This is a genomic window from Bacillus sp. NTK074B (assembly GCF_017303375.1).
Classification (GTDB): Bacteria; Bacillota; Bacilli; order Bacillales; family Bacillaceae_B; genus Rossellomorea.
The window spans coordinates 1-56,058 of sequence record NZ_JAFKOH010000015.1 but is presented as its reverse complement, the minus strand read 5'-3'; the positions used below and the strand labels follow the sequence as shown (position 1 = coordinate 56,058).

73 protein-coding genes and 2 other annotated features (1 of these 75 only partly in view) are annotated in these 56,058 nt (G+C 42.6%); of the genes, 71 read left to right on the top strand and 2 right to left on the bottom strand.

The window, feature by feature from the left end:
* The 69 genes from clpC to JI667_RS19090 form a co-directional block, all read left to right on the top strand.
* Positions 1–532, top strand: partial view of an ATP-dependent Clp protease ATP-binding subunit gene (clpC, locus tag JI667_RS19425; RefSeq protein WP_206857941.1) — the end only. 1,916 nt of this gene lie to the left of the window's left edge; only the last 532 of its 2,448 coding nucleotides appear in the window; its start codon lies off the left edge, out of view; its stop codon occupies positions 530–532.
* Between the two features lie 354 nt (positions 533–886).
* Positions 887–2,263, top strand: a complete 1,377-nt coding sequence (radA, locus tag JI667_RS19420; protein WP_206857940.1) for a DNA repair protein RadA — start codon at positions 887–889, stop codon at positions 2,261–2,263.
* 3 nt (positions 2,264–2,266) lie between these two features.
* The gene (gene disA / locus JI667_RS19415; RefSeq protein WP_206857939.1) at positions 2,267–3,340 is read left to right on the top strand and encodes a DNA integrity scanning diadenylate cyclase DisA; all 1,074 of its coding nucleotides are present in this window, start codon (positions 2,267–2,269) and stop codon (positions 3,338–3,340) included.
* Between the two features lie 213 nt (positions 3,341–3,553).
* On the top strand, positions 3,554–4,645 hold the full coding sequence (locus JI667_RS19410; protein ID WP_206857938.1) for a PIN/TRAM domain-containing protein: 1,092 nt from the start codon (positions 3,554–3,556) through the stop codon (positions 4,643–4,645).
* A gap of 75 nt (positions 4,646–4,720) precedes the next feature.
* Positions 4,721–5,425 (top strand): 2-C-methyl-D-erythritol 4-phosphate cytidylyltransferase, encoded by a 705-nt coding sequence (ispD, locus tag JI667_RS19405; protein WP_206857937.1) that lies wholly within the window; start codon positions 4,721–4,723, stop codon positions 5,423–5,425.
* Positions 5,418–5,894 carry a 2-C-methyl-D-erythritol 2,4-cyclodiphosphate synthase gene (gene ispF / locus JI667_RS19400; protein WP_206857936.1) on the top strand — a complete coding sequence of 159 codons (477 nt, stop codon included), beginning with the start codon at positions 5,418–5,420 and terminating at the stop codon, positions 5,892–5,894. Before ispD ends, ispF begins: the two co-directional genes overlap by 8 nt.
* Before the next feature lie 87 nt (positions 5,895–5,981).
* Positions 5,982–7,439: a glutamate--tRNA ligase gene (gene gltX, locus JI667_RS19395; protein ID WP_206857935.1), complete on the top strand. Its 1,458-nt coding sequence runs from the start codon at positions 5,982–5,984 to the stop codon at positions 7,437–7,439.
* A 43-nt stretch (positions 7,440–7,482) separates the two neighbouring features.
* Positions 7,483–7,701 (top strand) — a binding site (T-box leader).
* Positions 7,702–7,770: 69 nt separating this feature from the next.
* Positions 7,771–8,421, top strand: coding sequence for a serine O-acetyltransferase (gene cysE, locus JI667_RS19390; protein ID WP_206857934.1), 651 nt, complete (start codon positions 7,771–7,773; stop codon positions 8,419–8,421).
* Positions 8,418–9,818, top strand: coding sequence for a cysteine--tRNA ligase (gene cysS / locus JI667_RS19385; protein ID WP_206857932.1), 1,401 nt, complete (start codon positions 8,418–8,420; stop codon positions 9,816–9,818). The genes cysE and cysS overlap by 4 nt, the downstream gene beginning before the upstream one ends.
* Positions 9,818–10,243 (top strand): Mini-ribonuclease 3, encoded by a 426-nt coding sequence (locus tag JI667_RS19380; protein WP_206857930.1) that lies wholly within the window; start codon positions 9,818–9,820, stop codon positions 10,241–10,243. The genes cysS and JI667_RS19380 overlap by 1 nt, the downstream gene beginning before the upstream one ends.
* The gene (gene rlmB / locus JI667_RS19375; RefSeq protein ID WP_206857928.1) at positions 10,240–10,983 is read left to right on the top strand and encodes a 23S rRNA (guanosine(2251)-2'-O)-methyltransferase RlmB; all 744 of its coding nucleotides are present in this window, start codon (positions 10,240–10,242) and stop codon (positions 10,981–10,983) included. Before JI667_RS19380 ends, rlmB begins: the two co-directional genes overlap by 4 nt.
* 5 nt (positions 10,984–10,988) lie before the next feature.
* Positions 10,989–11,498, top strand: a complete 510-nt coding sequence (locus tag JI667_RS19370; RefSeq protein ID WP_206857926.1) for an NYN domain-containing protein — start codon at positions 10,989–10,991, stop codon at positions 11,496–11,498.
* A gap of 62 nt (positions 11,499–11,560) precedes the next feature.
* Complete coding sequence (gene sigH / locus JI667_RS19365; RefSeq protein WP_206857921.1) at positions 11,561–12,220, top strand: RNA polymerase sporulation sigma factor SigH; 660 nt, start codon at positions 11,561–11,563, stop codon at positions 12,218–12,220.
* Positions 12,221–12,292: 72 nt separating this feature from the next.
* Positions 12,293–12,439, top strand: a complete 147-nt coding sequence (rpmG, locus tag JI667_RS19360; protein WP_079534455.1) for a 50S ribosomal protein L33 — start codon at positions 12,293–12,295, stop codon at positions 12,437–12,439.
* A gap of 44 nt (positions 12,440–12,483) precedes the next feature.
* Entirely contained in the window at positions 12,484–12,663 is a 180-nt protein-coding gene (secE, locus tag JI667_RS19355; protein WP_044340513.1) for a preprotein translocase subunit SecE, read from the top strand.
* Positions 12,664–12,833: 170 nt separating this feature from the next.
* Complete coding sequence (gene nusG / locus JI667_RS19350; protein ID WP_206857918.1) at positions 12,834–13,367, top strand: transcription termination/antitermination protein NusG; 534 nt, start codon at positions 12,834–12,836, stop codon at positions 13,365–13,367.
* A gap of 176 nt (positions 13,368–13,543) precedes the next feature.
* Positions 13,544–13,969, top strand: coding sequence for a 50S ribosomal protein L11 (rplK, locus tag JI667_RS19345; RefSeq protein ID WP_032085258.1), 426 nt, complete (start codon positions 13,544–13,546; stop codon positions 13,967–13,969).
* 122 nt (positions 13,970–14,091) lie between these two features.
* Complete coding sequence (gene rplA / locus JI667_RS19340; RefSeq protein WP_206857916.1) at positions 14,092–14,793, top strand: 50S ribosomal protein L1; 702 nt, start codon at positions 14,092–14,094, stop codon at positions 14,791–14,793.
* A 52-nt stretch (positions 14,794–14,845) separates the two neighbouring features.
* Positions 14,846–14,990: a sequence feature (ribosomal protein L10 leader region), on the top strand.
* Between the two features lie 42 nt (positions 14,991–15,032).
* The gene (gene rplJ, locus JI667_RS19335; RefSeq protein WP_201716436.1) at positions 15,033–15,533 is read left to right on the top strand and encodes a 50S ribosomal protein L10; all 501 of its coding nucleotides are present in this window, start codon (positions 15,033–15,035) and stop codon (positions 15,531–15,533) included.
* Between the two features lie 58 nt (positions 15,534–15,591).
* Entirely contained in the window at positions 15,592–15,951 is a 360-nt protein-coding gene (gene rplL / locus JI667_RS19330) for a 50S ribosomal protein L7/L12 (protein WP_034766003.1), read from the top strand.
* A 122-nt stretch (positions 15,952–16,073) separates the two neighbouring features.
* Complete coding sequence (locus tag JI667_RS19325; protein WP_206857951.1) at positions 16,074–16,682, top strand: class I SAM-dependent methyltransferase; 609 nt, start codon at positions 16,074–16,076, stop codon at positions 16,680–16,682.
* A gap of 232 nt (positions 16,683–16,914) precedes the next feature.
* A complete protein-coding gene (rpoB, locus tag JI667_RS19320) occupies positions 16,915–20,472 on the top strand; it encodes a DNA-directed RNA polymerase subunit beta (protein ID WP_206857915.1) in 3,558 nt (1,185 codons plus the stop codon).
* A 51-nt stretch (positions 20,473–20,523) separates the two neighbouring features.
* Positions 20,524–24,123 (top strand): DNA-directed RNA polymerase subunit beta', encoded by a 3,600-nt coding sequence (rpoC, locus tag JI667_RS19315; RefSeq protein ID WP_206857912.1) that lies wholly within the window; start codon positions 20,524–20,526, stop codon positions 24,121–24,123.
* A gap of 160 nt (positions 24,124–24,283) precedes the next feature.
* Positions 24,284–24,532: a 50S ribosomal protein L7ae-like protein gene (locus JI667_RS19310; protein ID WP_206857911.1), complete on the top strand. Its 249-nt coding sequence runs from the start codon at positions 24,284–24,286 to the stop codon at positions 24,530–24,532.
* A gap of 99 nt (positions 24,533–24,631) precedes the next feature.
* Positions 24,632–25,054: a 30S ribosomal protein S12 gene (gene rpsL, locus JI667_RS19305; protein WP_034765995.1), complete on the top strand. Its 423-nt coding sequence runs from the start codon at positions 24,632–24,634 to the stop codon at positions 25,052–25,054.
* Positions 25,055–25,098: 44 nt separating this feature from the next.
* Positions 25,099–25,569 carry a 30S ribosomal protein S7 gene (gene rpsG, locus JI667_RS19300; RefSeq protein ID WP_034765993.1) on the top strand — a complete coding sequence of 157 codons (471 nt, stop codon included), beginning with the start codon at positions 25,099–25,101 and terminating at the stop codon, positions 25,567–25,569.
* Positions 25,570–25,620: 51 nt separating this feature from the next.
* Positions 25,621–27,699 (top strand): elongation factor G, encoded by a 2,079-nt coding sequence (fusA, locus tag JI667_RS19295; protein WP_206857910.1) that lies wholly within the window; start codon positions 25,621–25,623, stop codon positions 27,697–27,699.
* A gap of 128 nt (positions 27,700–27,827) precedes the next feature.
* Positions 27,828–29,018, top strand: a complete 1,191-nt coding sequence (tuf, locus tag JI667_RS19290; RefSeq protein ID WP_034765989.1) for an elongation factor Tu — start codon at positions 27,828–27,830, stop codon at positions 29,016–29,018.
* A gap of 1,188 nt (positions 29,019–30,206) precedes the next feature.
* A complete protein-coding gene (rpsJ, locus tag JI667_RS19285) occupies positions 30,207–30,515 on the top strand; it encodes a 30S ribosomal protein S10 (protein ID WP_034676072.1) in 309 nt (102 codons plus the stop codon).
* A gap of 35 nt (positions 30,516–30,550) precedes the next feature.
* Positions 30,551–31,180 (top strand): 50S ribosomal protein L3, encoded by a 630-nt coding sequence (rplC, locus tag JI667_RS19280; protein WP_044340523.1) that lies wholly within the window; start codon positions 30,551–30,553, stop codon positions 31,178–31,180.
* 30 nt (positions 31,181–31,210) lie between these two features.
* Positions 31,211–31,834: a 50S ribosomal protein L4 gene (gene rplD, locus JI667_RS19275; RefSeq protein ID WP_206857909.1), complete on the top strand. Its 624-nt coding sequence runs from the start codon at positions 31,211–31,213 to the stop codon at positions 31,832–31,834.
* The gene (rplW, locus tag JI667_RS19270; protein WP_211201344.1) at positions 31,834–32,118 is read left to right on the top strand and encodes a 50S ribosomal protein L23; all 285 of its coding nucleotides are present in this window, start codon (positions 31,834–31,836) and stop codon (positions 32,116–32,118) included. The genes rplD and rplW overlap by 1 nt, the downstream gene beginning before the upstream one ends.
* Positions 32,119–32,149: 31 nt before the next feature.
* Positions 32,150–32,980, top strand: a complete 831-nt coding sequence (rplB, locus tag JI667_RS19265; RefSeq protein WP_201716420.1) for a 50S ribosomal protein L2 — start codon at positions 32,150–32,152, stop codon at positions 32,978–32,980.
* A gap of 60 nt (positions 32,981–33,040) precedes the next feature.
* Complete coding sequence (rpsS, locus tag JI667_RS19260) at positions 33,041–33,319, top strand: 30S ribosomal protein S19 (RefSeq protein WP_060674120.1); 279 nt, start codon at positions 33,041–33,043, stop codon at positions 33,317–33,319.
* Between the two features lie 19 nt (positions 33,320–33,338).
* Positions 33,339–33,680, top strand: a complete 342-nt coding sequence (rplV, locus tag JI667_RS19255) for a 50S ribosomal protein L22 (protein ID WP_034765976.1) — start codon at positions 33,339–33,341, stop codon at positions 33,678–33,680.
* Between the two features lie 3 nt (positions 33,681–33,683).
* Positions 33,684–34,340, top strand: a complete 657-nt coding sequence (gene rpsC / locus JI667_RS19250; RefSeq protein WP_060674118.1) for a 30S ribosomal protein S3 — start codon at positions 33,684–33,686, stop codon at positions 34,338–34,340.
* 2 nt (positions 34,341–34,342) lie between these two features.
* The gene (rplP, locus tag JI667_RS19245) at positions 34,343–34,777 is read left to right on the top strand and encodes a 50S ribosomal protein L16 (RefSeq protein ID WP_060674116.1); all 435 of its coding nucleotides are present in this window, start codon (positions 34,343–34,345) and stop codon (positions 34,775–34,777) included.
* Positions 34,767–34,970 carry a 50S ribosomal protein L29 gene (gene rpmC, locus JI667_RS19240; protein ID WP_060674114.1) on the top strand — a complete coding sequence of 68 codons (204 nt, stop codon included), beginning with the start codon at positions 34,767–34,769 and terminating at the stop codon, positions 34,968–34,970. Before rplP ends, rpmC begins: the two co-directional genes overlap by 11 nt.
* Positions 34,971–34,990: 20 nt before the next feature.
* Positions 34,991–35,254 carry a 30S ribosomal protein S17 gene (gene rpsQ, locus JI667_RS19235; protein WP_032085279.1) on the top strand — a complete coding sequence of 88 codons (264 nt, stop codon included), beginning with the start codon at positions 34,991–34,993 and terminating at the stop codon, positions 35,252–35,254.
* A gap of 44 nt (positions 35,255–35,298) precedes the next feature.
* Positions 35,299–35,667, top strand: a complete 369-nt coding sequence (rplN, locus tag JI667_RS19230) for a 50S ribosomal protein L14 (protein WP_060674112.1) — start codon at positions 35,299–35,301, stop codon at positions 35,665–35,667.
* 39 nt (positions 35,668–35,706) lie between these two features.
* The gene (gene rplX / locus JI667_RS19225; RefSeq protein ID WP_206857907.1) at positions 35,707–36,018 is read left to right on the top strand and encodes a 50S ribosomal protein L24; all 312 of its coding nucleotides are present in this window, start codon (positions 35,707–35,709) and stop codon (positions 36,016–36,018) included.
* A 26-nt stretch (positions 36,019–36,044) separates the two neighbouring features.
* Positions 36,045–36,584: a 50S ribosomal protein L5 gene (gene rplE, locus JI667_RS19220; RefSeq protein WP_206857905.1), complete on the top strand. Its 540-nt coding sequence runs from the start codon at positions 36,045–36,047 to the stop codon at positions 36,582–36,584.
* Between the two features lie 24 nt (positions 36,585–36,608).
* Positions 36,609–36,794, top strand: coding sequence for a type Z 30S ribosomal protein S14 (locus JI667_RS19215; protein WP_010191505.1), 186 nt, complete (start codon positions 36,609–36,611; stop codon positions 36,792–36,794).
* 30 nt (positions 36,795–36,824) lie between these two features.
* On the top strand, positions 36,825–37,223 hold the full coding sequence (rpsH, locus tag JI667_RS19210) for a 30S ribosomal protein S8 (RefSeq protein ID WP_034765964.1): 399 nt from the start codon (positions 36,825–36,827) through the stop codon (positions 37,221–37,223).
* A 30-nt stretch (positions 37,224–37,253) separates the two neighbouring features.
* Entirely contained in the window at positions 37,254–37,793 is a 540-nt protein-coding gene (gene rplF / locus JI667_RS19205; protein WP_098353387.1) for a 50S ribosomal protein L6, read from the top strand.
* 33 nt (positions 37,794–37,826) lie between these two features.
* Positions 37,827–38,189, top strand: a complete 363-nt coding sequence (gene rplR / locus JI667_RS19200) for a 50S ribosomal protein L18 (protein WP_201716422.1) — start codon at positions 37,827–37,829, stop codon at positions 38,187–38,189.
* A 23-nt stretch (positions 38,190–38,212) separates the two neighbouring features.
* Entirely contained in the window at positions 38,213–38,713 is a 501-nt protein-coding gene (gene rpsE, locus JI667_RS19195) for a 30S ribosomal protein S5 (RefSeq protein WP_060674103.1), read from the top strand.
* Between the two features lie 13 nt (positions 38,714–38,726).
* Positions 38,727–38,909 (top strand): 50S ribosomal protein L30, encoded by a 183-nt coding sequence (gene rpmD / locus JI667_RS19190; protein WP_034765956.1) that lies wholly within the window; start codon positions 38,727–38,729, stop codon positions 38,907–38,909.
* Positions 38,910–38,941: 32 nt separating this feature from the next.
* Positions 38,942–39,382, top strand: coding sequence for a 50S ribosomal protein L15 (gene rplO / locus JI667_RS19185; RefSeq protein WP_206857904.1), 441 nt, complete (start codon positions 38,942–38,944; stop codon positions 39,380–39,382).
* On the top strand, positions 39,382–40,674 hold the full coding sequence (gene secY / locus JI667_RS19180; protein ID WP_206857902.1) for a preprotein translocase subunit SecY: 1,293 nt from the start codon (positions 39,382–39,384) through the stop codon (positions 40,672–40,674). Before rplO ends, secY begins: the two co-directional genes overlap by 1 nt.
* Positions 40,675–40,735: 61 nt before the next feature.
* Entirely contained in the window at positions 40,736–41,386 is a 651-nt protein-coding gene (locus tag JI667_RS19175; RefSeq protein ID WP_206857901.1) for an adenylate kinase, read from the top strand.
* Complete coding sequence (gene map, locus JI667_RS19170) at positions 41,386–42,132, top strand: type I methionyl aminopeptidase (RefSeq protein WP_206857900.1); 747 nt, start codon at positions 41,386–41,388, stop codon at positions 42,130–42,132. The genes JI667_RS19175 and map overlap by 1 nt, the downstream gene beginning before the upstream one ends.
* Before the next feature lie 18 nt (positions 42,133–42,150).
* Complete coding sequence (locus JI667_RS19165; protein WP_414635252.1) at positions 42,151–42,471, top strand: RNA-binding protein; 321 nt, start codon at positions 42,151–42,153, stop codon at positions 42,469–42,471.
* Complete coding sequence (gene infA / locus JI667_RS19160; protein ID WP_034765945.1) at positions 42,464–42,682, top strand: translation initiation factor IF-1; 219 nt, start codon at positions 42,464–42,466, stop codon at positions 42,680–42,682. The genes JI667_RS19165 and infA overlap by 8 nt, the downstream gene beginning before the upstream one ends.
* 38 nt (positions 42,683–42,720) lie before the next feature.
* Entirely contained in the window at positions 42,721–42,834 is a 114-nt protein-coding gene (gene rpmJ / locus JI667_RS19155; RefSeq protein WP_003156543.1) for a 50S ribosomal protein L36, read from the top strand.
* 24 nt (positions 42,835–42,858) lie between these two features.
* A complete protein-coding gene (gene rpsM / locus JI667_RS19150; RefSeq protein ID WP_034765943.1) occupies positions 42,859–43,224 on the top strand; it encodes a 30S ribosomal protein S13 in 366 nt (121 codons plus the stop codon).
* A gap of 25 nt (positions 43,225–43,249) precedes the next feature.
* A complete protein-coding gene (gene rpsK, locus JI667_RS19145) occupies positions 43,250–43,639 on the top strand; it encodes a 30S ribosomal protein S11 (protein ID WP_032085294.1) in 390 nt (129 codons plus the stop codon).
* A gap of 170 nt (positions 43,640–43,809) precedes the next feature.
* On the top strand, positions 43,810–44,754 hold the full coding sequence (locus tag JI667_RS19140; protein ID WP_034765941.1) for a DNA-directed RNA polymerase subunit alpha: 945 nt from the start codon (positions 43,810–43,812) through the stop codon (positions 44,752–44,754).
* 46 nt (positions 44,755–44,800) lie between these two features.
* A complete protein-coding gene (gene rplQ, locus JI667_RS19135; RefSeq protein WP_034765940.1) occupies positions 44,801–45,163 on the top strand; it encodes a 50S ribosomal protein L17 in 363 nt (120 codons plus the stop codon).
* 279 nt (positions 45,164–45,442) lie between these two features.
* On the top strand, positions 45,443–46,279 hold the full coding sequence (locus tag JI667_RS19130) for an energy-coupling factor ABC transporter ATP-binding protein (protein WP_206857898.1): 837 nt from the start codon (positions 45,443–45,445) through the stop codon (positions 46,277–46,279).
* Positions 46,255–47,124 (top strand): energy-coupling factor ABC transporter ATP-binding protein, encoded by an 870-nt coding sequence (locus JI667_RS19125; protein WP_206857897.1) that lies wholly within the window; start codon positions 46,255–46,257, stop codon positions 47,122–47,124. Before JI667_RS19130 ends, JI667_RS19125 begins: the two co-directional genes overlap by 25 nt.
* Complete coding sequence (locus tag JI667_RS19120) at positions 47,121–47,918, top strand: energy-coupling factor transporter transmembrane component T family protein (protein WP_206857896.1); 798 nt, start codon at positions 47,121–47,123, stop codon at positions 47,916–47,918. Before JI667_RS19125 ends, JI667_RS19120 begins: the two co-directional genes overlap by 4 nt.
* Positions 47,919–47,932: 14 nt before the next feature.
* Positions 47,933–48,685, top strand: coding sequence for a tRNA pseudouridine(38-40) synthase TruA (truA, locus tag JI667_RS19115; RefSeq protein WP_206857894.1), 753 nt, complete (start codon positions 47,933–47,935; stop codon positions 48,683–48,685).
* 3 nt (positions 48,686–48,688) lie between these two features.
* Positions 48,689–48,820 carry a hypothetical protein gene (locus JI667_RS23020; protein WP_280515516.1) on the top strand — a complete coding sequence of 44 codons (132 nt, stop codon included), beginning with the start codon at positions 48,689–48,691 and terminating at the stop codon, positions 48,818–48,820.
* 218 nt (positions 48,821–49,038) lie between these two features.
* Positions 49,039–49,476 carry a 50S ribosomal protein L13 gene (rplM, locus tag JI667_RS19110; protein WP_034765935.1) on the top strand — a complete coding sequence of 146 codons (438 nt, stop codon included), beginning with the start codon at positions 49,039–49,041 and terminating at the stop codon, positions 49,474–49,476.
* 22 nt (positions 49,477–49,498) lie between these two features.
* Positions 49,499–49,891 carry a 30S ribosomal protein S9 gene (gene rpsI / locus JI667_RS19105; RefSeq protein ID WP_060674087.1) on the top strand — a complete coding sequence of 131 codons (393 nt, stop codon included), beginning with the start codon at positions 49,499–49,501 and terminating at the stop codon, positions 49,889–49,891.
* Between the two features lie 245 nt (positions 49,892–50,136).
* Positions 50,137–50,583 carry a DUF2521 family protein gene (locus JI667_RS19100; protein WP_206857893.1) on the top strand — a complete coding sequence of 149 codons (447 nt, stop codon included), beginning with the start codon at positions 50,137–50,139 and terminating at the stop codon, positions 50,581–50,583.
* Between the two features lie 93 nt (positions 50,584–50,676).
* Positions 50,677–51,405: an N-acetylmuramoyl-L-alanine amidase CwlD gene (gene cwlD, locus JI667_RS19095; protein ID WP_206857892.1), complete on the top strand. Its 729-nt coding sequence runs from the start codon at positions 50,677–50,679 to the stop codon at positions 51,403–51,405.
* 546 nt (positions 51,406–51,951) lie between these two features.
* A complete protein-coding gene (locus tag JI667_RS19090; protein WP_206857891.1) occupies positions 51,952–53,001 on the top strand; it encodes an Mrp/NBP35 family ATP-binding protein in 1,050 nt (349 codons plus the stop codon).
* A 79-nt stretch (positions 53,002–53,080) separates the two neighbouring features.
* Here JI667_RS19090 and gerD read toward each other — a convergent pair whose 3' ends face one another.
* Positions 53,081–53,731 (bottom strand): spore germination lipoprotein GerD, encoded by a 651-nt coding sequence (gerD, locus tag JI667_RS19085; RefSeq protein WP_206857890.1) that lies wholly within the window; start codon positions 53,729–53,731, stop codon positions 53,081–53,083.
* A 149-nt stretch (positions 53,732–53,880) separates the two neighbouring features.
* Between gerD and JI667_RS19080 the strand changes: the two genes are divergently transcribed.
* Positions 53,881–54,516 (top strand): KinB-signaling pathway activation protein, encoded by a 636-nt coding sequence (locus JI667_RS19080; RefSeq protein ID WP_206857889.1) that lies wholly within the window; start codon positions 53,881–53,883, stop codon positions 54,514–54,516.
* 42 nt (positions 54,517–54,558) lie between these two features.
* Here the strand turns inward: JI667_RS19080 and pdaB are convergent, their stop codons facing one another.
* A complete protein-coding gene (gene pdaB / locus JI667_RS19075; RefSeq protein ID WP_206857887.1) occupies positions 54,559–55,308 on the bottom strand; it encodes a polysaccharide deacetylase family sporulation protein PdaB in 750 nt (249 codons plus the stop codon).
* Between the two features lie 140 nt (positions 55,309–55,448).
* Here pdaB and JI667_RS19070 point away from each other — a divergent pair, with 140 nt between their 5' ends.
* Complete coding sequence (locus JI667_RS19070) at positions 55,449–55,676, top strand: hypothetical protein (RefSeq protein WP_206857884.1); 228 nt, start codon at positions 55,449–55,451, stop codon at positions 55,674–55,676.
* Positions 55,677–56,058: the final 382 nt, after the last annotated feature.

Genomic DNA, 56,058 nt, shown 5'->3' with positions numbered 1-56,058 from the left:
AACAGATTCTAAAGGAAGAACAGTAGATTTCAGGAATACTGTCCTGATCATGACATCGAATGTAGGGGCCCAGTCCCTTAAGAGTAATAAATACGTAGGGTTCAATATCCAGGATGGAAAACAGGATTATAAAGATATGAAAGGTAAGGTCATGGAAGAACTGAAACGTGCTTTCCGACCTGAGTTCCTGAACCGTATCGATGAAATCATCGTATTCCACTCTCTTGAAAAAGACCATTTGAGAGAGATTGTGACCCTGATGTCCAATCAATTGACAAGTCGATTGAAAGAGCAGGATATCCATTTAGAACTTTCCCATGCAGCTAAAGAAAAAATTGCGGATGAAGGGTTCGACCCTGAATATGGGGCACGGCCGCTGCGTCGCGCCATCCAGAAACATGTAGAGGATAAATTGTCAGAAGAACTGCTGAGAGGTAAGGTGCTGACAGGACAGAATATCATCATTGATGTAGAAGATAGTGAGTTTGTTGTAAAAGTGAAAGAAGAAGAAGCAGCCAATACTTCGACATAATAGTAAATCTGATAAAGAGGTACACGTATATGATTTTCGTGTACCTCTTTTATCATAATGGATGCTTTAAGGGCTTTCCCAATAGAGCTTGTCGGGCCTACCAAGCCGGTTCCGCTTTTCTGATTGTCCAGCTCCGGTGGCTAGTCCCTCGAGGTCATAAGTCAATCTCGCCAAAAAGGCAAAGACCGCCTTTTCAACGAGCCCGCCTTATGCTTGTCGGGCCTACCAAGCCACCTGCGCTTTTCTATGAGGGTCTTAAATTGAAACTGATACATAAAACCGATACAATCATTCCAAATGGTATTATCGTGAATAGTTAAGAGTACAAATAGAGTAAAAGAGGGGAAGAATAGATTGGCAAAGAAAAAGACAAAGTTTGTGTGTTCATCCTGTGGATATGAGTCTGCCAAGTGGATGGGCAAATGTCCGGGATGTAACGAGTGGAATACGATGGTGGAAGAAGTTGAAATGACCGGCAAGAAGCCCCGCACGTCGTTTATGCATTCAGAGAACAGCGTACCGTCTAAAGCAGAGAAACTTATCTCCATTGAAACGAAGCAGGAGCCGAGGGTATTGACTGAATCAAAGGAACTGAATCGGGTGCTTGGTGGTGGAGTCGTACCGGGATCGCTCATCTTGATCGGGGGAGACCCAGGGATAGGGAAATCGACTTTGTTGCTTCAGGTTTCAGCTCAGCTGGCTGATCAGAAGCAGAAGGTTTTATATATTTCCGGAGAGGAATCCATTAAGCAAACGAAGCTTCGTGCAGATCGATTACGCGTGAAATCGGACGATTTATATATATTTGCGGAAACGAATCTTGAATTGATTCATCAGACGATTGAACAAATCTCACCGGATTTTGTGATCATTGACTCGATTCAAACGGTTTTTCATCCTGATGTTACGTCTGCCCCCGGCAGTGTGTCCCAGGTAAGGGAATGTACGGCGGAACTGATGCGGATCGGGAAAACAAAGGGAATCGCGATTTTCATTGTAGGGCATGTTACGAAGGAAGGATCGATTGCGGGGCCGCGGTTGTTGGAACATATGGTGGATACCGTTTTGTATTTTGAAGGGGAGCGTCATCATTCGTATCGTATTTTAAGAGCGGTGAAGAATCGCTTCGGTTCTACGAATGAAATGGGGATTTTCGAAATGAAGGAGCTTGGTTTGGAAGAAGTGGCCAACCCATCTGAGATCTTCTTGGAGGAGCGCTCACAAGGTGCTGCCGGTTCCACGGTGGTTGCGTCAATGGAGGGTACAAGACCGGTTCTTGTGGAGATTCAAGCACTTGTGACACCCACCAGCTTCAACAATCCCCGAAGGATGGCGACCGGGATCGATCACAGCCGGGTTTCACTGATTATGGCCGTGTTGGAGAAGCGTGCCGGGATGCTTTTACAGCAGCAGGATGCTTATTTGAAAGTGGCAGGCGGGGTGAAGCTTGATGAGCCGGCGATTGATTTGGCCGTCGCTGCAAGTATTGCCTCGAGCTTTCGGGATAGAGCGTCCAGCGCCCACGATTGCATCATTGGTGAAGTCGGTTTAACAGGTGAGATCAGAAGGGTATCCAGAATTGAGCAACGTGTACAGGAAGCGGCTAAGTTAGGATTTAAACGAGTGATTATTCCCCAAAATAACTTAAGTGGGTGGCAGCCGCCTTCAGAGATAGAGGTCACAGGAGTATCCAATATTAACGAAGCGCTGTCAATTATTTTAGGAGGATAGGAAATGGAAGATAAGAAGGCAAGAGATAAGTCCATGTCTGATATATTACAATTCGTTGCTCCAGGTGCCCCGATCAGGGATGGCATTGATAATGTGCTGAGGGCCAATACGGGCGGACTGATCGTCGTTGGATACAACGATAAGGTGAAGTCTGTATTGGACGGGGGATTTCATATTAATTGTGTATTCTCTCCGAGTTACCTTTATGAATTGGCTAAAATGGACGGGGCCATCATTCTGAACGAAGCGGGGACGAAGATTATCTTGGCCAACGCACAGCTGGCTCCCGATGTGTACGTCCCTTCCACGGAAACCGGGATGAGGCACCGTACAGCGGAGCGGGTTGCGAGACAGACCAATGCCCTTGTCATCGCCATCTCTCAACGGAGAAACGTCATTACCCTGTATCAGGGAAACTTCCGATATGCCCTGAAGGATATCTCTGTCATCTTGACGAAGGCCAATCAGGCGATTCAAACCTTGGAGAAGTATAAAGTGGTCCTTGATCAGAGTATTTCTAATTTATCGGTACTGGAGTTTGAAGAGCTTGTCACCCAGAGTGACCTGCTGCAGGTTCTTCACCGGTTCGAAATGGTTCTGCGCATCAAGAACGAGTTGTTGACTTATTTAAGCGAGCTTGGTGTCGAAGGCAGGTTGATCCGCCTTCAGATGAATGAATTGTTGGCGGATATCGAAGATGAAGCCATGCTCATCATCAGGGACTACTCACAGGAAAGAAATATTAAGCCGTTTGACCTTCTCTATAAGTTTCAGGAACTGGTTCATTCCGAAGTATTAGAGGATAATGTCCTATTAAAATTATTGGGCTATCACGGGTATGTCCATCACGATGATGCCATCTATCCAAGAGGATACCGCGTATTGAATAAAATCCCCCGGTTACCGATTGTAATCATTGAAAACCTTATTACAAGATTTGAAACCCTCCCTCATGTCGTAAGTGCGTCAGTGGATGACCTGGACGAAGTGGAAGGAATCGGTGAAGTAAGGGCAAGGAAAATCAAAGAGGGATTAAAACTGATCAAAGAACAGACGTTTGCAGATCGACAGCTGTAGGTAAAGAGTCCTGCATTTGCCATATATGGCATGATTGTAGCGTTTTCAAAAAATTGACAGCTTATTTAAGACGTGTTAGCCTTCACTTAAGGAAGCTGGTAATATGGGATAAGTGTATCAAAAACGCTTCTACAGTATTAAATTTCAAATTTTCAAGGCTCATACGTTTCAAAAATAGTAAATTGTTTATAATGAGTAGGAGGAGGTGAGGGAATGTTAAAAAGAATCGTGCAAGCGTGCTTCCTTATCGTTGGAGGAACACTGGGAATATTTCTACTTCCCGAATTATTTACCGTCATAAATCTATCGGACATTCCTTTAATAAATAACCCTTATATGACTGCTATATTTGGTGCCATTATTTTTTATATTCTTACGTTTTGGGCAGTCGAGTATGTCGTCAATTTCGTCAAGTGGTTTGAAGATAGCTTGGTTAAGGCACCGGTAACGGATTTGCTATTTGGTAGTTTAGGCCTGATTATCGGTCTGTTTGTTGCGTATTTATTTGGGATCCCGTTCAATCAGATGGAGATCCCGATTGTCAACACGGTGGTTCCTATTCTATTAACGCTGCTTCTTGGATATTTAGGGTTCCAGGTCGGGTTTAAGAAAAGGGATGAACTGGTTGGTCTATTCGGCACGGGGAATCGTGGTAAGAAAAAAGGGGCGGACGAGGACCTTGATGAAGAAGGCGTGAAGACCCTCAAGATATTGGATACGAGCGTTATCATTGACGGCCGTATCGCGGACATCTGCCAAACAGGATTTTTGGAAGGCATTGTTGTGATTCCGCAATTCGTACTGGAGGAGCTCCAGCATATCGCGGATTCTTCCGATGTATTGAAGCGAAACCGCGGACGACGCGGGCTTGATATCCTGAATAGGATTCAAAAGGAGCTTCCTGTCGAGGTTCAGATTTATGAAGGTGACTTTGAAGAAATCCAGGAAGTGGATTCGAAGCTTGTAAAATTAGCGAAGCTGACGAATGGAATCGTTGTAACGAATGATTTCAACTTGAATAAAGTGTGTGACCTTCAAGGTGTACAGGTTCTGAATATCAACGATTTGGCCAATGCCGTCAAGCCGGTGGTATTACCTGGCGAAGAGTTGAAGGTCCAAGTGATTAAAGACGGGAAAGAGCATAACCAGGGGATTGCATACCTGGATGATGGCACGATGATCGTCGTGGAAGAAGGCCGCAATTACATCGGTAAGTATATCGATGTACTCGTGACATCCGTTCTTCAAACGTCGGCAGGCCGGATGATCTTTGCGAAACCGAAGCAATTGGAAAAAGCACTATAACACTTTTTTGCCCTGACTCCTTTGATTCAGTAAGGTATAATGTGAGTAATACTTGTGTGTTAAAGGAGTAATTCTATGGAATATGAAGTTGTCATTCCGGCTGCAGGGCAGGGGAAACGAATGAAAGCGGACAGAAACAAGCTCTTCCTTGAGCTTAAGGGTTGTCCGGTGATTATTCATACATTGCGAGTGTTTGAACATGACAGCCGTTGTAAAGGTATCTATTTAGCGATTCACCCATCTGAGCGAAAGGTGTTTGAAGGCCTATTGGATCGCTTTGGCATTAAGAAGGTGGTCAAGCTCGTGGATGGTGGCGAAGAAAGACAGCATAGTGTATATAATGCATTGCTTGAGGTTGATCACGGAATTGTTCTGGTACATGACGGAGCAAGACCTTTTATTAAAGAATCCACGATTCACCAATTAGTAGAAAAGACATATTCAACAGGGGCTGCCATTGCGGCCGTCCCCGTTAAAGATACGATTAAAAAAGTACTGGATGGAGAGGTCGAGGAAACGATTGAACGCTCAAGCTTGTGGATGGTCCAAACCCCACAAGCTTTTCGTGTTTCTGTTTTGAAAAGGGCACACAATGAAGCGGATCAGGATGGTTTCCTCGGTACCGATGATTCTTCCCTCGTAGAAAGATCAGATGTAGAGGTGGCTATCGTTGAGAGTGATTATGACAATATCAAACTGACAACTCCCGAGGATTTGTATTTTGCCGAGGCTATCTTGAAGAAGCGAGAGGAAATGAGTGGAGGAGAGAAACATGTTTAGGATTGGACAAGGATTTGATGTTCATCAACTAGTGGAAGGAAGGCCCCTTATCATGGGAGGTATTACGATTCCTTATGAAAAAGGGTTATTAGGTCATTCGGATGCAGATGTATTGTTGCATGCGGTAGCGGATGCGTGTCTGGGTTCCATAGCGGCGGGGGATATCGGGAAGCACTTTCCGGATACGGATCCAGAGTTCAAGGATGCAGATTCAGCAAAGCTGCTACAGCATGTATGGGCTCTCGTGAAAGAGGAAGGCTATGAATTGGGGAATATCGATTGCACGATCATTGCCCAGAAGCCTAAGATGGCTCCATATATCGACGAAATGAGACAAAGCATTGCAACATTACTAGAAGCAGATATTGCGGAGGTAAATGTGAAGGCCACCACTTCTGAGAAGCTTGGATTCACTGGAAGAGGCGAAGGGATTGCCGCACAGACCACCATTTTGATTAAAAAGAAGTAGGGGATAAATTCGCTTTATTCCCATACTTAACGGTGTTAAAATAGGTCTTAGACTTTAAAGCAGGAATCATAAGAGGAGGAAATACAAATGACACAGGAAGTACGCGTCCGTTATGCCCCAAGTCCAACGGGTCATTTACATATTGGAAATGCAAGAACCGCTCTATTTAATTATCTTTACGCCCGCAGCGTAGGAGGGAAATTCATCATCCGTATTGAAGACACGGATAAGAAACGAAATATCGAAGGTGGAGAAGAAAGTCAGCTTAAATATCTTCAGTGGCTGGGAATCGATTGGGATGAAAGCACAGATAAGCCTGGTGAATACGGTCCTTACCGACAATCCGAGCGTAATCATATTTATGAGCAGTATTTACATGAGCTGTTAGAAAGCGGAAAGGCTTATAAGTGTTACTGTACGGAGGAAGAGCTGGAAGCGGAACGTGAAGCTCAGTCAGCATCAGGTCAAATGCCCCGCTATTCAGGGAAATGCCGCAACCTGACGGAAGAGGAACAAGAGAAACTGGCAGCAGAAGGCCGCAAGCCGAGCATTCGCTTCCGTGTTCCTGCAGGGAATGTATATACTTTCAATGATATTGTGAAAGAAGATGTAGCATTTGAATCCGATGGCATCGGTGATTTTGTCATTGCGAAGAAGGATGGTACACCAACCTATAACTTTGCTGTTGCAGTCGATGATTATTTAATGAAAATCACGCACGTTCTCCGCGGGGAAGATCATATTTCCAATACACCGAAGCAGCTGATGATTTTTGAAGCTCTTGGATGGGAAGCGCCTGTTTACGGACACATGACATTGATTGTCAATGAAAGCCGTAAGAAGCTGAGTAAGCGGGATGAAAGCATCATTCAGTTCATTGAGCAATACGAAGCCCTTGGTTATTTGCCTGAAGCCCTATTCAATTTCATTGGGCTCCTCGGCTGGTCTCCAAAAGGGGAGGAGGAGCTGTTCTCGAGAGAAGAGTTTATTGAAATCTTTGATCCTGAACGTCTATCCACTTCATCAGCACTGTTCGATAATCAAAAGCTTACATGGATGAACAATCAATACATGAAGAACCTAGAATTAGAGCAGGTCGTGGAGTTATCCCTTCCTCATCTAATCAGTGCCGGTAAATTGGACAGTGATATGTCTGCCGAAAAACGTGAGTGGGCAAGCCGTGTCATTTCTTTATACCAGGAGCAGATGAGCTTTGGTGCTGAAATTGTCGAGCTTTCTGACATGTTCTTCAAGACAGATCTGGAATATGACGAAGAGGCGAAGGCAGTACTTGAAGAAGAGCAGGTACCTGAAGTTCTTCAGGCTTTCTTGAATGAGATCGAAGCCCTGGAAAATTACGAAGCGGCAGAAATCAAATCGTCCATCAAAGCTGTCCAAAAATCGACTGGTCATAAAGGGAAGAAGCTGTTCATGCCGATCCGCGTAGCGGTAACGGGCCAAACTCATGGTCCGGAGCTTCCGAATGCCATCGAGCTTTTAGGGAAAGATACCGTTAAACATCGTCTTCAAAGACTTTTAGGTTAACATTTTGAAGGGTTTGTAATATAGTAAGAGTATCACATTAAATGATATCGCGTTGATGAGGAGAAGTAAGAAAAGGATGCTTAGTAGAGAGAACCATCACCGGCTGAAAGTGGTTTAAGCCCCTCCATTTCTGAAATGCACCTCTGAGCCCGTTACTGAAATATAGTAGGTAAAGGCGGCATCCTACCGTTAACAGGATTCGAGTTGGAGAAGGAATGTCTTCTCAATCAGAGTGGAACCGCGCTGCCTTTGCGTCTCTGTCATTTTATTGACAGAGGCGTTTTTTTATTGGTAATAGCTTGCATTTTTAAAAAGGAAGGGGGATGGATCAATGTTTAAGTCGTTCAAGGAAGATATAGATGTCGTCTTTGATCAGGATCCAGCTGCGAGGAATTATATTGAGGTCATCCTTACGTATTCGGGTCTTCATGCTATTTGGGCCCACCGCATTGCTCACGCATTTTTTAAACGTAAATTCTTTTTTATTGCACGGGTCATTTCACAGGTCAGCCGCTTCTTTACAGGAGTGGAGATTCATCCAGGAGCTAAGATCGGCCGTCGTTTTTTCATTGATCATGGCATGGGCGTGGTGATTGGTGAGACGTGTGAAATCGGAGATAATGTTACCCTCTTCCAAGGGGTCACCCTCGGGGGGACCGGGAAGGAAAAGGGGAAGCGCCATCCTACCATTCAGGATAATGCCCTTATCGCAACGGGTGCAAAAGTATTAGGATCCATCGTAGTTGGGGAAAATTCTAAGGTAGGGGCAGGGTCTGTCGTCTTAAAAGATGTCCCCCCAAACTCGACCGTAGTCGGTATCCCCGGGAAGGTCGTCATTCAGGACGGAGTAAAGATAAAGAAAGATCTGAATCACTGTGATCTGCCTGATCCGATGAATGATCGTATGAAACATCTTGAAAAAGAAGTGAATGAGTTGAAATCACTATTAAGGGAATATGAGGGAAGGAGTCGATCATCTTGACGATTCATTTATATAACACACTGACAAGGAAAAAAGAGGAATTTAAACCCCTGGAAGAGGGTAAGGTCAAAATGTATGTGTGCGGGCCGACGGTTTATAATTATATCCATATAGGAAATGCCCGGCCTGCCATTGTGTTTGACACGGTTAGACGTTATCTGGAATACAGGGGTTATGATGTCCAATTTGTCTCTAACTTCACGGATGTAGATGATAAATTAATTAAAGCGGCTAAGGAATTGGGAGAAGATGTCCCCACGATTGCAAAGCGTTTCATCGATGCTTACTTCGAAGATACGGGGGCCCTTGGGTGCAAGAAAGCCGATGTTCATCCGACTGTAACGGATAATATCGATACGATTGTTGACTTTATCGCAGCTCTTGTGGAGAAAGGGTTTGCCTATGAATCTCAGGGAGACGTTTACTATCGTACAAGAAAGTTTGATGGATACGGCAAACTTTCTCATCAACCGATTGATGAACTAAAGTCAGGCGCCCGTATCGATGTGGGGGATAAGAAAGAGGATGCCCTTGATTTCGTCCTATGGAAAGCGGCTAAGAAAGGTGAAATCTCCTGGGAAAGCCCGTGGGGTGAAGGACGTCCGGGCTGGCATATCGAATGCTCTGCCATGGCCAAGCGCTACTTGGGAGATACCATCGATATCCATGCCGGGGGACAGGATCTGACTTTCCCTCATCACGAGAATGAAATTGCACAATCAGAGGCCCTTACAGGCAAGACATTCGCAAAGTACTGGATGCATAATGGGTACATCAATATCGATAATGAGAAGATGTCAAAATCACTCGGTAATTTCGTGTTGGTTCACGATATCATTAAAGAACAGGATCCCCAGGTACTCCGTTTCTTTATGCTGTCGGTTCATTATCGTCACCCAATCAATTATAATTTAGAGCTTCTCCAGCAAGCAGCGACCTCTTTAGACCGGATTAAGACAGCATATGAAAACTTGAAGCATCGCAAGGAATCAAGCACGAACTTAACGGAAAACAACCAGGAATGGCTGGACAAAATCGCCGGGTTGAAAGCTCAATTCATCACGGATATGGATGATGATTTTAATACAGCCAATGCCATCTCCATCCTATTCGAACTATCCAGACAAGCGAACTATTACCTGATGGAGAAGAATACGTCAGCAGAAGTGATAGACGGGTTCTTACAACAATTCGAAGATTTCTTCTCTGTGCTGGGTCTGACCCTTCAGGACGCGGGACTCCTGGACGAAGAAGTGGAAGAACTGATCGAAAAACGTATTCAAGCGCGTAAAGACCGGAACTTCCAATTAGCGGATGAAATACGGGATGCATTGAAGGATATGGATATCATCCTGGAAGATACCCCTCAAGGCACCCGCTGGAAAAGAGGATCTTGATGCTGCACGAGATAAATGAACAAATCGATGCGAAACAAATCAACGCGCTTGCACTTGCTTATATGGGGGATGCTGTATATGAAACATATGTACGGCAGCTCCTGCTAACCAAGGGGAAGATCAAACCGAATCAGCTGCACAGGGCCGCGACGAAGTATGTTTCCGCTAAAGCCCAGGCCGCCATCCTACGTACACTATTTGATCAAGATCTATTAACCGAAGAAGAAATCACGATTGTGAAGCGGGGGCGAAATGCCAAGTCCGGGACGACCCCTAAAAACACGGATGTACAGACGTATAAACATAGCACTGCATTTGAGGCTCTTATTGGATATTTGTTTTTACTTAATCGGACGGAACGGTTAGAGGAACTATTGAAGATTATTTTTGAACAAGCCCAGGCAGGAAAGGAGGAGCAGCAATGAGCAAAGATTTTATCGGAGGAAGAAATCCCGTTATGGAAGCATTAAAGTCCGGTCGGGATATCAATAAGATATGGATTGCGGAAGGGTCACAGAAAGGCTCCATCCAGCAAATCGTTGGACTTGCCAAAGAATCGAACGTAATGGTTCAATACGTCCCTAAAAAGAAGATTGAGCAGATGGTAGCAGAAAATCACCAGGGGGTTGTCGCTTCTGTAGCTGCTTATCAATACGCAGAAATAGATGATTTATTCCAAAGGGCGGAACAAAAAGGGGAAGATCCTTTTATTCTGATCCTGGATGAATTGGAGGACCCGCATAATCTGGGGTCCATCATGAGAACGGCGGATGCGGCCGGTGCCCACGGAATCATCATCCCGAAGAGAAGGGCGGTTGGACTTACGTCTACAGTTGCAAAAGCGTCCACTGGTGCCATTGAGCATATTCCCGTGGCACGTGTGACCAATCTATCCAGAGCGGTGGATGAACTGAAAGAGCGTGGAGTGTGGGTAGCCGGGACGGATGCAAAAGGTAAGCAGGATTTTCGTCAGCTGGACGGCACGCTGCCTATCGGCTTAATCATCGGAAGTGAAGGAAAAGGGATGAGCCGAATATTAAGGGATAAATGTGATTTCCTAGTCCAGTTGCCTATGATCGGTCATGTTACATCACTAAACGCTTCGGTGGCAGCTAGTATCTTAATGTATGAGGTATACCGTAAACGCCACCCATTGGGAGAATAGGGGAAATGGATATTCTCCTTGTGGATGGCTATAACATAATCGGTGCCTGGTCAGAATTAAATGAGTTGAAGCAGAAGGATTTAGCCGCAGCAAGAGATCGTCTGGTGGAACTGATGGCAGAATATCAGGGGTATACGGGCTACCGTGTTATTGTCGTGTTTGATGCCTATTACGTACAGGGGATTGCCCGTAAGTACCAAAATTACAAAGTTGAAGTGCTTTTTACGAGAGAAAATGAAACAGCTGATGAACGAATTGAAAAATTAGCCATTGAGTTAAATAATATTAAGACCCAGATTCATGTAGCAACATCGGATTTTACAGAGCAATGGGCGATTTTTGGTCAGGGGGCCCTTCGTAAATCAGCGAGGGAGCTATTGACAGAGGTGAAAGTCATCGAAAAAAAGATCGAACGGAAAGTGCGGGATTCGAGTGAGAAAAGGCCGGCATCAAAGATTCAATTGTCTGAAGAAGTTGCTGAAATTTTTGAAAAATGGCGCCGTGGGGAACAATGATAGGTTGACGATTGAATTTTCTGTCATGTATAATATTTCTATCTATTGTTTTGCTCGGGGGGATGCGTGTGAGCAATATCACCAGGACAGAAGCATTTGATAATCGGTTAGAAGGCATGGATGATGAACAGATCATAGAAGCCGTCCATCAGGGTCACAGCGAAGCGTTAGATTTTTTGATAAAAAAGTACCGTAATTTTGTAAGAGCAAAAGCCCGGTCGTATTTTTTAATCGGGGCTGACAAGGAAGATATCGTCCAGGAAGGTATGATTGGATTGTATAAAGCAATCCGGGATTACAAAGAGGACAAGCTGACTTCTTTTAAAGCGTTTGCAGAATTATGTATCACGAGACAAATCATTACGGCCATTAAGACAGCCACCAGACAGAAGCATATTCCGCTCAATTCGTATGTTTCATTAGATAAGCCCATTTATGATGACGAGTCGGACCGTACGCTGTTAGATGTCATATCAGGTGCGAAAGTAATGGATCCGGAAGCGCTAATTATCAATCGTGAAGAATTCGACAATATGGAAGACAAGATGGCACAGTTATTGAGTGATCTTGAAAGGAAAGTACTGGCCCTCTATCTGGACGGGCAATCCTATCAGGAGATATCGGAAGAATTGAACCGTCATGTAAAGTCCATCGACAACGCATTGCAGCGGGTGAAACGGAAGCTCGAACGCTACCTGGAAGTCCGCGAAATAACGATGTAAAGTCATATTGACACAAATTGGTGGTCGTGTTATTTTTGATAGGACTTACTATGTATAGTATAGGTGGAATATATGACTACTAAATTAATACTTGCTTGTACGGTTTGCGGTTCCAGGAATTATTCGGTGCCGGGTAATCGGAACCAGGCTGTACGATTAGAATTAAAGAAATTCTGCAATACATGTAATGCTCACACCCTACACAAAGAGACTAAATAGTGTAGAAGTCTTGCGTATTGATATTAGTTGGAGGTTACTAACGGATGTTTAAATTCTTTCGCAATGTTGCATCGGAAATGAGAAAGGTCAGCTGGCCAAAACGTAAAGAGTTAACACGCTATACGATCACGGTTATTACGACAGTGGTATTCGTTGCCCTTTTCTTTGCTGTAATTGACCTGGGCATCTCAGAACTTATGCGATTGATCATTGGTTCTAAGTAAGAGAAACATAGAATTAATTGTATATATACCGTGAAAGCATGGTATAATGAATGTTAATAGAGTACATGACCTTAGAGCCCGTTATCTTTTTACGGGTTTTTTCATTTGGAGAAAAAAGGCGAATGAGTATTCTTGATTAGTGAGGAGGGACGGACGTTTAGTCCTATAAGATGGAGAAGAATTGGTACGTAGTTCATACTTATTCAGGATACGAGAATAAGGTTAAAGCAAACCTTGAGAAACGTGTAGAATCAATGGGGATGCAAGACAAAATCTTCCGCGTGATCGTGCCTGAAGAAGAAGAGACAGATTTCAAGAACGGTAAGAAGAAAGTGATAAAGAAGAAAGTATTTCCTGGTTACGTGATTGTCGAAATCGTCATGACGGATGATTCCTGGTATGTAGTCCGTAACACACCTGGAGTGACTGGATTCGTCGGTTCATCAGGTTCTGGTTCTAAGCCGACTCCGTTATTGCCTGAAGAAGTGACAAATCTTCTGAAGCAAATGGGCATGACAGAGAAAAAGGTAGAAATTGACTTCGAATTAGGAGAAACGGTGAAAGTGAACGAAGGTCCGTTTGCGAACTTTACTGGCTCGATCGAAGAGATTGATAATGCGAAAGCGAAAGTGAAAGTCCATGTGAATATGTTTGGTAGAGATACCCCGGTAGAACTGGATTTCTCCCAAATTGATAAATTATAATGGAAAAGAACTTGAAATCATTCTGAAAAAATGATACTATTTCATAAGTCAGTGCGTCTCCACAAAGAGATACTGAAACTAATAGACGTTCTTTATGTTGATAAAGACATTTTTTACATTGAGTGGGAGGGTGAAATACCCAATAACCACATCACGGACTTAAGGAGGTGTGTCTCGTGGCTAAAAAAGTTATAAAAATGGTTAAATTGCAGATTCCTGCCGGTAAAGCTAATCCAGCTCCACCAGTTGGTCCTGCACTAGGTCAAGCAGGTGTTAACATCATGGGATTCTGTAAGGAATTCAATGCTCGTACAGCAGATCAAGCTGGCTTAATCATCCCTGTTGAAATTACGGTATTTGAAGACCGTTCATTTACATTCATCACAAAAACTCCACCCGCTGCTGTTCTTCTTAAGAAAGCTGCAGGTATCGAGTCTGGTTCAGGCGAACCAAACAGCAAGAAAGTGGCAACACTTAAACGCGACAAAGTACGTGAAATTGCTGAAACAAAAATGCCTGACTTAAATGCAGCTAGTGTAGAATCAGCTATGCGCATGGTAGAAGGAACTGCGCGCAGCATGGGTATCGTCATCGAAGACTAATCCCTGCTTCGGCAAAAAGGTTCCTGTTGAACGAGGTTGCGATGATGAAATGTACGTTTCACTCGCAACCTTATTTCGTGGGAGGTTATTCCGCTAAAACCACATATAGGAGGAAATTTATAATGGCTAAAAAAGGTAAAAAGTTTCTTGAAGCTCAAAAGCTTGTAGATCGTACTACAGCTTATTCAGTGGAAGAGGCAATCGAACTGGTTAAGAAAACAAACTTCGCTAAGTTTGACGCAACGATCGAAGTAGCGTTCCGCTTAGGTGTAGATACTCGTAAGAATGACCAGCAAATCCGTGGAGCAGTTGTACTTCCACACGGAACTGGTAAAACTCAAAAGGTTCTTGTGTTCGCTAAAGGCGATAAAGCTAAAGAAGCAGAAGCTGCTGGCGCTGATTTCGTAGGTGATGCAGACCTTATCAACAAAATCAACCAAGGCTGGTTTGAGTTTGATGTAATCGTAGCAACTCCAGACATGATGGGTGAAGTTGGTAAACTTGGTCGCGTATTAGGACCTAAAGGTTTAATGCCAAACCCTAAAACTGGTACAGTTACATTTGACGTAACAAAAGCTGTCAATGAGATCAAAGCTGGTAAAGTAGAATACCGTGCTGACAAATCAGGTAACGTACACGTTCCTGTTGGAAAGGTTTCATTCGACAACGAAAAGCTTGTTGAAAACTTTGCTACAATGTATGAAACAATGCTTAAAGTTAAACCTGCTGCTGCAAAAGGAACTTACATGAAGAACGTTTCTGTCACTTCTACAATGGGACCTGGCGTTAAAGTCGATCCTTCCTCTTTCGCAGTTAAGGCATAATTTGGTATTGACTTACTAGGAACTAGTGATTATAATTAGTTCTGTTGTTAAAAAAACGAATACATTTGTACCGTAGACAGTAGGTGCTCATCCCGAGCTTAATGTCCTGCCGAGGTAATTGCGATAAAATAACCGCTTATAGCGCGTTTGCAATGCCCTTATGTCTACCTTGATATAAGGGCATTTTTTATTGGATGACGGTATAAATGTTCATCAGTCAATCTACAGGAGGTGTAATGATGAGCAGCATTCTAGATCAAAAGAAACACATCGTTGGAGAAATCTCTGACAAACTAAAAAACAGTGTATCTACAATCGTTGTAGATTACCGTGGCCTAGACGTTTCCGAAGTAACTGAGCTTCGTAAACAACTTCGTGAAGCTGGCATTGAGTTCAAAGTGTACAAAAACACTATGGTACGTCGTGCGGCAGAAGAAGCTGGTCTTGAAGGGTTAAACGAATTCTTAACTGGTCCTAACGCAATCGCGTTCAGTACAGAAGAAGTAGTTGCACCTGCAAAGATCCTTAACAGCTTCGCTAAAGAACATGAAGCACTTGAAATCAAAACGGGTGTCATCGAAGGAACAATCACTTCAGTTGAGGATGTTAAAGCAATCGCTGAACTTCCAAACCGCGAAGGACTTCTTTCTATGCTACTCAGCGTGCTACAAGCACCAATGCGCAACTTTGCGTTGGCAACCAAAGCCGTTGCAGATCAAAAAGAAGAGCAAGGCGCGTAAGCTAAAGCAAGTCGTTTAAATAAAAAATTAAGCAAACACCACAAGGAGGAAATTTAAAATGAGTAAAGAGCAAATCATTGACGCGATTAAAGAAATGTCAGTTCTTGAACTAAATGATCTAGTTAAAGCAATCGAAGAAGAATTCGGAGTAACTGCTGCTGCACCTGTAGCTGCTGCTGCTGGTGGCGCTGACGCTGCTGCAGAACAAACTGAATTCGACGTAATCCTTGAGAGCGCTGGATCTCAAAAAATCAAGGTTATCAAAGTTGTTCGTGAAATCACAGGTCTTGGCCTTAAAGAAGCGAAAGAAATGGTTGATAACACTCCTAAAGCTCTTAAAGAAGGTATTTCTAAAGAGGAAGCTGAAGAACTTAAAGCTAAACTTGAAGAAGTTGGAGCTGGCGTAGAAGTTAAGTAATGATTGTATAGATGAAAAGCTCGCTATCGTTGGCGGGCTTTTTTCTTGTCTGGCTCCTGACCCTCATTCAATTGGGGGAGGTGGTTATCAGGCGGGAGGTACAAATGGATGGAGATGATATAATGACCAATCACTATTATTCCCATAACCCGGATGTAGAAAGTAACCCCCAAACCATTACCTTTGATTTAAGGGGACATACTTTCCGTTTTAAAACGGATCAGGGTGTCTTTTCGAAGAAGGAAGTGGACTTTGGATCCAGGGTGCTGATTGAAACGTTTGAATTACCCGATGTGGAGGGTTCGTTATTGGATGTAGGTTGCGGTTATGGCCCGATCGGAATATCCTTGGCTAAAGAATATCATGATCGAACGGTCCATATGGTAGATGTGAATGAAAGAGCTTTATCCCTTGCGGAAGAAAACGCTAAGGAGAATAAAATTCAAAACGTCAGAATCTATCAAAGTGATCGATATGCAAAGGTTGTTGAAACGAATTTTGCAGCCATTTTAACAAATCCGCCGATTCGTGCTGGTAAAGGGACGGTTCATTCCATACTTGAAAATAGTTATGAGCATCTTTCGGAACTGGGAGAATTGTGGGTTGTTATTCAGAAGAAGCAAGGTGCTCCATCTGCCATGGATAAAATGGAAACATTGTTTTCAAATGTAGAAATCGTCACAAGGAAAAAGGGATACTACATCTTGAAATCAGTAAAAGAAATCCGTTGACGTAACTTTATTGCTATGATAACATTATAAAATGCAAAAATATTATTTTCCGGTAATATGTCCATATGTATATATATTGGATAAATTGGAAAAGATTATAAAATAATAGTTCGTCATATGAAAATGAGGTTTTATCATTAAAACCCTTTTTCTTTTTGTCTTGTGTAGAGTAGTAATCCTACTTTAAGGCATATAGACACAACCAAAACGCTTGATTTGAGGGGTGAATCAGTTGACAGGTCAACTAGTTCAGTATGGACGACACCGCCAACGCAGAAGTTTTGCGCGTATCAGTGAAGTTTTAGAATTACCGAATCTAATCGAAATTCAAACTTCCTCGTATCAATGGTTTCTTGATGAGGGGTTAAGAGAAATGTTCCGTGACATTTCTCCGATTGAGGACTTCACTGGTAATCTCTCTTTGGAATTTATTGATTATAGTCTGGGAGAGCCAAAGTACTCGGTGGAAGAATCAAAGGAAAGAGATGTTACTTACTCTGCACCGCTTAGAGTAAAAGTCCGTCTTGTGAACAAAGAAACAGGAGAAGTGAAAGATCAAGACGTATTTATGGGTGATTTCCCATTAATGACAGACACAGGAACCTTTGTCATTAATGGTGCTGAGCGTGTTATCGTTTCTCAGCTAGTGCGTTCACCTAGTGTTTACTTTAGTGGAAAAGTAGATAAGAACGGAAAGAAAGGGTTTACTGCTACCGTTATACCAAACCGCGGAGCTTGGCTTGAGTATGAAACAGATGCAAAAGATGTTGTATATGTGCGAATTGATCGAACTCGCAAACTACCGGTAACGGTTCTTTTACGTGCCCTTGGGTTTGGCTCTGATCAAGAAATCATCGATCTGATCGGTGATAATGAGTACATTCGTAACACGCTCGAGAAAGACAACACGGAAGGTATCGACAAGGCATTGCTCGAGATTTATGAGCGTCTGCGTCCAGGAGAGCCTCCTACAGTAGAAAATGCTAAAAGTTTACTCGTTTCTCGTTTCTTTGATCCTAAGCGTTATGACTTAGCAAACGTTGGACGTTACAAAATGAACAAAAAGCTACACATTAAAAACCGTTTATTCGGTCAGACTCTAGCAGAAACTCTAGCAGATCCCGAAACGGGGGAGATTTTGGCAGAGAAAGGCACGGTTCTTGACCGTCGCGCCCTTGATAAGGTAATTCCTTATTTAGAAAACGGCATTGGTTTCAAAAACTACCAACAATCCGGCGGCGTATTAGAAGAAGATGTCGTTCTTCAATCTATCAAGATTTATTCTCCTAACGAAGAGGGAGAATTCGAAATCAACGTAATCAGCAATGCGTATGTTGAAGAAGAGGTTAAGTACATTACACCTGCTGATATCATTTCTTCTATCTCTTACTTCTTTAACTTATTGCATGGAGTAGGACTGACAGATGATATTGACCATTTAGGTAACCGTCGTTTACGTTCGGTTGGTGAATTACTACAAAATCAATTCCGTATCGGTTTATCACGTATGGAGCGTGTCGTTCGTGAAAGAATGTCCATTCAGGACACAAACACGATCACGCCTCAACAACTGATCAACATCCGTCCTGTTATTGCATCCATTAAAGAGTTCTTTGGAAGCTCTCAATTGTCTCAATTCATGGATCAAACGAATCCTCTTGCAGAATTAACGCACAAACGTCGTCTTTCTGCTTTAGGGCCTGGAGGATTAACACGTGAACGTGCCGGTTTCGAAGTGCGTGACGTACATTACTCCCACTATGGTCGTATGTGTCCGATTGAAACACCTGAGGGTCCGAACATCGGACTAATCAACTCACTTTCTTCCTTTGCGAAAGTGAATAAATTCGGCTTTATCGAAACACCGTATCGTCGTGTCGACCCTGACACTGGGATGGTAACCAATCGTATCGATTACCTGACAGCCGACGAAGAAGATAACTATGTAGTGGCTCAAGCAAACGCACGCCTTGGAGAAGACGGCGCGTTCCTTGATGAAGAAGTCATCGCACGTTTCCGTGGAGAGAACACGGTCATCAAGCGTGAACGTCTTGACTACATGGATGTATCCCCTAAACAAGTAGTATCAGCAGCGACTGCATGTATTCCATTCTTAGAGAACGATGACTCCAACCGTGCTCTAATGGGAGCAAACATGCAACGTCAAGCAGTGCCTTTGATGAATCCGGAATCACCGATCGTCGGAACAGGTATGGAACACGTATCTGCGAAAGACTCCGGTGCAGCCGTGATTTGTAAATATGAAGGTATCGTTGAAAAGGTTGAAGCGAAACAAGTTTGGGTACGTCGTGTGAAAGAAATCGATGGTCAGGAAGTGAAAGGTGACCTCGATAAGTATCGTATGCAGAAATTCATCCGTTCCAACCAAGGTACATGTTACAACCAGCGTCCGATCGTAAGTGAAGGCGACCGTGTAGTAAAAGGGGAAATCCTTGCTGATGGTCCTTCCATGGAGAAAGGCGAACTCGCCTTAGGACGTAACGTAATGGTTGGATTCATGACTTGGGACGGTTACAACTATGAAGATGCGATCATCATGAGTGAACGTCTTGTGAAAGACGATGTATATACTTCTATTCATATTGAAGAATATGAGTCTGAATCTCGTGACACGAAATTGGGACCTGAAGAAATCACTCGTGATATTCCAAACGTTGGTGAAGATGCACTTCGCAATCTTGACGAGCGTGGAATCATCCGCATCGGTGCAGAAGTGAAAGATGGCGACTTACTTGTCGGTAAAGTAACGCCTAAAGGTGTAACGGAGCTTACGGCTGAAGAGCGCTTATTGCATGCAATCTTCGGTGAGAAGGCCCGTGAAGTACGTGATACATCTCTCCGTGTACCACATGGTGGAGGAGGAATCATCCTCGATGTTAAAGTCTTCAACCGTGAGGACGGCGACGAATTACCACCGGGTGTGAATCAGCTTGTACGTGTATACATCGTTCAGAAGCGTAAGATTTCTGAAGGTGACAAAATGGCTGGCCGTCACGGGAACAAAGGTGTTATCTCAAAAATCCTGCCTGAAGAGGACATGCCGTTCTTACCGGACGGTACACCGATCGATATCATGCTTAACCCGCTGGGGGTACCATCTCGTATGAATATCGGACAGGTGCTCGAGCTTCACTTGGGTATGGCAGCCAGATATCTTGGTATTCATGTTGCTTCACCAGTATTTGATGGAGCGCGTGAGGAAGATGTTTGGGCAACGATCGAAGAAGCGGGTATGGCACGTGATGCGAAAACCGTTCTGTACGATGGTAGAACAGGTGAACCGTTTGACAACCGTGTATCAGTGGGAATTATGTATATGATCAAACTTGCCCACATGGTTGATGACAAACTTCACGCTCGTTCAACAGGTCCTTACTCACTTGTTACGCAGCAACCACTCGGAGGGAAAGCTCAATTCGGTGGACAGCGTTTCGGTGAAATGGAGGTATGGGCACTTGAAGCATACGGTGCTGCATACACTCTGCAAGAAATTCTTACAGTTAAATCTGATGACGTTGTGGGTCGTGTGAAAACATATGAAGCCATTGTCAAAGGTGAAAACGTTCCTGAACCTGGAGTTCCGGAATCATTCAAAGTTCTGATCAAAGAGCTTCAAAGTTTAGGTATGGATGTCAAGATCCTCTCTAGTAACGAAGAAGAAATTGAAATGCGCGACTTAGAGGACGAAGAAGAAGTACAACAAGCAGACACGCTAAATATCTCTGAATCTAATGCACAAGAATCCGAGACAGTAGGGTCAAAAGAATAAATTTAGAGCAATTAGGGTTAGAGCCTGTAGATTAAAAGGGAGGTAGGCCCCTTGCTAGATGTAAATAATTTTGAGTATATGAAAATTGGTTTAGCTTCCCCCGATAAGATCCGTTCTTGGTCTTTCGGGGAAGTTAAAAAGCCCGAAACGATTAACTATCGTACATTAAAACCAGAAAAAGATGGTTTATTCTGTGAACGTATCTTTGGTCCTACAAAGGACTGGGAATGTCATTGTGGTAAATACAAACGTGTACGTTACAAAGGCGTTGTTTGTGACCGCTGTGGTGTTGAAGTAACAAAGGCTAAAGTCCGTCGTGAGCGTATGGGGCACATCGAACTTGCTGCCCCTGTATCTCACATCTGGTACTTCAAAGGAATCCCTAGCCGTATGGGTCTTGTTTTAGACATGTCTCCTCGTGCTTTGGAAGAAGTCATCTACTTTGCTTCTTATGTTGTAACAGAACCAGGTGACACGGCCCTTGAAAGAAAGCAACTTCTTTCTGAAAAAGAATACCGTGCATACCGTGAGAAATACGGAGTGAAATTCCAAGCTGCAATGGGAGCTGAAGCGATTAAAAAGCTTCTGCAGGACATTGACCTGGATAAAGAAGCTGATTTCTTGAAAGAAGAACTGAAAACAGCTCAAGGTCAGCGCCGTACCCGTGCAATCAAACGTTTAGAAGTGGTGGAATCTTTCAGAAACTCAGGAAATGATCCGGATTGGATGATTCTTGATGTACTTCCTGTCATTCCTCCGGAGCTTCGCCCGATGGTCCAACTTGACGGTGGACGCTTTGCGACTTCTGACTTGAATGATTTATATCGTCGTGTTATTAACCGTAATAACCGTCTTAAACGTTTATTGGACCTTGGTGCTCCAAGCATCATCGTTCAAAATGAGAAGCGTATGCTTCAAGAAGCGGTTGATGCTTTAATTGATAATGGTCGTCGTGGCCGTCCAGTTACTGGACCGGGTAACCGCCCGTTAAAATCCCTTTCGCATATGCTTAAAGGGAAGCAAGGCCGTTTCCGTCAAAACCTTCTTGGTAAGCGTGTCGATTATTCCGGTCGTTCTGTAATCGTTGTTGGACCTAATCTTAAGATGTACCAATGCGGTCTTCCTAAAGAAATGGCTCTTGAGTTATTCAAGCCATTCGTTATGAAAGAACTCGTTGAAAAAGGACTGGCTCACAACATTAAAAGTGCGAAGCGCAAGATCGAACGCGTACAGCCGGAAGTATGGGATGTATTAGAAGGGGTTATCAAAGAACATCCAGTTCTTTTAAACCGTGCACCTACTCTTCACAGACTGGGTATTCAAGCATTTGAACCAACTCTTGTCGAAGGTAGAGCGATCCGTCTTCACCCACTTGTATGTACAGCATACAATGCGGATTTCGATGGTGACCAAATGGCGGTTCACGTACCACTATCTTCTGAAGCTCAAGCTGAAGCGCGCATGCTCATGCTTGCTGCCCAAAACATCCTAAATCCGAAAGACGGTAAACCTGTTGTTACACCGTCCCAGGATATGGTACTAGGTAACTATTATCTGACTCTAGAACGTGAAAATGCTGTTGGTGAAGGAATGATCTTCAACGATGCAAACGAAGTCATCCTTGCATATCAAAATGGCTATGTACACTTGCATACCCGAATTGCGATTCATGCAAGTACCATCAATAACAAAACGTTCACTGATAAGCAAAATAAACAATTACTATTAACAACGGTAGGTAAAGTGATCTTTAATGAAATCTTACCTGATACATTCCCGTTCATAAATGAGCCAACAAGAACGAACCTGGAAGTTGCGACTCCTGAGAACTACTTTGTTGATTCAACAACGGACGTTAAGGAAGTATTCCAAAACCGTGAGTTAATTAATCCATTCAAAAAAGGATTCTTAGGGAATATCATTGCAGAAGTATTCAAGAAGTTTGCCATTACGGAAACATCTCGTATGCTTGATAAGATGAAGGACCTTGGATTCAAATATTCCACTAAAGCCGGTATTACTGTAGGTATTGCAGATATCGTAGTATTAGCGGAAAAAGAGGAAATCCTGATTGAAGCCCAAAGTAAGGTAGACAACGTATTAAAGCAATTTAAACGCGGTCTGATTACAGAGGATGAAAGGTACGATCGCGTTATCTCCATCTGGAGTGCAGCGAAAGATACGATCCAAGGTAAGTTAATGGCGACACTGGATAAACGCAACCCGATCTTCATGATGAGTGACTCAGGTGCCCGTGGTAACGCATCTAACTTCACTCAGCTTGCCGGTATGCGTGGACTGATGGCCAACCCGGCTGGTCGTATCATCGAGTTACCGATCAAATCAAGTTTCCGTGAAGGTTTGACGGTTCTTGAATACTTCATCTCTACACATGGTGCCCGTAAAGGTCTTGCCGATACAGCACTGAAAACAGCTGACTCAGGTTACCTGACACGTCGACTTGTTGACGTTGCCCAGGACGTTATCGTTCGTGAAGAAGACTGTGGAACGGACAGAGGCCTACTCGTAGGCTCCATTAAAGAGGGTACGGAAATCATCGAACCTCTTGAAGAACGTTTACTTGGTCGTTACTCACGCAAGACATTGCGTCACCCTGAGACAGATGAAATCATCATTACAGAAAATCAGCTGATCACAGAAGACTTGGCTAAGACGATTATTGATGCTGGCGTCGAACATGTTTCAATCCGTTCTGCCTTCACATGTAACACAAGACACGGTGTATGTGAGAAATGTTACGGAACGAACCTTGCAACAGGTCAAAAAGTTGAAGTCGGGGAAGCTGTTGGTATCATCGCTGCGCAATCCATCGGGGAACCGGGTACTCAGTTAACGATGCGTACATTCCATACCGGTGGGGTAGCAGGAGACGATATCACACAAGGTTTACCGCGTATCCAAGAGATCTTCGAAGCGCGTAACCCGAAAGGTCAAGCTGTCATTTCCGAAATTGATGGTGTGATCACTTCCATCAGTGAAGGAAAAGATCGCCAGTACGAAATTACCGTTCAAGGTGATGTGGAAACGAGAAGTTACACAGCTCCTTACACAGCTCGCTTGAAGTTCGCTGTCAACGATAAAGTTGTACGCGGTCAGGAAATCACTGAAGGTTCGATCGATCCAAAAGAACTTCTTAAAGTACGTGACGTGTCTGCCGTTCAAGAATACTTATTGCGCGAAGTACAAAAGGTATATCGTATGCAAGGGGTTGAAATCGGCGACAAACACGTTGAGGTCATGGTCCGTCAAATGTTGCGTAAAGTCCGCGTCATCGATGCTGGTGAATCTGAAGTACTTCCAGGTACTCTTATGGATATCCACCAATTCAGAGATGCGAACGAGAAAGCATTGTTCGGCGGTAAGCTTCCGGCAACAGGACGTCCTGTACTGCTCGGAATCACCAAGGCTTCACTTGAAACAGATTCCTTCTTATCTGCAGCATCATTCCAGGAAACAACACGTGTGTTAACGGACGCTGCGATCAAAGGAAAACGCGATGAGTTACTAGGATTGAAAGAAAATGTTATCATCGGTAAGCTGGTTCCAGCAGGAACAGGTATGCAACGTTACCGTAAAGCGGAACCGGTGTTAGCTGAAGATACTAGTGAAGAAACAGTAACAGTAGAGTAATCTATTTAGGCTAACTCTTAGGCTGGTTTGATTGCTCAAACAACAGTCGTAAGAGTTAGCTTTTATAAATCTTTTAAAACTATGTTGACATAGAGATTTTAAGATGATAATATATTCAAGGTTGCTCCTATTAATAACCTGTTACTTTGGAGGATATGAAATGTCTTATGAAAAAGTAGCGCAGGCTAAAGAAATTATTGTAGGAACAAAGCAAGCAGTGAAAGCTCTAAAAACAGGTCATGTAACTGAAGTTGTAATTGCGGAGGATGCTGATCCCAAGGTTACAGCGAAAGTAGTTCAGGCCGCGATTGATCTTAATGTACCGGTTAACAAAGTGGATTCGATGAAGAAACTTGGTAAATCGTGCGGAATAGATGTTGGAGCAGCAGCTGTTGCGATTATACAGTAAAATAGTTTTTGTAGAAACGATCTACAAAAACTTTACTTTTACCCAAAAAAGAACCACCTGGATGTGTGGGCTTACCAAATAAGAAGGGAGGAAAACAAAATGCCAACTATTAACCAATTAGTTCGCAAGCCTCGTCAGTCAAAATCAACAAAATCAAAGTCACCAGCTCTTAATAAAGGTTATAACAGCTTTAAGAAGGTGCACACGAACTTGTCTTCTCCACAAAAACGTGGTGTATGTACTCGTGTTGGTACTATGACTCCAAAGAAACCGAACTCGGCTTTACGTAAATATGCTCGTGTTCGTTTGACAAATGGAATCGAGGTTACTGCTTACATTCCTGGTATCGGACATAACCTTCAAGAGCACAGTGTTGTTCTTATCCGTGGAGGACGTGTAAAGGATTTACCGGGGGTACGTTATCACATCGTACGTGGTGCGCTTGATACAGCTGGAGTTGACGGCCGTATGCAAGGACGTTCTAAATACGGAACTAAGCGCCCTAAAGCAGCTAAAAAATAATAAAACAACTTTAAATTCATTTCTCGTTGAAAGGAGGAAATCACATGCCACGTAAAGGTCCTGTAGCAAAAAGAGACGTTTTACCTGATCCAATGTACAATTCTAAATTAGTTACTCGTTTAATCAACAAAATTATGATTGACGGTAAAAGAGGTAAAGCTCAAAAGAAATTATACGCAGCGTTTGATATCATTAGCGAGCGTTCAGGTAAAGATGCAATGGAAGTATTCGATGCAGCTTTAAAAAATATCATGCCGGTATTAGAAGTAAAAGCTCGTCGTGTAGGTGGTTCAAACTATCAAGTACCTGTAGAGGTGCGTCCAGAGCGTCGTACTACATTAGGTCTTCGTTGGTTAGTAAACTACTCTCGTCTTCGCGGTGAGAAGACAATGGAAGAGCGTTTAGCTAACGAAATCCTTGATGCAGCTAATAACACTGGAGCTTCTGTCAAGAAGCGTGAAGATACACACAAGATGGCTGAAGCGAACAAAGCGTTTGCTCACTATCGCTGGTAATCTGACCTTAATCAAACAATACATTCTTTTATAAGGAAGGAGAAAGACCGCATGCCTAGAGAGTTCTCCTTAGAAAACACTCGTAATATCGGTATCATGGCTCACATCGATGCCGGTAAAACAACTGCAACTGAGCGTATCCTATTTTATACAGGTCGTATCCATAAAATTGGAGAAACTCACGAAGGTGCTTCTCAAATGGACTGGATGGAGCAAGAGCAAGAGCGTGGTATCACAATCACTTCTGCTGCTACAACAGCCCAATGGAAAGGCCATCGTATCAACATCATCGATACACCTGGACACGTAGACTTCACTGTTGAAGTTGAACGTTCCCTGCGTGTACTTGATGGTGCAGTAGCAGTACTTGATGCTCAATCTGGTGTTGAGCCTCAAACTGAAACTGTATGGCGCCAAGCAACAACTTACGGGGTTCCCCGTGTTGTGTTCGTTAACAAAATGGACAAAATCGGTGCTGACTTCCTTTACTCTGTAGGTACACTACATGAGCGTCTACAAGCTAATGCACATCCAATTCAGCTTCCAATCGGTGCTGAGGATGACTTCGAAGGAATCATCGACTTAGTAGAAATGAAAGCTTACTTCTATGAAGATGATCTTGGAACTCGCGCAGAAGCCCGTGACATTCCTGAAGAGTACAAAGAACAAGCTGAAGAATACCGCGGAAAGCTAATTGAAGCTGTATCTGAACTTGATGAAGAGCTTATGATGAAGTACTTAGAAGGTGAAGAGCTTTCTAACGAAGAAATCAAAGCTGCTATCCGTGCGGCTACACTAACTGTCGAGTTCTACCCGGTAGTATGTGGATCTGCATTCAAAAACAAAGGGGTTCAATTACTAATTGACTCAGTTATCGATTATCTTCCAGCACCAACAGATGTTGAAGATATCAAAGGTTTTGTACCTGATACAGAAGAAGAAGTAACTCGTCCATCTACTGACGATGCGCCATTCTCTGCATTAGCGTTCAAAGTTGCAACTGACCCTTATGTTGGTAAATTAACATTCTTCCGTGTGTACTCAGGAACATTGGATTCTGGATCATACGTAAGAAACTCTTCTAAAGGTAAGCGTGAGCGCGTAGGACGTATCCTGCAAATGCACGCTAACTCACGTGAAGAGATCTCTACAGTTTACGCTGGGGATATTGCAGCAGCAGTTGGTCTTAAAGACACTAGTACTGGAGATACACTATGTGATGAAAAGAGCCTTGTTATCTTAGAATCCATGGTATTCCCGGAACCGGTTATCTCTTTATCCGTTGAGCCTAAGTCAAAGGCTGACCAGGATAAAATGACGACTGCCCTACAAAAACTTCAAGAGGAAGATCCAACATTCCGCGCACATACTGACCAGGAAACTGGACAGGTTATCATCGCCGGTATGGGTGAGCTTCACTTAGATATCATCGTTGATCGTATGAGACGTGAATTCAAAGTAGAAGCAAACGTAGGTGCTCCTCAAGTATCTTACCGTGAGACTTTCCGTGATACGGCTAAAGTCGAAGGTAAGTTCGCCCGTCAATCTGGTGGACGTGGACAATTCGGACACGTTTGGATTGAATTCTCACCTAATGAAGAAGGTAAAGGATTCGAATTCGAGAACGGTATCGTCGGTGGTGTAGTTCCACGTGAATACATCCCTGCTGTACAAGCCGGTCTATCTGACGCTTTAGAAAATGGTGTCTTAGCTGGTTTCCCACTTGTTGATGTTAAAGCAAGATTATTCGATGGTTCATACCATGACGTTGACTCTTCTGAGATGGCGTTCAAAATCGCTGCATCAATGGCCCTTAAGAATGCTGCTTCTAAATGTAAGCCGGTTATCCTTGAGCCAATGATGAAAGTAGAGGTTGTTATCCCTGAGGAATACCTTGGAGATATCATGGGTGACGTTACTTCCCGTCGTGGACGTGTAGAAGGTATGGAAGCACGCGGTAACGCTCAAGTCGTTAAGGCGTTCGTACCTCTATCAGAAATGTTTGGATATGCAACTTCCCTTCGTTCTAACACACAAGGACGTGGAACATACTCCATGCACTTCGATCACTACGAAGAAGTACCTAAATCGATTTCTGAAGAAATCATCAAAAAAAATAAAGGTGAATAATTGATTTATTCGCTTTTATAAAGTATAAATACTAATGTAAGCAATTGTTGTGTCAGAGATGGTTATATTACTGTCTCTGAGGCACCCAAAATATACTTATTTTCTTAAAATCAAAGGAGGATTTTCAAATGGGTAAGGAAAAATTTGATCGTTCCAAGCAACATGCGAATATCGGTACAATCGGTCACGTTGACCACGGTAAAACAACTCTAACAGCTGCAATCACAACTACACTTCACAAGAAGTATGGTCGTGGAACTGCAATGGCATATGACCAAATCGACGGTGCTCCAGAAGAAAGAGAACGTGGAATCACAATCTCTACTGCACACGTTGAGTATGAAACTGATACTCGTCACTATGCACACGTTGACTGCCCAGGACATGCTGACTATGTTAAAAACATGATCACTGGTGCTGCACAAATGGATGGTGGAATCCTAGTAGTTTCTGCTGCTGATGGCCCAATGCCACAAACTCGTGAGCACATCCTTCTTTCTCGTCAAGTAGGTGTTCCATACCTAGTTGTATTCATGAACAAATGTGACATGGTAGACGACGAAGAACTACTTGAATTAGTAGAAATGGAAGTACGTGACCTTCTTTCTGAGTACGATTTCCCTGGCGATGATGTACCAGTAATCAAAGGTTCTGCTCTTAAAGCTCTTGAAGGAGATGCTGAGTGGGAAGCGAAAATCTTCGAACTTATGGAAGCTGTAGATAGCTACATCCCAACTCCAGAGCGTGACACTGACAAGCCATTCATGATGCCTGTTGAGGACGTATTCTCAATTACAGGACGTGGAACAGTTGCTACAGGTCGTGTTGAGCGTGGACAAGTTAAAGTTGGAGACACTATCGACATCATCGGTCTTTCTGAAGAGCCAAAATCTACTACTGTAACAGGTGTAGAAATGTTCCGTAAGCTTCTTGACTATGCTGAAGCTGGAGACAACATCGGTGCACTACTTCGTGGTGTAGCTCGTGAAGATATCCAACGTGGACAAGTACTTGCTAAGCCAGGTACAATCACTCCACACACAAAGTTCAAAGCAGAAGTTTATGTTCTTTCTAAAGAAGAAGGTGGACGTCACACTCCATTCTTCACTAACTACCGCCCACAGTTCTACTTCCGTACAACTGACGTAACTGGTATCTGTAACCTTCCTGAAGGTGTAGAAATGGTTATGCCTGGCGATAACATCGAAATGACTGTTGAGCTTATCGCTCCAATCGCTATCGAAGAAGGTACTAAGTTCTCTATCCGTGAGGGTGGACGTACTGTAGGTGCTGGAGTAGTAGCTACAATCACTGAGTAATCAATGATATCAAAAACAGATGGACTTCGTGTCCATCTGTTTTTTTGTGTTCAAATATAATATAAGGAAGAAATGGTTGGCTGAATAGAATATGTTCAAGCTATTTAAGAATTTGTTGTACAGACATGGAAATAAGACTTGCTTTCTGACACCGCTGTTGATTTCCGTGCAAGACTCCGCTTTCCTCGGGCGAAAGGCGAGCCTCCTCGTCGCTATCGCTCCTGCGGGGTCTCACCAATTTCGCTTTCCCGAAGGAGTCTCCGTCTTGCACTCCAATCAACAGCTGGCGAATGCCAAATTCAAATTTTTTGCTTTTGAATAAACAACAATATGGTTAACAGGTTCGATATTGATCAAAGAACCTAGAATGATTCTTCGTACTTTTCTGCACTGAAATTCTCTTACCTCACCCTCATTTTGAGTTATGAGGTAGAAAGATACTTACATCTATCACGAATGTATATATTTGCGACTTTCTTCTATATATAATGTGGTCCTTGAAATGTTAATATTATTTCATTAAAGCTAATGACCGCATTCGAACTTTTGAAATTATATAAAATCTTAGAGCTGTTTTCTTTATACCAGTGTATTAAGTAACCCTTTGTTGATTGGAGCGGAAGGCAGCTCGACTCCTGCGGGAAACGTGGGACAGGATGAAAAGCGGAGGCGGCTTGGTCAGACCCGACAAGCATAAGGCGAATCAATCGAAAAGGCGTTCTTTGCCTTTTTGGTTGATTTGCCTTATGACCTCGAGGAACTAGCCGCAGTAGCTGGATCTTGAGACCCCACAGGGCGAAGCCCGAGGAGGCTCACCGCCAGCCCCGCGGAAAGCGAGTTGACTGGAGTGGAAATCAACATGCAGTCGCTCTTCAAAAAATAGATTTCATTTTCACGAAACACATATTGTACCAAATGAGAATTGTTATATTAAATATTGTGAAAATACCGCATAACCTTGAAAATGTAACGGTTCGTTTGTATAATAGAGAAAGTGTGCAAAACATAAAGAAATTGCAAGAAACCCTTGCTTCTTCTGGGTGTTTTAGTTATAATAGACAATGTTGGTCTTTGACTGCGATGAAACAGAAGGTTGCTGACACACACGGCCGCTTTGCCATGGCGAGTGTGTGGGAAATTTCTGTGGAGAATGTCTATTCAAAAATAGGCGATAAAGGAGGGAAAATAATGGCAAAACAAAAGATTCGTATCCGTTTAAAGGCTTATGATCACAGAATTCTTGATCAATCAGCTGAGAAAATTGTTGAAACAGCAAAACGTTCTGGTGCGGCGGTTTCAGGACCGATCCCACTACCGACGGAAAAGTCAATTTATACAATTTTGCGTGCTGTGCACAAATACAAAGATTCTCGTGAACAATTCGAAATGCGTACTCATAAACGCTTAATCGACATTGTAAACCCAACACCTCAAACAGTTGATGCGCTTATGCGTTTAGACTTACCATCAGGTGTAGATATCGAAATCAAACTTTAATTCATAAAAACCATAATAATTAGGAGGTGTGACTTATGACCAAAGGAATCTTAGGAAGAAAGATTGGTATGACTCAAGTTTTCGCTGAAAACGGTGATCTTATCCCTGTAACTGTTATTGAAGCTGCTCAAAACGTGGTACTTCAAAAGAAATCTATCGATGTTGATGGCTACGAAGCTATTCAAGTAGGTTTTGAAGACAAACGTGAAAAGCTTTCTAACAAACCAGAGAGAGGCCACGTTGCTAAAGCTGAAACTGCTCCTAAGCGCTTCATCCGTGAAATTCGCGGTGTAAACGTAGAAGAGTACGAAGTTGGTCAAGAAGTCAAAGTTGATATTTTCGCGGCAGGCGAAATCGTAGATGTAACAGGAGTTTCAAAAGGTAAAGGTTTCCAAGGTGCTATCAAGCGTCACAACCAATCTCGCGGACCTATGTCTCACGGTTCTCGTTATCACCGTCGTCCTGGTTCAATGGGTCCTGTTGATCCAAACCGTGTATTCAAAGGGAAACTGCTACCTGGACGTATGGGCGGAGAGCAAATTACAATTCAAAACCTTGAAATTGTAAAAGTTGATGCTGAGCGTAATCTTATCTTAGTAAAAGGTAATGTACCTGGCCCTAAGAAACAACTGATTAAAGTAAAGTCAGCTATTAAAGCAAACTAATAGAACTTTTCAAGAAAGGAGGAAACAAGAATGCCGAAAGTAGCATTATTTAACCAAAGCGGTTCTAAAGTTGGTGATATCGAACTTAATGACACTGTTTTTGGTATTGAACCAAACACACATGTGATGACTGAAGCAGTATTGATGCAAAGAGCGTCTTTACGTCAAGGTAATCACAAAGTAAAAAATCGTTCTGAAGTACGTGGCGGTGGGCGTAAGCCTTGGCGTCAAAAAGGAACAGGCCGTGCTCGTCAAGGGTCAATCCGTTCTCCACAATGGCGCGGTGGTGGTACCGTATTTGGACCAGTTCCACGCAGCTACAGCTACAAACTTCCTAAGAAAGTCCGTCGCCTAGCGATTAAATCTGCACTTTCTTCTAAAGTAGTAGAAGAAAACATCTTAGTATTAGAAGCATTATCATTTGATGCTCCTAAAACAAAAGAATTTGCTAACGTTCTTAAAGGTCTATCTGTTGATTCTAAAACATTAGTAATCACTGACGGTCTTGACGAAAACGTAGCACTTTCAGCTCGTAACATCCCTGGTGTAACTGTTGTTACTGCAGAAGGAATTAGCGTTCTGGATGTATTAGGACATGACAAACTAGTGATGACTAAATCAGCTGTTGAAAAAGTAGAGGAGGTGCTCGCATAATGGATGTACGTGAAATCATTAAGCGCCCCGTAATTACAGAGGCTTCAACTGATCTTATGTCTGAGAAAAAATACACTTTCGAAGTTGATACTAGAGCCAACAAGACTCAAGTAAAAGACGCCGTTCAAGAAATCTTTGACGTGAAAGTAGATAAAGTAAACATCATGAACTACAAAGGTAAGTTCAAGCGTATGGGTAAACACGCTGGTTACACTAACAAGCGTCGTAAAGCAATCGTTAAGCTTACTGCTGACAGTAAAGAAATCGAATTCTTTGAAGTATAAAATTCTTTAATTAAGAAGAGGAGGGAAAAACATGGCGATTAAAAAGTATAAACCTACCTCTAATGGTCGTCGCGGCATGACTAGTTCTGATTTTGCTGAAATCACAACGGATTCTCCGGAAAAGTCACTTTTAGCACCCCTGCACAAAAAGGGTGGCCGTAACAACCAAGGTAAGTTAACAGTTCGTCATCAAGGTGGCGGTCATAAGCGCCAATACCGTATCATCGATTTCAAACGTGAAAAAGATGGTATACCTGGACGCGTTGCTACGATCGAATATGATCCAAACCGTTCAGCTAACATTGCACTAATCAATTACGCTGATGGGGAAAAACGTTACATCCTTGCACCTAAAACACTTGTTGTAGGTATGGAAGTAATGTCTGGACCTGAATCAGATATCAAAGTAGGTAATGCATTACCACTTATCAACATCCCAGTTGGTACAATCGTACACAATATTGAACTTAAACCAGGTAAGGGTGGCCAGTTAGTTCGTTCTGCTGGAACATCTGCTCAAGTACTTGGTAAAGAGGGTAAATATGTGCTTGTACGTTTGAACTCTGGTGAAACACGTATGATTCTTTCTGCTTGTCGTGCTACTATAGGTCAAGTTGGAAATGAGCAACACGAACTTATCAACATTGGTAAAGCCGGACGTTCTCGTTGGTTAGGTAAACGCCCAACAGTACGTGGTTCTGTCATGAACCCTAACGATCACCCACACGGTGGTGGTGAAGGTCGCGCTCCAATCGGACGTAAATCACCAATGTCTCCATGGGGTAAACCTACTCTTGGATACAAGACACGTAAGAAAAACAACAAATCTGATAAATTTATTGTGCGTCGTCGCAAAAAATAACGGGATTGTACTACGGTTCCTCAAAAGAGCCGTAGATCAGTCACGAAGGGAGGTTCAAACATGGGTCGTAGCTTAAAAAAAGGACCTTTTGTTGATGATCATTTAATGAATAAGGTTGAGAAATTGAACGAAACTGAAGGCAAACAAGTTGTGAAGACTTGGTCTCGTCGCTCAACGATCTTCCCAGCATTCATCGGTCACACTATCGCAGTTTACGATGGTCGTAAACATGTACCTGTATACGTCACTGAAGACATGGTAGGACACAAGCTTGGTGAATTCGCGCCATCTCGTACTTACAAAGGTCACGCAAGTGATGATAAGAAAACAAGACGCTAATTGAGAGGAGGGTATCCTAATGCAAGCAAAAGCTGTTGCAAGAACAGTACGTATTGCTCCTCGTAAAGTACGTTTAGTCGTTGATCTAATCCGAGGTAAGCAAGTTGGAGAAGCGGTTGCTATTTTAAAGCATACACCTAAAGCTGCTTCACCAGTAATCGAAAAAGTACTTAAGTCTGCTATTGCGAACGCAGAGCACAACTTTGACATGGATATTAATAGCCTAGTGGTAACTGAGGCTTATGTAAATGAAGGACCAACACTTAAACGTTTCCGTCCTCGTGCGATGGGGCGTGCAAGTCAAATTAACAAACGTACAAGTCACATTACACTTGTCGTATCAGAAAAGAAGGAGGGATAAGCTGTGGGTCAAAAAGTACATCCGGTCGGACTTCGTGTCGGTATAATCCGTGATTGGGAATCTAAATGGTACGCAGATAAAGATTACGCTAATCTATTACACGAAGACATTAAAGTACGTGAATATATTGCAAAACGTTTAGTTGACGCTTCTGTTTCTAAAGTAGAAATCGAACGCGCAGCAAATCGTATTAACATTACTGTTCATACAGCTAAACCTGGTATGGTTATCGGTAAGGGTGGTACAGAAGTTGAAGCACTTCGTAAAGCATTAAACGAACTTACTTCAAAACGTGTACACATCAACATCGTTGAAATCAAAAGAGCTGACGTTGATGCTAAATTAGTAGCAGAAAACATCGCTCGCCAATTAGAAAATCGTGTTTCTTTCCGTCGTGCTCAGAAACAATCGCTTCAACGTGCGATGCGTGCTGGTGCAAAAGGAATCAAAACACAAGTATCTGGTCGTTTAGGCGGAGCAGATATCGCTCGTTCAGAACATTACAGTGAAGGTACTGTTCCACTTCATACTCTACGCGCTGACATTGACTATGCTCATGCAGAAGCTGACACAACTTATGGTAAGCTTGGCGTTAAAGTATGGATCTATCGTGGAGAAGTTCTTCCTACAAGAAAGAAATCTGAGGAAGGAGGCAAATAATTATGTTATTACCTAAACGCGTTAAACATCGTCGCGAACACCGCGGAAAAATGCGTGGACGTGCTAAAGGCGGTCAAGAAGTAGCGTTCGGTGAATACGGTTTACAAGCAGTTGAAGCTTCTTGGATCACAAACCGTCAAATCGAAGCATCTCGTATCGCTATGACTCGTTACATGAAACGTGGCGGTAAAGTATGGATTAAAATCTTCCCTCATAAACCTTACACAGCAAAACCTTTAGAAGTTCGTATGGGTTCAGGTAAAGGTGCTCCAGAAGGTTGGGTAGCAGTAGTTAAGCCTGGAAAAATCATGTTTGAAATCGCTGGTGTTTCTGAAGAGGTAGCTCGTGAAGCGCTTCGTCTGGCATCACATAAACTTCCAATCAAAACGAAGTTTGTAAAACGTGAGGAAATTGGTGGTGAATCAAATGAAAAGTAATGAAATTCGTGACCTAACCACTGCTGAAATTGAACAAAAAGTAAAGACTCTGAAAGAAGAGTTATTTAACCTTCGCTTCCAACTTGCGACTGGACAATTAGAAAATACAGCTCGCATCCGTGAAGTCCGCAAAGGGATCGCTCGTATGAAAACTGTAATCCGTGAAAGAGAGATCGGGGTTAACAATCGATAAATGAGAGGAGGTTTGCTTAAATGAGTGACCGCAACCAACGTAAGGTATACACTGGCCGTGTTGTTTCCGACAAAATGGATAAAACAGTAACGGTTATGGTAGAAACTTATAAAAAGCATTCTCTATACGGCAAGCGCGTTAAGTACTCTAAGAAGTTTAAAACTCATGATGAGAACAACGAAGCAAAAGTAGGCGATATCGTACGTATCATGGAGACTCGTCCACTATCTGCTACAAAACGTTTCCGTTTAGTAGAAGTTGTTGAAAAAGCAGTTATTATCTAATATATTTGTTCGGATATTTTATATTCCGAAGGGAGGTTACCTACATGATTCAACAAGAATCACGTTTAAAAGTTGCTGACAACTCTGGTGCTCGTGAAGTATTAACTATTAAAGTGCTTGGTGGTTCTGGACGCAAGACAGCTAACATCGGTGATGTTATCGTGTGTACAGTAAAACAAGCAACACCAGGTGGCGTTGTTAAAAAAGGTGACGTAGTCAGAGCAGTTGTTGTACGTACTAAATCTGGTGTACGTCGTCAAGACGGTACTTACATTAAGTTCGACGAGAACGCTTGTGTCATTATCCGTGACGACAAGGGACCACGTGGAACTCGTATCTTCGGACCTGTTGCCCGTGAACTGCGTGACAGCAACTTTATGAAAATTGTATCTTTAGCTCCAGAAGTTCTTTAATAGATATTAGCATTGGGCCATTCAAGGAGGTGCGATGAAATGCATGTAAAAAAAGGCGATAAAGTAATGGTCATTACTGGGAAAGACAAAGGCAAAACAGGTGTTGTTCTTGCTTCATTCCCAAAGAAAGACCGAGTGCTAGTTGAAGGAATCAACGTTGTAAAAAAACACGCTAAACCTTCACAGATGAATCCGCAAGGCGGGATCATCAGCCAGGAAGCATCTATCCATGTATCAAATGTTATGCTTCTAGATCCGAAATCTAACGAGCCAACTCGTGTAGGTTTTAAGACGGAAGACGGCAAAAAAGTACGTGTAGCAAAAAAATCAGGTGAAGTTCTAGATAAATAGTACGATTAAGAAGGGAGGTATTCTAAATGAACCGCCTAAAAGAAAAATTTCAACAAGAAATTAGTCCAGCTCTAGTGAGCAAATTCAATTACAAATCAGTAATGGAAGTACCTAAAGTTGAAAAGATCGTTGTCAACATGGGTATCGGTGATGCTGTTTCAAACTCAAAAGCTCTTGATGTAGCTGTTGATGAATTAACTCAAATCACTGGTCAAAAACCAGTCGTAACAAAAGCTAAAAAATCTATCGCAGGCTTCCGTCTTCGTGAAGGTATGCCAATCGGTGCAAAAGTTACTCTTCGCGGAGAGCGTATGTACCAGTTCTTAGATAAATTAATTTCTGTTTCACTTCCTCGTGTGCGTGACTTCCGCGGTGTTTCTAAAAAAGCATTCGACGGTCGCGGTAACTACACATTAGGAGTAAAAGAGCAATTGATTTTCCCTGAGATTGATTATGATAAAGTGTCTAAAGCACGTGGTATGGATATCGTAATCGTAACGACTGCTAACACAGACGAAGAAGCTCGTGAATTATTGACACAAATCGGAATGCCATTCCAAAAGTAATCGCTATATAAGGGAGGCGAAAATGTGGCTAAAAAATCTATGATTGCGAAACAAAAACGCACGCCAAAGCATAATGTTCAAGCGTATACTCGTTGCGAACGTTGCGGACGTCCTCATTCAGTAATCCGTAAATTCAAGCTTTGCCGTATTTGTTTCCGTGAACTCGCATACAAGGGTCAGATTCCTGGCGTTAAGAAAGCTAGTTGGTAATACCCCATATTGGGAAGGAGGTAAATTATTATGACAATGACAGATCCAATTGCAGATTTGCTTACTCGCATCCGTAATGCGAATATGGTTCGTCACGAAAGATTAGAAGTTCCTGCTTCTAACATCAAGAAAGAAATTGCTGAAATCCTCAAACGTGAAGGTTTCGTGCGTGACGTAGAATATGTAGAAGATAACAAGCAAGGTGTTATCCGCATCTTCTTAAAATATGGAGCAAACAACGAACGAGTAATTACTGGATTAAAGCGTATCTCTAAACCTGGTTTACGTGTATATGCAAAATCAACAGAGGTACCTAAAGTATTAAACGGTCTGGGTATCGCACTTGTTTCTACTTCTACGGGTGTGTTAACGGATAAAGAAGCTCGTGCTCAACAAGTAGGCGGAGAAGTACTAGCTTACGTTTGGTAATATTTTTTATATGAATGGAGGTGCAACAGGATGTCACGTGTAGGAAAACTACCAGTCGAAATTCCATCTGACGTTACTCTTACAGTCGGTGAAGATAACACTGTAACTGTAAAGGGACCTAAAGGGGAACTTTCTCGTACATTCAATGCTGATATCAAAGTAGAATTAGAAGGAAATGTAGCAACAGTTACTCGTCCTTCTGATGCAAAAGAACACCGCGCGTTACACGGTACAACTCGTGCCCTAATCGCGAACATGGTTGAAGGTGTGTCTAAAGGATTCCAAAGAAACCTTGAGCTAGTCGGTGTAGGTTACCGTGCTCAAAAACAAGGTACGAAGCTTGTACTTAACGTTGGTTACTCTCACCCAGTTGAGATCGAACCAGAACAAGGTATTGAGATCGAAGTACCAGCAAATACAAAGATATCTATCAAAGGTATCGACAAAGAACGTGTTGGGGCATTAGCTGCTAACATTCGTGCTGTACGCTCTCCTGAGCCTTACAAAGGAAAAGGTATTCGCTACGAAGGTGAATATGTTCGTCGTAAAGAAGGTAAAACAGGTAAATAATGCCGCGTAGGCAAAAGAAAGGAGTGACCGTAGGTGATTACTAAGCCAGATAAGAACAAAACACGTAAGAAAAGACATGCTCGTGTCCGTTCAAAAATTACTGGAACTGAAACTCGTCCTCGTTTGAACGTTTTCCGTTCTAACAAAAATATCTACGCTCAACTTATCGATGATATGAACGGTGTTACTCTAGTAAGTGCATCTTCTCAAGATAAAGATTTCAATCTAGATTCATCTGCTACTGCTGATGCAGCAGCGAAAGTTGGAGAACTAGTTGCGAAACGTGCAGTAGAAAAAGGATTAAAATCCGTAGTATTTGACCGTGGTGGATATTTATATCATGGCCGTATCAAAGCTTTGGCTGAAGCAGCTCGTGAAAACGGCTTAGAATTTTAATAAAAAAAGGAGGGACAATCCAGATGCGTCGTATTGATCCAAGTAAACTAGAATTTGAAGAACGCGTAGTTACAATCAATCGTGTTGCGAAAGTTGTTAAAGGTGGACGTCGTTTCCGTTTCGCTGCTCTTGTAGTAGTGGGCGATAAAAACGGCCACGTTGGTTTCGGAACTGGTAAAGCTCAGGAAGTACCTGAAGCAATCCGTAAAGCGATTGAAGATGCGAAGAAAAATCTAATTGAAGTTCCTATGGTTGAAGGTACAACACCTCACTTAGTAACTGGACGATTTGGTGCTGGTCAAATCCTGATCAAACCTGCTTCTGCGGGTACAGGAATCATCGCCGGTGGACCTGTTCGTGCCGTACTTGAATTAGCTGGTGTTCAAGATATCCTATCTAAGTCTTTAGGATCTAACACTCCAATTAATATGGTTCGCGCTACAATCGAAGGTTTAAAACAATTAAAGACCGCTGAAGACGTTGCAAAACTACGTGGTAAATCAGTGGAAGAGATTTTAGGTTAAGGGAGGGATAACGATGGCTAACAAACTAGAAATTACCCTCACTCGCAGCATCATTGGCCGTCCTCAAGATCAACGCAAAACGGTTGAAGCTTTGGGACTTCGCAAAATGCACCAAACGGTTGAGCAACAAGATAATGCTGCAATCCGCGGTATGATCAACAAAGTGGCTCACCTTGTTACAGTAACTGAAAAATAATTCTTAACGCTTAAAAAGAAGGAGGTGCCGACATGAAATTACATGAGTTAAAGCCTACAGAAGGTTCACGTAAAGTCCGCAATCGTGTAGGACGTGGTATTGGTTCAGGTAATGGAAAGACTGCTGGTAAAGGTCATAAAGGACAAAACGCCCGTTCAGGTGGCGGAACTCGTCCTGGCTTCGAGGGTGGTCAAACACCATTGTTCCAACGTCTACCTAAACGTGGATTCACGAACATCAATCGTAAAGAATATGCAATTGTCAATCTTGACGCATTGAATCGCTTCGAAGATGGTACAGAAGTTACTCCAGCTCTACTTGTAGAATCTGGTGTAGTGAGAAACGAAAAAGCAGGAATTAAGATTCTTGGTAAAGGTTCAATCGAGAAAAAGCTTACAGTAAAAGCAAACAAATTCTCAACCACTGCTAAAGAAGCTATCGAAGCTGCTGGCGGTACATCCGAGGTGATCTAATGTTTCAAACTGTCTCCAATTTTATGCGCGTGGGTGATATAAGAAACAAAATTATCTTCACCCTTCTAATGTTAATTGTCTTTCGTCTTGGTACCTTCATTCCGGTACCAAACGTAGACGCTAATGTACTAAAAATGCAAGACCAGGCAGGGATCCTTGGATTCCTGAATACATTTGGTGGCGGTGCGTTAAAGAACTTCTCCATCTTCGCGATGGGAATCATGCCTTATATCACAGCTTCGATCATTGTACAGCTCCTGCAAATGGATGTTGTCCCGAAGTTTACTGAGTGGTCTAAGCAGGGTGAAGTCGGACGCCGTAAACTAGCTCAGTTCACACGTTATTTCACTATTATCTTAGGTTTCATCCAAGCTTTAGGTATGTCCTACGGCTTCAATAGAATTTATGGTGGAATGCTTATCCAAACCCCGGGAGTCAGTACGTACCTACTAATAGCGTTAGTTCTAACAGCTGGTACGGCTTTTCTTATGTGGTTGGGTGAACAAATCACGGCTAAAGGTGTTGGGAATGGTATTTCGATCCTGATCTTTGCAGGTATCGTCGCTGCGATCCCTAATACTGTCAACCAAATCTATGCTCAACAACTCGAGGGAGCAGGCGAACAGCTCTTCCTTCGCATAGTGGTTCTTGCACTTCTTGTTTTAGCGGTTATTGCAATCGTGGTTGGTGTCGTGTTTATTCAACAAGCACTTCGTAAAATTCCGATTCAATATGCAAAACGTTTAGTGGGGCGTAGTCCGGTTGGTGGACAATCAACACATCTACCATTAAAGGTAAATGCTGCGGGTGTTATTCCAGTTATCTTTGCGATATCTTTTATTATCACACCACAGACCATTTCATCCTTCTTTGGAGACAATGATGTGACCAGTACGATCCAGTACATTTTTGATTACACCAAACCAGTTGGTATGATCATCTATGTAGCTCTGATCATTGCCTTTACGTATTTCTATGCTTTCATTCAAGTGAATCCAGAACAAATGGCTGAAAACTTGAAGAAACAAGGTGGATATATCCCTGGTATTCGTCCAGGTAAAACCACACAAGAGTATCTCACTCGCGTTCTGTATCGTCTAACATTTGTTGGGGCCATCTTCTTAGCTGTTATCTCAGTCCTTCCAGTATTCTTCATTAACTTTGCAGGATTACCTCCTGCAGCTCAAATCGGCGGAACCAGCTTACTGATCGTAGTAGGTGTCGCTCTTGAGACGATGAAGCAACTAGAGGCACAGTTAGTGAAACGTCACTACAAAGGATTCATTAAATAAGAGGGTTTTCGGGAACAGTTCGTTCCTGAAACCATTTTATAGACAATTAGGGGGAGTACGAGTGAATATAGTTCTTATGGGCTTACCAGGCGCAGGAAAAGGCACTCAAGCTGAAAAAATCGTAGATAAATATGGTATCCCCCATATCTCTACAGGCGATATGTTCCGTGCAGCTATTAAAGAAGGTACTGAACTAGGCTTGAAGGCTAAATCATTCATGGATAATGGCGATCTTGTTCCTGATGAAGTGACAATCGGCATCGTACGTGAGCGATTAAGCAAAGCGGACTGTGAAAAAGGCTTCTTACTGGATGGGTTTCCGAGAACGGTTGCTCAGGCAGAAGCACTTGAAAACATCCTAGCTGATCTTGGTAAGAAAATGAATTATGTCATTAATATAAATGTAGATAAGGACATTTTGATGGAGCGCTTGACAGGTCGCAGAATCTGTAAAGAGTGCGGCGCTACTTATCATCTTGTCTTTAACCCGCCAACAGAAGAGGGTGTTTGTGATCGCTGCGGCGGCGACTTATATCAACGCGCAGATGATAACGAAGAAACGGTTCAAAACCGTTTGGACGTAAACATCAAACAAACCCAGCCACTATTGGCTTACTACGAAGACAAAGGCTATCTGAAAAACATTGACGGTCAACAAGACATCCATAGAGTGTTTGATGACATTGATGAACTACTTGGAGGCCTTTCATAATGATCATTTCTAAAACTCCGAGAGAGATTGAGATTATGCGGCATGCTGGTAAGATCGTTGCATTGACTCATGCGGAATTGCAAAAGTATATTTCTCCGGGAATAACAACGAAAGAATTGGATGCAATTGCTGAAAAATTCATTCGTAAACATGATGCAATTCCATCTTTTAAAGGGTATAATGGGTTTCGTGGCAGCATCTGTGCTTCAGTCAACAATGAGTTGGTACATGGAATTCCAGGCGATCGGGTATTGAAGGATGGCGATATAATCAGTATCGATATCGGTGCTAAATATAACGGTTATCACGGTGACTCAGCTTGGACATATCCAGTTGGAACAATAGATGATGAAACCCAGAAGCTTCTGGATGTAACAGAGGAATCATTATTCCTTGGACTGAAAGAAGCGAAACCAGGCGAGCGTCTGTCGAATATCTCTCATAGTATACAAACTTTTGTTGAGGCTAATGGCTTTTCGATCGTTCGGGAGTATGTGGGACACGGAGTTGGTCAAGACTTACATGAGGACCCGCAAATACCTCATTACGGACCACCCAACAAAGGTCCGCGTCTAAAGCCTGGCATGGTACTGGCTATTGAACCAATGGTTAATGCAGGAAGTCGATATGTTAGAACGTTATCAGATAACTGGACAGTCGTCACAGTAGATGATAAAATGTGTGCGCACTTTGAACACACCATTGCAATTACTGAAGACGGCTATGAGATATTGACGAAAGCCTAAGTGAAGGTGATTGGATTGATCGAGTCAGATACGACGGCTCCGAGGATTGGCCAGATTGTTCAAACCCTCAAAGGGAGAGAAACAGGAAGCTACTCGGTCGTTGTTCAGCAGTTGGATGAACGTTTTGTACTCATAGCGGATGGGGATAGACGAAAGTTTGATCGCGCCAAGCGAAAGAACATCGCTCATCTTCACTTGTGTGACTATGTTTCTCCAGAAGTTCAAAACAGTATTATAGAATCAGGCAGAGTAACGAACGGTAAACTGCGTTATGCTGTTTCAAAGTTTGTTAACGAAGTGTTAAATGATGAGAAGAAGGGAGACATGTTCGATGGCTAAGGATGATGTAATTGAAGTTGAAGGTAAGGTCGCCGAGACTTTGCCCAATGCGATGTTTAAGGTAGAATTAGAAAATGGTCATACAGTACTGGCACATGTTTCAGGAAAGATCCGTATGCATTTCATTCGAATCCTACCTGGAGACAAGGTAACAGTAGAATTATCACCGTATGACTTGACTCGTGGTAGAATCACTTATCGTTATAAATAATCTATTGCACTCCGTACTATTAAGGAGGTTAGAATAAGATGAAAGTTAGACCATCTGTTAAGCCGATCTGCGAAAAATGTAAAGTTATTCGCAGAAAAGGTAAAGTCATGGTTATCTGTGAAAACCCTAAACACAAACAAAAACAAGGCTAATCTTAAAGGAGGTGCGCTATCACTATGGCACGTATTGCTGGTGTAGACATTCCACGTGACAAACGTGTTGTCATTTCATTAACATACATCTACGGTATTGGTAAAAATACTGCAGCGAAAATCTTATCTGAAGCTGGTGTATCTGAGGATACTCGCGTTCGCGATCTAACTGACGACGAACTAGGAAAGATTCGTGATATCGTTGATAAATTAAAAGTAGAAGGTGATCTTCGTCGTGAAGTATCACTAAACATCAAACGTCTTATGGAAATCGGTTCATACCGCGGTCTTCGTCACCGTCGTGGACTACCTGTTCGTGGACAACATACGAAGAACAATGCTCGTACACGTAAAGGTCCTCGTAAGACTGTAGCTAACAAGAAAAAATAATAGGTAAAGGAGGTTACTTCTTAGTATGGCACGTAAAACTAATACTCGTAAACGTCGTGTGAAAAAGAATATCGAAGCTGGTATTGCACACATTCGTTCTACATTCAATAACACAATCGTAACTATTACTGATGTTCACGGAAATGCTGTTGCATGGTCAAGTGCAGGTTCACTAGGATTCAGAGGTTCTCGTAAATCCACTCCATTCGCAGCGCAAATGGCAGCTGAAACAGCAGCTAAAGCTTCTCAGGAACACGGTCTTAAAACTCTTGAAGTAACAGTTAAAGGTCCTGGTGCTGGTCGTGAAGCAGCTATCCGTGCTCTTCAAGCAGCAGGTCTAGAAGTTACTGCAATCAGAGACGTTACTCCAGTTCCTCATAATGGATGCCGTCCACCAAAACGTCGCCGCGTTTAATTTTCTGTATAAATTTTGTATCGTTGTCTATAATGGGATATGATACAAGATACGTTCATTCAGAAAAGTAACCAGTTGTTGGTGCACAATAGGGAACGTAAACATGGGGAATTTCGGACTTTATCTTATTTAGCCCGAAGTTTCGACGTTTTGAAGGAGGGTAAATATTAATGATCGAAATTGAAAAGCCAAAAATTGAAACGGTTGAGATCAGCGATGATGCCACATATGGAAAGTTCGTCGTAGAACCACTTGAGCGTGGATATGGTACAACTTTGGGTAACTCCTTACGTCGTATCCTATTATCGTCACTCCCAGGTGCTGCTGTCACATCTATTCAAATAGATGGAGTACTGCATGAGTTTTCAACAATTGAAGGCGTCGTAGAGGATGTCACATCCATCATTTTGAATATCAAGAAGTTAGCGTTGAAAATCTACTCTGATGAAGAAAAAACGCTGGAGATTGATGTGCAGGGTGAAGGAGTCGTAACGGCTGCGGATATTACTCATGATAGTGATGTTGAAGTGTTAAATCCTGATTTACACATTGCAACGTTATCTAAGAGTGGTCACTTCCGTGTGCGTTTAAGTGCATCCCGTGGTCGTGGGTACAGACCAGCAGACCAAAACAAACGTGAGGATCTTCCTATTGGCGTGATCCCAATCGATTCTATTTACACTCCAGTTTCACGCGTTAACTATCAAATAGAAAATACTCGTGTTGGTCAAATGACGAACTACGATAAACTTTCTCTTGATGTATGGACTGATGGAAGTATTGGACCGAAAGAAGCAATTTCTTTAGGTGCTAAGATTCTAACAGAACACTTAAATATTTTCGTTGGCCTTACAGATGAAGCGCAGAATGCTGAAATCATGGTAGAAAAAGAAGAAGACCAAAAAGAAAAAGTTCTTGAGATGACCATCGAAGAATTAGATCTTTCTGTTCGTTCTTATAACTGCCTGAAGCGTGCTGGAATCAATACTGTTCAAGAGCTTGCTAACAAGACTGAAGAAGATATGATGAAAGTGCGTAACCTAGGACGTAAATCCCTTGAAGAGGTTAAAGTTAAACTTGAAGACCTTGGACTCGGTTTACGTAAAGACGACTGATAACATCTTCTTTCATATATAGACTCAACAAAGGAGGGAACCCTTAATGGCTTACAGAAAGTTAGGACGTACCAGTGCTCAACGTAAAGCAATGCTACGTGATTTAGCTACAGACCTAATCATTAACGAGCGCATCGAAACAACTGAAACACGTGCGAAAGAGCTTCGTTCAGTTGTGGAAAAAATGATCACACTCGGTAAACGTGGTGACATTCACGCGCGTCGTCAAGCTGGTGCATTCATTCGTAAAGAAGTTGCAAACGCTGAAAACAACCAAGATGCTCTACAAAAGTTATTCTCTGACATCGCTCCTCGTTACACAGAGCGTCAAGGCGGATATACTCGCATTATGAAGGTTGGTCCTCGCCGTGGTGACGGTGCTCCAATGGCAATCATCGAATTAGTTTAATAATTCGTGACTTCTAACATTAAGGGCGGGACAGTTAATCCTTAACTGCTTCTTTGCCCTTTTTGTATAAGTGCATGTGATGAAAAGCAGAGCGTTACGATGAGCAGCGCTGTCTGACTCGTCTAGCTCGTGCACCCCTTCCAACTTCTATATTTATAGAAGCTGTTCAGTGGATGAACAAGAAAAGACTTTCTTTTCTTTGGTCGGGGTGCAGGCTTTTTTTTATATGCAAAGGTTTTAGCAGAGCTGAGTAAGGATAGCGTAGAGGAGGTTACAGAATTGAAGGAAATCATTAAAGTTGACGATGTGTATTTCAGATACCCGGATCAGGAAACCTACGCCCTTAAAGGCATTAGCCTGACGGTTAATCAAGGTGAGTGGCTGGCGATTGTCGGTCATAATGGTTCAGGGAAATCCACCTTAGCTAAAATGCTGAATGGTCTTCACTTCCCGGAGAAGGGACTTGTAACGGTGGATGGAATCACTCTTGCTGAAAACTCTATTTGGGACATCCGTTCAAAGCTGGGTATGGTTTTTCAGAATCCCGATAATCAGTTTGTCGGTGCTACAGTGGAAGATGATGTGGCTTTTGGGTTAGAAAACCATGGGGTACCGCATGAATCGATGGTACAGAGGGTGAATGATGCTTTAAAAAGCGTCCATATGGAAGATTTTCTTGATCAAGAGCCGCACCATTTATCAGGTGGTCAGAAGCAGCGCGTAGCAATTGCAGGCGTTGTAGCCCTGCAGCCATCGATCATCATCTTAGATGAAGCAACATCGATGCTTGATCCAAAAGGAAGGCAAGAGGTCCTTGAAACAGTACGAAAGTTGAAAGAGGAAGAGAACTTAACGGTGATTTCCATAACCCATGACCTGGAGGAAGCAACAAAGGCAGATCGAATGATTGTCTTAAATCAAGGGATGGTCTTTAAGGAAGGGATTCCAGAAGATATTTTCCTTCTGAAGGACGAGCTGATAAAGCTTGGTTTGGACTCTCCATTTACCATAAAGCTTGCCGGAGCTTTGAAAGAAGCGGGTATATCCTTGTCTAAAACTTATTTTACAGAAGAAGAGTTGGTGGATGAATTATGCAAATCACATTTCAACAGGTAGAATACCGATATTCATTCAACACTCCATTCGAAAAACTTGCCCTTGAAGATATTAATCTCTCGATCCCCACAGGTCAGTTTCTCGCGGTGATCGGTCATACCGGTTCAGGAAAGTCTACACTGTTGCAGCATTTAAACGGGTTACTAAAACCTACAGAGGGACTGGTCCAAGTAGGAGAGCACGAAATCAAGGCAAAGCAAAAGACGAAGAACTTAAAGCCGGTCAGACAGAAGGTAGGCATCGTCTTTCAATTTCCGGAACATCAGCTGTTTGAGGAGACCGTCCTTAAGGATATATGCTATGGACCCATGAACTTTGGGGTGTCGGAGGAAGAAGCGATACGAAGAGCCAAAGAACTGATCGTGAAAGTGGGTTTGTCAGAGGATGTGTTACAGAAATCCCCATTTGATTTGTCAGGGGGGCAAATGAGACGGGTCGCCATTGCAGGTGTACTGGCCATGAATCCCGAGGTCATTGTGCTGGATGAGCCGACGGCAGGGCTTGATCCGAGAGGGCAACGGGAGATCATGGACATGTTCTATTCCCTTCATAAGGAAAAAGGACTGACGACGATTCTTGTCACCCATAGCATGGAAGATGCGGCTCATTATGCAGAAGAGATCGTGATCATGCAAAAGGGACGTCTAAAAAGAAAAGGAAGTCCCAGAGAGATCTTCTCAGATGCCGATGAACTGTTTGAAATGGGGTTGGATGTTCCAGACGTCGTTCGTTTTCAGTATCAGTTTGAACAGAGGTCAGGGAAGAAACTTCCGAAGACTTGTTTAACGATAGATGAATTGGCTGCAGCCATCCGTGGAATTAGGGATGGAGGTGAAGACCTATGATGGAAAAAATGATTTTCGGTCGTTATGTACCGGCGAAATCCATCCTTCACCAAATGGATCCGAGGGCCAAGTTATTATTTATATTCGGGTTTATATGCGTCGTATTCCTGGCGAATAATGCTGTTACGTATGCACTGCTCGGTCTTTTTACGTTTAGCGCACTCATTCTATCCAATTTATCCATCCGATTTATCATCGGAGGACTGAAGCCCATTCTTTGGCTGATTCTGTTTACGTTCTTTTTACATGTGTTTTTTACGAAGGAAGGACCGGTCATTCTTGATTTGGGAGTATTAACTGTTCATGAAGAGGGGTTAAGGCAAGGGGTTTTTATCTCTTTACGATTTTTTTATCTTATTCTTGTTACATCTTTATTAACTCTGACAACTTCACCCATCACGATTACGGATGGACTTGAAACACTTTTGAATCCATTGAAAAAAGTGAAGTTTCCAGTTCATGAACTGGCACTGATGATGTCGATTTCCCTACGTTTTATTCCGACTTTGATGGAAGAAACGGATAAAATCATGAAAGCCCAGATTGCAAGGGGTGCCGAGTTTTCATCGGGACCCATTAAGGACCGGATCAAGGCCATCATTCCTCTATTGATCCCTCTTTTCGTCAGTGCCTTTAAAAGGGCTGAGGACCTGGCAACCGCCATGGAAGCAAGAGGATATCAGGGAGGAGAAGGCCGGACGAAATACCGCCTGTTATCCTGGCATAAGAAGGATACGGGAGCGTTAATTGTCCTTGCCCTCCTGACGGCTGTATTGATCATTTTCAGAGGATAACGGGAGTGTAGCGAATGCAAAGAGTGAAGTGTACTATCGCCTATGATGGGACGTCTTTTCATGGTTATCAGGTACAGCCGAGAGAGCGGACCGTCCAGGGTGTTCTAGAAGACGTTTTGTCGACAATCCATAAGGGTGAGAGAATCCGAATCAGTGGTTCTGGACGTACAGATGCCGGAGTCCATGCGAACGGCCAGGTTTTTCATTTTGATACACCCCTGTCCATTCCTGAGGGGAAATGGCCGGTCGTACTGAATACGAGGTTACCCGATGAAGTGACGGTGAAAGACGCCACTTTCGTATCTGCTGACTTCCACTCAAGGTTTTCAGTGAAGAAGAAGGAGTACCGTTACAGGGTCTATTCAGGAGAATCAAGAAGTCCATTTAATCGTCACTTTTCCCTACACTATCCCATCCCGCTTTCTGTAAAGGATATGGAGCGAGCTTCAAGATATCTCATCGGTGAACATGATTTCACCAGTTTCTGCTCTGCTAAGACAGAAGTAGAAGACAAAGTAAGGACGATCCACCAGATCGGAATTTATCAGCATGGAGAAGACATCATTTTTTCATTTGTGGGAAATGGATTTTTGTATAATATGGTGAGGATTCTGGTAGGTACTTTGTTGGAGGTAGGTTCTGGGAATATATCTGTGAAGGAGGTACCCCGAATACTGGAAGCACGGGATCGTAATCAGGCAGGCAAGACTGCGCCGCCACATGGATTGTATTTGTGGAAGGTGGATTATGGTGCTGATGAGATTTAGCCGGTGTTTAGCATTTTGAAAGAGTGGTTAGTAAGCATCCTTTTGTTGATTGTAGCGGAAGTTGCTCAACTTACGTCCCGCCGAAAGCGAGCACCTGGAGAGGAAATCAACGGCCGCTATCTATATTCAGAATAACAGTTTTCACAGTGAAAATCTTGAACATGCATTATAATTGATCATCAAGTTTCAAAAAAAACACTAAAACAACTAATCCTGGTGTAACATTCTCTTGACAATAGACTGGGAACAAGATAATATAGCATATGGTATGTTATTAACCCCACGATAAGCCCCGGAAACTTATTGTGATTAGAAAATAAATACTACGGATTCATTAAATAGGAGGTTAAATCATGCGTACAACGTATATGGCAAAAGCCAATCAAATCGATCGTAAATGGTTCGTTGTAGATGCTGAAGGTAAAACTCTTGGACGTCTATCCAGTGAAGTTGCTTCAATTCTACGCGGAAAACACAAACCAACATTCACACCACATGTTGACACTGGTGATCATGTAATCATTCTTAATGCTTCAAAAATTGAACTAACTGGGAAGAAGTTAACGGACAAGATCTACTACCGTCACACAAATCACCCAGGTGGTTTAAAACAACGTACAGCATTAGAAATGCGTACAAACTACTCAGAGAAAATGCTTGAACTTACTATTAAAGGTATGCTTCCAAAAGGTTCTCTAGGTCGTCAAATGTTCAAGAAATTACATGTATATGCTGGAGCAGAGCATCCGCATCAAGCACAACAACCTGAAGTTTACGAACTTCGTGGATAATTAATAAGAGGAGGTTATTATCTTGGCTCAAGTTCAATATTACGGAACTGGTCGTCGTAAGAGCTCAGTAGCTCGTGTACGTTTAGTACCAGGTAACGGAAACATTGTTATCAATGATCGTGAAGTAGAAGTTTATATCCCATTCGCAGCACTAAGAGAAGTAATTAAGCAACCACTAGTTGCAACTGAAACTCTTGGTAACTATGACGTTTTAGTAAACGTTAATGGTGGAGGCTATGCTGGTCAAGCTGGTGCGATCCGTCACGGAATCGCTCGTGCTTTATTACAAGCAGACCCTGAATACCGTGGATCTCTAAAACGCGCTGGATTATTAACTCGTGACTCTCGTATGAAAGAGCGTAAAAAATACGGTCTTAAAGGTGCACGTCGCGCGCCACAATTCTCTAAGCGTTAATTATTATTTCACACAAAAGCTCAGCCGATTCTGTCGGCTGGGCTTTTTTTATTGGGTTGAGGAAATCTCATCTTGAGGGACGGACCTCCATTTCCCCCGGAAATCTGTACCAAAATCCTTTTATACCAAGAAACTAAATCCTCTCGAAGGCTGATTATAGAGGTCCGTCCCTCAAAAAATTGGTAACAGTTACTCGAATGAAGTACGGTGTTGGGTAGGAAAATACGTTCAAAGGGGTGGATGATTTGAACGTTATTACAACTTTCAATACAAAGAGAAGAGAAAAGCAAATTAAGACGGAAAGAACGTTACTGAAAGAAATTTCGATTAAGATGCTGCAGGAGAGTGTGAGGCGGCATTTTGGATATATAAAGGTTCAAGGCGGCGTATTTATGCAGGAGGGTTTTGATGAGGCATGTTTTGATGTAGCGATAGAAGCCTATCTCCTTGGTGGGAAGGTCAGTAAGTTTGGTTACTCTGGCGAAGGGGCGGATTTAGTCAAAAAGCGCTGCGAGGAAGAAATGAAGCATTTTATCGATACCTTATATAATTTTTGGCTGTATTGGTCTGAAATGGGTGTCTCCAATCAGGTGGATGAGTCCTTTTACTTTTGCTGTGAACACTTCGTTGAAGCATGGTGGTCTGAAGGATATGAAAAAGGTATCAAGCGTCACAAACTGCGTTTGAATTAATTTCAGTTCTAAATCCCATTCTTGTCCCATATTTTTTAGTAAAGGCAACGGGAGTTCTTTTCCGTGGTTAAGACTGGAAATAGGAGGACTGGGATGGTTCAGAAACTTAAGGTTATCGGGGTAATTTCTGCACTGGCTATTCTATTATTCATCATTCAATATAAGATTTTAGACAAGGATACATGGGACTCTTGGAATCTTCCCCTATCGGGTAAAATCATTTATATAGATCCAGGGCATGGTGGACCGGATGGAGGAGCGGGAGATGAGAAAGCCCTGGAAAAGGATATTGCTCTAAATGTATCTTTGATGATAAGGGATTATCTGCAAGAACAAGGAGCTCTCGTGATCCTGACGCGTGAGAAGGATGAAGATCTGGCAGATGAGGATACGAGAGGATATAGCCGACGGAAAGTGGAGGATTTAAAGAAAAGACTCAGCTTGATCAATGAGTCAGAGGCGGATATGTTTCTGAGCATACACCTGAACTCGATTCCTTCTCCGAAATGGAGCGGGGCCCAAACTTTTTATAATCCTAAGTATGAAGAAAACAAAGCTCTCGCTAAAGCCATTCAAGGGGAACTGACTCGTAATTTAGAAAACACGACAAGAGAAGCCAAAGGTCTTCAAAATGTCTACATCCTAAAACACGCGGAAAAATCCGGTGCCCTGGTGGAGATTGGGTTCCTATCCAATCCAGGCGAGCGGGCAAAGCTTTTAAAAGAGGATTACCAGCAGAAAATAGCTGCTTCTGTGTATCAGGGAGTGCTCAATTATCTGACCTTGGACGACAAAGACAAAAAAGAATCTGATGAGGAATAACTAAACCGTTAGTTATTGATATATATAAGGAGAACTCGCCGAAATGAATACGGCGAGTTTCTTTGTTAGGAGTACAAAAATTTAAGGGTCTTGCCCTCTATAGAATAACCAGCGACGTAAAATAAGCGGAGATTTTCCTGCTACATTCAGAATGGAACGTAATGTTGAAGTAATAAACGGAGATTTTCCGGTTATGCACAAAAAAATCACCCATTTTTGCATTCTTTGAGCCAATAGGCGGAATATTCCCCCTTATTTCAGTATTTTTAAATTCTTTTGACCAATTAAGCGGAATGATTCCGTCTAATTGGTGAGGTTGCCTGGGCGAAGGTCCGTGGGAAGGCTAACAGTTCCCATCAACTTCTGGCACACTAAATGACAGAGCATTTGATTAGGGGAAAGCATAACAACAACCTTTACAAATAGCGCTGTATTTTATTATTCAACAAAAGCATTCAAAACCTTTTGAGCATTCATTCAATGGAGAATATGTTATACTGAACACAGAAAGTTGAAAACGAATACATAAATAAAGGGTGGTTATTCATGTTAACGGAACAACAGACACGCGAGCTATTATTTGGATTAAAAGATCCTTTTTTAAATAAAACGTTACTAGAAACGAATGGAGTTGTAGAGGTTTCGGTAAAAGAAGAAAAGAACCATGTCAGTGTAAAGATCGCCATTGCGAAGACTGGTACAGGTGAGCAGATGCAGTTTCAGCAGCAGATCGTCCAAGTGTTAAAAGAGAACGGAGCGGAATCTGTAGGAATCCGATTCACAGAGCTTCCGGAAGAGGAGCTTGAGAAGCATAGAGGAGCGGGTGGAGAAGGCACGGATTTATTATCCCCTGCAAGTAAGACAACGTTTATTGCGATTGCCAGCGGAAAAGGCGGAGTCGGAAAATCAACCGTTTCCGTCAACCTGGCCGTGTCTTTAGCCCGTCAAGGCAAAAAAGTGGGGCTGGTGGATGCCGACATTTATGGCTTTAGCGTACCTGATATGATGGGAATCGTGAAACGTCCAGTCGTTAGGGGTGAGAGGATTATTCCGGTAGAACGATTCGGTGTAAAGGTCATCTCCATGGGATTCTTCGTAGAAGACAATGCCCCGGTCATCTGGAGAGGACCGATGCTTGGGAAAATGCTCAATAACTTCTTTTCTGAAGTCGAGTGGGGCGATTTAGACTATCTACTTCTGGACCTGCCTCCAGGGACTGGAGACGTAGCCCTAGACCTTCATACAATGCTTCCCCATTGTAAGGAGATCATTGTGACGACGCCGCATCCAACAGCAGCTTTCGTAGCGGCTCGCGCAGGTGCAATGGCCCTTCAAACGGATCATGATATTCTAGGGGTAGTCGAAAACATGTCTTATTTTGAAAGCAAACTGACCGGAGAGAAGGAATTCGTATTCGGTCAAGGCGGAGGGGAGAAGCTTACAGAAGAACTCCGCACAGACTTATTAGGTAAGCTTCCGCTTCAGCAGCCGGACTGGAATGAAGAAGATTTTGCTCCTTCAATTTATGCAGAAGATCACCGGCTGGGTCAGATATATGGCGAAATTGCACATAAAGTGATTGAAAAGCTATCATAGGGAAACAGATAAAAAGGACAAATGCAGAAACTGCATTTGTCCTTTTGAAATACCAGGATCAAATAAGCGGTCACCAATCTTATTGCCCGCCGCCTCCGCTGCCGGAGCCTCCGGAGTCTCCGGAACTTCCCTGACTATCACCAGAAGAGGAGGATTCACTTCCGCCGCCTTCACTCTTCCCCCCATTCTTCATTTCTCCTGCGGCCTTCAATAGAACATCCTGAAGTTTCGCCTTAAATAGTGGGCTTTCGAATGTTTCGGTGATGACTTTTTGCAGATATCCTTTGTACTCCTGACTTTTTAGTACCTCGGTAAGTTCTTTTTTGTATTCAGGATCCTTCATAAGGTCCATCATCATTCCTTGATATTCAGGATCTTTCATCAAATCTTTGAGTAATTTTTCGTTACCCGATTTCATGCTTTTGGCCATGGCTTCTGCAAACTTCGGATCCTCGAAGGATTTTTTCCAGAACTCTGTTCCTTTGTCGGATGTCAGCGTTTTGGAAATGGTATCCGTAACGACTTTCTGATCCATAATGAGCTCAGATTTCATTTTTTCATCCGACATGACATCCTGGATGGCTTTTTTTCCATCGTCGGTCTTTAATATATCGACAACCATTTTCTTGGTTTCTTCATAATCCATTTTGCCACTGCCTGTTTCTCCACCACCGCCACAAGCGGATAGAAGAAGGAAGGTCAGAAGAAAAAGAAAGGAATATTTTTTCATGGGTAGGCTCCTTCCATACAAATTCCCTTACCTTTAATATGAGAAATAAAGAGAAAAATATGCACAGGGAAAATTGGAATCTGGATTTTTTAAACAAGCGTTGATACAATCAAATGAGTGTATATTTTTTTATATGGGGGAAAATAGAAGTGACCATCCGCAATTGGATTCGTTTATTTATTCATACGTTAGTAATCGGTGGAGCCGTAACAGGTGTGGCCGCCCTTCTCATTAGATGGGATCAGTTCGGACCATATTTCCAAGACGGCGACGTGATTGGCATATTATCAAGTTTACTTTGGTTCATATTTGTCGGATTCACATTCAGTGTGATCAGTCAAATGGGGTACTTTGCTTACTTGACCATCCATCAATTCGGTATGGGGATGTTTAAGAGTTTGTGGAATCCTGTTCAACTGGTACTGATTGCCCTTGTGCTGTTTGATTTGATTTACTTCCGGTTCAGGGCATTTGCTGTAGAGGGTGAATCATACACCCCTTATATTCTTCTTGGCTTTGGGATTTTAGCGGTGGGGCTTATCGTGGCATATGTGAAGAACCGGCAATCAGAAGCTAAGACCAACACATTTGTATCAGCTCTATTTTTTATGATTGTAGTGACGACACTCGAATGGCTGCCGGTATTATTGGTGAATTCGGTGAAATGGCTGTATCTAATGCTGCTTGCTTTACTTGTCTGTAACGCATTCCAGCTGTTACGCCTTCCTAAGTATATAGAGAGATCCCAAATAGAAAGAGAACGAAAGCAAACGGCTAAGAGCTGAAAAAATCCCGCAGATGAACATAGATCATCTGTCGGGATATTTTTATTGTATTAAGGATGATTTCGCATCCCCGTTGGAGATCATATCGGACACTGTAATGAAGTTACCTTTCCTTTTTAGCTCATTTACAATAGACGGCAAGGCTTCCTTCGTCTGTTTAGCAGAATCTGATGCATGGAGGAGGACGATGTCCCCTTTTTTAGCCTTGCTTACATTCTGGGTGATTTCTTCCACGCCGGGATTTGTCCAATCCTTGGAGTCCACACTCCAGTGGACGACTGTTAAGCCTAGAGAATCGGCTACCTTTAACGTTTCTTTGTTCAAATGACCGGTTGGTACCCGTAATAATTTTACATCCTTTACATTCAGTTTCTTAAAGACGGTATCAGCTTTCAATATATCCTGCTTAATCTTACTCGGTTCCATCTCCGTATAGTCGGAATAAGCATAGCCGAGATTTCCGATTTCATATCCCTGCTTCACGATTTGTTCCACCAAGTCAGGATGACGTTCAGCCCAGGCTCCGGAAAGAAAGAAAGTAGCGGATGTAACATTCATCTTTTTCAATTCCTCAAGAATAGGCTTGGCCTTTTCATCTCCCCAACCAATGTTAAAGGTCATCGCTATTCCCTTTTCCCCTTTGTAAATCGCTTTCGGACCATCCTTCGTACCAAATACGGAAAGGGTAGAGAGGTTACTGCTATATACAAACAAAGCAGTAAAGAAAGAGATCACGATGATCAGACTAATTTGCTTTAATTTCTTAGCGTTCACTGTGTGAAACGTATTCACAGAATCATCCCTCCGTTCAACCGTCTATCTTTATTAAAGATATGCATGTCCCCGGAAAAAATATCTATCTGATGAAAAAATGATTATAAATTTCACTTAATGGAAAAAACTACAAATACAAACATAAAGGGGTGACATACTTGCTGGGGTTAATGATTAATGATAGAGAAAAACAGGAAATAGAGTATTTATTAAAAAGAGAAATGGATGAAATCCTATTTGATCTAAAAGATTCCCGAATTGATCATATTGTTAAGAGAGCAATGGATGAACGATATAAAATCTTATTTTCCCTTTTTAAACGATTTGCGAGTCAGAAGGAATGTTTGAAATATATGAAGACGACAGCCAAGAAAGAGACCTATTGAGGGCATATATGCTCCTGTTTTACTGAGAAGCGGGAGCTACAATCATTTCAGAGGGAAAATATGTCGGTCAACGATAGTGTCCCTTGCATAATGAGAGTCGGATGTAAAAGAAGTAATGTCCTTGAAATAATTTATTAAAAAAGTTTACAAAATGTATTGACCCTTATTCAAAAACTTGATATAGTAATAAACGTCGCTGAAACACAATCAATTATTTAGAAGAAACACCACTAAATAATTTAAAAAAACAGTTGACATCACATGATGATATGTGGTAAATTAATAAGGTCGCTTCAAACGAAGCACTTACACATTGAACCTTGAAAACTGAACAAAACAAGACAATACGTCAACGTTAATTCTAGATTTATTTTTAAAGAGC

What these genes read in the sequence shown, in the direction of transcription:
- disA (WP_206857939.1), top strand. Translation starts at nt 2,267, where the DNA reads ATGGAAGATAAGAAGGCAAGAGATAAGTCCATGTCTGATATATTACAA.
- JI667_RS19410 (WP_206857938.1), top strand. Translation starts at nt 3,554, where the DNA reads ATGTTAAAAAGAATCGTGCAAGCGTGCTTCCTTATCGTTGGAGGAACA.
- ispD (WP_206857937.1), top strand. Translation starts at nt 4,721, where the DNA reads ATGGAATATGAAGTTGTCATTCCGGCTGCAGGGCAGGGGAAACGAATG.
- ispF (WP_206857936.1), top strand. Translation starts at nt 5,418, where the DNA reads ATGTTTAGGATTGGACAAGGATTTGATGTTCATCAACTAGTGGAAGGA.
- gltX (WP_206857935.1), top strand. Translation starts at nt 5,982, where the DNA reads ATGACACAGGAAGTACGCGTCCGTTATGCCCCAAGTCCAACGGGTCAT.
- cysE (WP_206857934.1), top strand. Translation starts at nt 7,771, where the DNA reads ATGTTTAAGTCGTTCAAGGAAGATATAGATGTCGTCTTTGATCAGGAT.
- JI667_RS19380 (WP_206857930.1), top strand. Translation starts at nt 9,818, where the DNA reads ATGCTGCACGAGATAAATGAACAAATCGATGCGAAACAAATCAACGCG.
- rlmB (WP_206857928.1), top strand. Translation starts at nt 10,240, where the DNA reads ATGAGCAAAGATTTTATCGGAGGAAGAAATCCCGTTATGGAAGCATTA.
- JI667_RS19370 (WP_206857926.1), top strand. Translation starts at nt 10,989, where the DNA reads ATGGATATTCTCCTTGTGGATGGCTATAACATAATCGGTGCCTGGTCA.
- sigH (WP_206857921.1), top strand. Translation starts at nt 11,561, where the DNA reads ATGCGTGTGAGCAATATCACCAGGACAGAAGCATTTGATAATCGGTTA.
- rpmG (WP_079534455.1), top strand. Translation starts at nt 12,293, where the DNA reads ATGACTACTAAATTAATACTTGCTTGTACGGTTTGCGGTTCCAGGAAT.
- secE (WP_044340513.1), top strand. Translation starts at nt 12,484, where the DNA reads ATGTTTAAATTCTTTCGCAATGTTGCATCGGAAATGAGAAAGGTCAGC.
- nusG (WP_206857918.1), top strand. Translation starts at nt 12,834, where the DNA reads ATGGAGAAGAATTGGTACGTAGTTCATACTTATTCAGGATACGAGAAT.
- rplA (WP_206857916.1), top strand. Translation starts at nt 14,092, where the DNA reads ATGGCTAAAAAAGGTAAAAAGTTTCTTGAAGCTCAAAAGCTTGTAGAT.
- rplJ (WP_201716436.1), top strand. Translation starts at nt 15,033, where the DNA reads ATGAGCAGCATTCTAGATCAAAAGAAACACATCGTTGGAGAAATCTCT.
- rplL (WP_034766003.1), top strand. Translation starts at nt 15,592, where the DNA reads ATGAGTAAAGAGCAAATCATTGACGCGATTAAAGAAATGTCAGTTCTT.
- JI667_RS19325 (WP_206857951.1), top strand. Translation starts at nt 16,074, where the DNA reads ATGACCAATCACTATTATTCCCATAACCCGGATGTAGAAAGTAACCCC.
- JI667_RS19310 (WP_206857911.1), top strand. Translation starts at nt 24,284, where the DNA reads ATGTCTTATGAAAAAGTAGCGCAGGCTAAAGAAATTATTGTAGGAACA.
- rpsL (WP_034765995.1), top strand. Translation starts at nt 24,632, where the DNA reads ATGCCAACTATTAACCAATTAGTTCGCAAGCCTCGTCAGTCAAAATCA.
- rpsG (WP_034765993.1), top strand. Translation starts at nt 25,099, where the DNA reads ATGCCACGTAAAGGTCCTGTAGCAAAAAGAGACGTTTTACCTGATCCA.
- fusA (WP_206857910.1), top strand. Translation starts at nt 25,621, where the DNA reads ATGCCTAGAGAGTTCTCCTTAGAAAACACTCGTAATATCGGTATCATG.
- tuf (WP_034765989.1), top strand. Translation starts at nt 27,828, where the DNA reads ATGGGTAAGGAAAAATTTGATCGTTCCAAGCAACATGCGAATATCGGT.
- rpsJ (WP_034676072.1), top strand. Translation starts at nt 30,207, where the DNA reads ATGGCAAAACAAAAGATTCGTATCCGTTTAAAGGCTTATGATCACAGA.
- rplC (WP_044340523.1), top strand. Translation starts at nt 30,551, where the DNA reads ATGACCAAAGGAATCTTAGGAAGAAAGATTGGTATGACTCAAGTTTTC.
- rplD (WP_206857909.1), top strand. Translation starts at nt 31,211, where the DNA reads ATGCCGAAAGTAGCATTATTTAACCAAAGCGGTTCTAAAGTTGGTGAT.
- rplW (WP_211201344.1), top strand. Translation starts at nt 31,834, where the DNA reads ATGGATGTACGTGAAATCATTAAGCGCCCCGTAATTACAGAGGCTTCA.
- rplB (WP_201716420.1), top strand. Translation starts at nt 32,150, where the DNA reads ATGGCGATTAAAAAGTATAAACCTACCTCTAATGGTCGTCGCGGCATG.
- rpsS (WP_060674120.1), top strand. Translation starts at nt 33,041, where the DNA reads ATGGGTCGTAGCTTAAAAAAAGGACCTTTTGTTGATGATCATTTAATG.
- rplV (WP_034765976.1), top strand. Translation starts at nt 33,339, where the DNA reads ATGCAAGCAAAAGCTGTTGCAAGAACAGTACGTATTGCTCCTCGTAAA.
- rplP (WP_060674116.1), top strand. Translation starts at nt 34,343, where the DNA reads ATGTTATTACCTAAACGCGTTAAACATCGTCGCGAACACCGCGGAAAA.
- rpmC (WP_060674114.1), top strand. Translation starts at nt 34,767, where the DNA reads ATGAAAAGTAATGAAATTCGTGACCTAACCACTGCTGAAATTGAACAA.
- rpsQ (WP_032085279.1), top strand. Translation starts at nt 34,991, where the DNA reads ATGAGTGACCGCAACCAACGTAAGGTATACACTGGCCGTGTTGTTTCC.
- rplN (WP_060674112.1), top strand. Translation starts at nt 35,299, where the DNA reads ATGATTCAACAAGAATCACGTTTAAAAGTTGCTGACAACTCTGGTGCT.
- rplX (WP_206857907.1), top strand. Translation starts at nt 35,707, where the DNA reads ATGCATGTAAAAAAAGGCGATAAAGTAATGGTCATTACTGGGAAAGAC.
- rplE (WP_206857905.1), top strand. Translation starts at nt 36,045, where the DNA reads ATGAACCGCCTAAAAGAAAAATTTCAACAAGAAATTAGTCCAGCTCTA.
- rpsH (WP_034765964.1), top strand. Translation starts at nt 36,825, where the DNA reads ATGACAATGACAGATCCAATTGCAGATTTGCTTACTCGCATCCGTAAT.
- rplF (WP_098353387.1), top strand. Translation starts at nt 37,254, where the DNA reads ATGTCACGTGTAGGAAAACTACCAGTCGAAATTCCATCTGACGTTACT.
- rpsE (WP_060674103.1), top strand. Translation starts at nt 38,213, where the DNA reads ATGCGTCGTATTGATCCAAGTAAACTAGAATTTGAAGAACGCGTAGTT.
- rpmD (WP_034765956.1), top strand. Translation starts at nt 38,727, where the DNA reads ATGGCTAACAAACTAGAAATTACCCTCACTCGCAGCATCATTGGCCGT.
- rplO (WP_206857904.1), top strand. Translation starts at nt 38,942, where the DNA reads ATGAAATTACATGAGTTAAAGCCTACAGAAGGTTCACGTAAAGTCCGC.
- secY (WP_206857902.1), top strand. Translation starts at nt 39,382, where the DNA reads ATGTTTCAAACTGTCTCCAATTTTATGCGCGTGGGTGATATAAGAAAC.
- map (WP_206857900.1), top strand. Translation starts at nt 41,386, where the DNA reads ATGATCATTTCTAAAACTCCGAGAGAGATTGAGATTATGCGGCATGCT.
- infA (WP_034765945.1), top strand. Translation starts at nt 42,464, where the DNA reads ATGGCTAAGGATGATGTAATTGAAGTTGAAGGTAAGGTCGCCGAGACT.
- rpmJ (WP_003156543.1), top strand. Translation starts at nt 42,721, where the DNA reads ATGAAAGTTAGACCATCTGTTAAGCCGATCTGCGAAAAATGTAAAGTT.
- rpsM (WP_034765943.1), top strand. Translation starts at nt 42,859, where the DNA reads ATGGCACGTATTGCTGGTGTAGACATTCCACGTGACAAACGTGTTGTC.
- rpsK (WP_032085294.1), top strand. Translation starts at nt 43,250, where the DNA reads ATGGCACGTAAAACTAATACTCGTAAACGTCGTGTGAAAAAGAATATC.
- JI667_RS19140 (WP_034765941.1), top strand. Translation starts at nt 43,810, where the DNA reads ATGATCGAAATTGAAAAGCCAAAAATTGAAACGGTTGAGATCAGCGAT.
- rplQ (WP_034765940.1), top strand. Translation starts at nt 44,801, where the DNA reads ATGGCTTACAGAAAGTTAGGACGTACCAGTGCTCAACGTAAAGCAATG.
- JI667_RS19125 (WP_206857897.1), top strand. Translation starts at nt 46,255, where the DNA reads ATGCAAATCACATTTCAACAGGTAGAATACCGATATTCATTCAACACT.
- JI667_RS19120 (WP_206857896.1), top strand. Translation starts at nt 47,121, where the DNA reads ATGATGGAAAAAATGATTTTCGGTCGTTATGTACCGGCGAAATCCATC.
- truA (WP_206857894.1), top strand. Translation starts at nt 47,933, where the DNA reads ATGCAAAGAGTGAAGTGTACTATCGCCTATGATGGGACGTCTTTTCAT.
- rplM (WP_034765935.1), top strand. Translation starts at nt 49,039, where the DNA reads ATGCGTACAACGTATATGGCAAAAGCCAATCAAATCGATCGTAAATGG.
- cwlD (WP_206857892.1), top strand. Translation starts at nt 50,677, where the DNA reads ATGGTTCAGAAACTTAAGGTTATCGGGGTAATTTCTGCACTGGCTATT.
- JI667_RS19090 (WP_206857891.1), top strand. Translation starts at nt 51,952, where the DNA reads ATGTTAACGGAACAACAGACACGCGAGCTATTATTTGGATTAAAAGAT.
- gerD (WP_206857890.1), bottom strand. Translation starts at nt 53,731, where the DNA reads ATGAAAAAATATTCCTTTCTTTTTCTTCTGACCTTCCTTCTTCTATCC.